This is a genomic window from Pseudomonas sp. MCal1 (assembly GCF_026341415.1).
In the GTDB taxonomy this organism is placed as follows: Bacteria; Pseudomonadota; Gammaproteobacteria; order Pseudomonadales; family Pseudomonadaceae; genus Aquipseudomonas.
The window spans coordinates 1-57,671 of record NZ_JAKUMP010000019.1 but is presented as its reverse complement, the minus strand read 5'-3'; the positions used below and the strand labels follow the sequence as shown (position 1 = coordinate 57,671).

The following is a 57,671-nucleotide window of genomic DNA, read 5'->3' as shown; positions in this document are numbered from 1 at the left end:
GCTTACATGACGACACATATTCAACGATCGGCACTGCTGCCTTACCCGGCGCAATTTCTCTACGACCTGGTCAATGACGTGGCGCGTTACCCCGAGTTTTTACCGTGGTGCTCGTCTGCTGAGGTTCTGGAAAGCTCGCCTGAGCATATGCGCGCCAGTGTCGGCGTGGCCAAGGGTGGTCTCAGTCAGCATTTCGTGACGCGCAATACGCTGGTGCCGGGGCAGTCGATTGAGATGAACCTGGAGGAGGGGCCGTTCAATCAGCTGCATGGCGTCTGGGTGTTCAAGGCGCTGAACGAGAAGGCCTGCAAGATCAGTCTGGATCTGTCCTTCGACTATGCCGGCCCGTTGGTCCGGGCGACGCTCGGTCCGTTGTTCAATCAGGCGGCCAATACATTGGTGGATGCGTTTTGCCAGCGCGCCAAGCAGATGCATGGTTGAGCCGGTGATCGAAATCGAAGTGGTGTATGCCGCCGTTGATCGTCAGGTTTTGCGGGTGGTCAGCGTCGTCGAAGGTGCGACGGTGCGGGCGGCCCTGATGGCTTCCGGGATTGATGCTGAATTTCCGGAGCTGGATCTGCAGAGCTGCCCCTTGGGGATCTTCGGCAAAGTGATCGCTGATCCGGATACTCGACAGGTTCAGGAGGGCGATCGCATCGAGATCTATCGACCGCTGTTGGCTGATCCGAAAGAAGTGCGCCGTCTGCGTGCCGCGAAAGCCGCCGAGGCCAAGGCGCGAAATCAGTAGGCTGGCCAAACGGCAGGCAATAAAAAAACCCGGAATTTCCGGGTTTTTTTATTGCGTCGCAAATTATTGCGGCGAGGTATCCAGCGGTTCTGGCGTTGGAACCGGAACGGTTTCCACACCATCGACGTCCTTCTGGATCTGATCCAGCAGGGAGCCTGGCTTGGCTGGTTTTTCCGGTTTTGGCTGCTCGACGTTCTCGGCAGGAGCGGTCACGCTGGTTCCACTGTCCTTGCCGAGAATGGCTTCGTCACGGCTGACGCCTGGCATGAAGTCACCGGACAGGGCGGCAAGGCGGTCATTCGAGTCGAAAATGACACTCACGCGTTCCTGCTGGCGTTCACCGCCACCCGGTTGCAGGCTGTACAGATAATCCCAGCGGTTGGCATGGAACGTGTCGGCAAGCAGAGGGTTGCCCATGATAAACCGTACTTGCGGCCGGGTCATTCCCGGGCGTAACTGGTCTATCATGTCCTGCGTGACGACATTGCCCTGCTGGATGTCGATTTTGTAAACCCCGGGGAATGAACAACCGGCGAGTGCGAGCAGTCCCACAAAGGTGAAACTGGTTAGCAAGAGCTTGGTGTTTTGCATCGGTGGGCGACTTCCACTATCTTGGCTGGGACAACGTAAACGCCGATCATACCCGCATTAAGAGAAGCTGCGAAGCAGCATCGCGAGAAAGCTGACCATGGTTGAAAATAGCGAACTACGCAAAGCCGGCCTCAAAGTGACCCTGCCACGGGTCAAGATCCTGCAAATGCTCGACTCTACCGAGCAGCGTCACATGAGTGCCGAGGACGTCTACAAGGCGTTGATGGAAGCTGGCGAGGACGTCGGTCTGGCCACGGTTTACCGTGTACTGACCCAGTTCGAAGCGGCTGGCCTCGTGGTCCGTCACAACTTCGACGGCGGTCACGCGGTATTCGAATTGGCCGACAGTGGCCACCACGACCATATGGTCAACGTGGACTCCGGCGAGGTTGTCGAATTCGTCAGCCCGGAAATCGAGAAGCTTCAGAAGGCAATCGCCGAGGAGCATGGTTTTGATCTGGTGGATCACAACCTGGTGCTGTACGTACGCAAGAAAAAGTAAGCATGTCGCGCGAATTTCAGGTTCGCGAAACGAACGAAGGCGACCCGAGGGTCGCCTTCGTGCTTTCTGCGGTGCTTAAACCTTTGCGGTAACGACCATCTTTTTCGCGTGCGCCAAGGACTCTTTGGTTAGATCGATGCCGCCAAGCATTCGCGCGACTTCTTCTATACGGTCATTCTTGCTCAGCTTCGAAACGGCCGTGTGAGTGGCCTGTTCACCACGCACCTTGTGGACGAACAAATGCTGATGCCCCTGAGCCGCGACCTGCGGCAAGTGCGTGACCGTCAATACCTGCCCGCGATCCCCGAGGCGGCGCAACAACTGGCCGACGATTTCGGCCGTCGGACCGCCAATGCCCACGTCCACTTCGTCGAACACCAGCGTCGGTACGCGAGAGGTCTGGGCGGTAATCACCTGGATGGCCAGGCTGATCCGTGACAGCTCACCGCCGGACGCCACTTTGGCCAGGGCCTTCAAAGGCTGGCCCGGGTTGGCGCTGACCAGCAGCTCGACTTGCTCCAGGCCATTGGGTTGCAGTTCGCTGCTGTTGTTGGCGCGCAACTCTATAGTGAAGCGACCTCCGGGCATGCCCAAGCGCTGAATCTCCTGCTCCACAGCGCTGGCCAGGCTGCCGGCCGCCTGATGGCGCAGCTCGCTCAGTTCCCGAGCCTTTTCCTGATAGTGGCGGGCATAGGATGCGAGTTCTTCGGAGAGACGCTCGATGGATTCATCGTTGGCGTCCAGGGCTTCAATTTCATCGAGCAGCTTCTGCTGCATCTCCGCTACTTCCGTCGGCTGTATGCGGTGTTTGCGTGCCAGCGTGTAGATGGAATCCAGACGTTCTTCCAGATATTGCAGGCGCGCCGGATCGGCATCGAAATTGTCGAGAAAGCGATTGAGTTCGCCGACGGCTTCTTCGACCTGGATCTGTGCACTGGTCAGCAGGCTGCTCGCCTCACCCAGTGCGCCGACCGAGTTGTTCACGCTCGACAGGCGATTGAGACTGGCCGTCAGGGCATTCAGCACATTGCCAGAATCGCTTTCGCTGCATTGTTCGACCACTTGTCGGCAGATGCCAAGCAGGGTTTCGGCGTTGGTCAGGTTCTTGTGTTCCTGCTCCAGTTCTTCCAGCTCATTTTCACCGAGGCCGAGGTTTTCCAGTTCTTCGAGCTGGTAGCTGAGCAACTGATGGCGTGCACGCTGTTCGTCGCCGGAGTTGGAAAGGCGTTCCAGCTCCTGGCGAGTCTGACGCCAGCGCTGGGCGGCCAGATGCACCTGGCGCGCCAGATCGGTGGCCCCGGCGTACTCGTCGAGCAGACGTCGGTGGGTGTCGGTCTTGAGCAGGGATTGGTGTTCGTGCTGGCTGTGGATATCGATCAGCAACTCGCCGAGCGCCTTGAGATCGCCGAGCGGGCAGGGCGTGCCATTTATATAGCCGCGTGAGCGACCTTCGCAGGTGATGACCCGGCGCAGGATGCACGGGCCGTCGATTTCCAGGTCGCGCTCCGCCAGCCAGGCGCTGGCCTCGGGGATGTCGGCCAGATCGAAGGTCGCCAGAATATCGGCCTTGTCGGCGCCCGGTCGAACCACGCCGCTGTCGGCGCGATCGCCGAGCGTCAGGCCCAGGGCATCGAGCATGATCGACTTGCCGGCGCCGGTTTCCCCGGTAATCACGCTCATGCCGCGATCGAGTTCGAGATCGAGATGTTCAACGATGGCGTAGTTGTGTACGGACAGGTGCACCAGCATAAAGGCCGCTCCCAGGCTTCAGGTCTGGTTATTTATACAGTGTTTTGTTTCGGGCTGACAATGCCCTCACTCGGTTCGATGGGAATGATCCGATCAAATGCCTACAGCGCCCGGGAATGACAATGCAGCACTTTTTTGTAGGGTTAATCGTTGTCAGCCCTTGAAGCCTGATTTTGCGGCCCCATATACCGAGGCAGAAGCGCGAATCGAACTCGCGGACGATATTGAAAGGAGAATTCTATGGCTGACGAACAGACAGTAGATACGCAAAATCCAGAAGCCAATCAGGCGCCCGAGGCTTCGGGTGATGACCTGGCGACCCGTGTACAAGTGCTCGAAGAGCAATTGGCCGCCGCGCAGGATCAATCGCTGCGCGTAGCTGCCGATCTGCAGAACGTCCGCCGCCGTGCCGAGCAGGATGTAGAAAAGGCGCACAAGTTTGCGCTGGAAAAATTCGCCGGCGACCTGCTGCCGATCGTCGACAGCCTGGAGCGCGGCCTCGAGCTGTCGAGCCCGGACGACGAAAGCATCCGTCCGATGCGCGAAGGCATCGAGCTGACCCTGAAAATGTTCCAGGACACCCTCAAGCGCTATCAGCTTGTAGCCGTCAGCCCGCAGGAAGGCGAGCCGTTCAACGCCGTGGAACATCAGGCAATGGCCATGCAGGAAAGTGCTGACCTGGAACCGAACAGCGTTCTGAAAGTGTTCCAGAAGGGCTACCAGCTCAATGGCCGCCTGCTGCGTCCGGCGATGGTTGTGGTCAGCAAGGCGCCGGCACCAGTTTCGCCTTCGATTGACGAGAAGGCTTGAAATTAGCCGCAAGGCCCCCATTTAGAAGTCAAGCGTTTAAGTATTACCGCAGTTAGCCACCACTGCTGCGGCAACCAAATCCAAAGTTTCGGGAGAGTGAACATGGGCAAAATTATCGGTATCGACCTGGGGACTACCAACTCCTGCGTCTCCGTGCTGGAAAACGGCGTAGCCAAAGTTATTGAAAACGCCGAAGGCGCGCGTACCACGCCGTCGATCATCGCTTACGCCAACGACGGTGAAATCCTGGTGGGTCAGTCCGCCAAGCGTCAGGCTGTGACCAACCCGCACAACACACTGTTCGCGGTGAAGCGCCTGATCGGCCGCCGCTTCGACGAAGAAGTCGTGCAGAAAGACATCAAGCTGGTGCCTTACAAGATCGTCAAGGCCAACAATGGTGACGCTTGGGTTGAGGCCTCTGGCAAGCAGATGGCTCCGCCGCAAATCAGCGCCGAAGTCCTGAAGAAGATGAAGAAGACCGCCGAAGACTACCTCGGCGAAGCTGTGACCGAGGCGGTGATTACCGTTCCGGCCTACTTCAACGACAGCCAGCGTCAGGCGACCAAAGATGCTGGTCGCATCGCCGGTCTGGACGTAAAACGTATCATCAACGAACCAACCGCAGCTGCTCTGGCTTACGGCATGGACAAGGCCAAGGGCGATCACACCGTGATCGTTTATGACCTGGGTGGTGGTACCTTCGACGTTTCCGTGATCGAAATCGCTGAAGTTGACGGCGAGCACCAGTTCGAAGTACTGGCCACCAACGGTGATACCTTCCTGGGTGGTGAAGACTTCGACATGCGTCTGATCGACTACCTCGTCGACGAGTTCAAGAAAGAGTCCGGCATGGATCTGAAGAACGATCCTCTGGCGCTGCAGCGTCTGAAAGAAGCCGCTGAGAAAGCCAAGATCGAGCTGTCTTCTTCTCAGTCGACCGACGTCAACCTGCCGTACATCACAGCAGATGCGACTGGTCCTAAGCACCTGAACGTGAAGATCTCTCGTGCCAAGCTCGAGTCGCTGGTCGAAGATCTGGTGAACCGTACCATCGAGCCATGCCGCATCGCTCTGAAGGATGCCGGTATCGACGCCAGCAAAATTGACGACGTGATTCTGGTCGGTGGTCAGACTCGTATGCCACTGGTGCAGAAGGCAGTTACCGATTTCTTCGGTAAGGAAGCACGTAAAGACGTGAACCCGGACGAAGCCGTTGCCATGGGTGCAGCCATCCAGGGCGCCGTTCTGGCCGGTGACGTGAAAGACGTTCTGCTGCTCGACGTCAGCCCGCTGACCCTGGGTATCGAAACCATGGGTGGCGTGATGACCGCGCTGATCGAGAAAAACACCACGATTCCTACCAAGAAATCGCAAGTGTTCTCGACTGCCGACGACAACCAGGGCGCTGTGACCATTCACGTCCTGCAGGGCGAGCGCAAGCAAGCCGCACAGAACAAGTCTCTGGGCAAGTTCGACCTGGCCGACATTCCACCAGCTCCACGTGGCGTGCCGCAGATCGAAGTGACCTTCGACATTGACGCCAACGGCATCCTGCACGTAGGTGCGAAGGACAAGGCTACCGGCAAGACCCAGTCGATCGTGATCAAGGCCAACTCCGGTCTGTCCGACGAAGAAATCGAGCGCATGGTGCGTGATGCCGAGGCCAACGCCGAGGAAGACCGCAAGTTCGAAGAGCTGGCCGCTGCCCGTAACCAGGGTGATGCACTGGTTCACTCGACTCGCAAGATGATCGCTGATGCTGGCGACAAAGTGACTGCAGAAGAGAAGACTGCAATCGAAGCAGCCGTGGTTGCCCTGGAAGCTGCCGTAAAAGGCGACGACAAGGCTGCCATCGACGCCAAGGTTGAAGAGCTGTCGAAAGTCTCCGCGCCGGTTGCCCAGAAGATGTACGCCGAACAGGCTCAGCCTGCCGAAGGCGCGGCGCAGCACGACGAGAAAGCTGAAAAGGCTGACGATGTCGTCGATGCCGAGTTCGAAGAAGTAAAAGACCACAAGTAAGTTGTTGGTCGCCCGGTTGACTGCCTTGCGGCGGTGACTGGTAGGATGTCGCCGCGCGGGAGCTTGCTCCCGCGTTGGCGTATCTGGAATACGCGAATTTTTACAGCATGCGACAAGCTTCGTGTGTTGGCGGTATGGCCGGGAATGCTCCTGCTTTTCGCGCTGCAAATACCGCATGAACCAAAGACCAGGATCGTTGAATTGACGTGAGTTGGGTCCGGGCCTGTATTGGGGCTCAACGAGTTTGGCGAAGCTCAGGAGGGGTTTGCCGAACGTCCTCAAGAGTATGAAGAACTTATGGCAAAGCGTGACTATTACGAAGTGTTGGGTGTTGAGCGCAGCTCAAGCGAAGCAGACCTGAAAAAGGCCTATCGCCGTTTGGCAATGAAGCACCACCCGGACCGTAATCCCGGTGACAAAGCGTCGGAAGATCTGTTCAAAGAGGCCAACGAAGCCTACGAAGTGCTCTCCGATTCAAGCAAGCGTGCAGCGTACGACCAGTACGGTCATGCCGGCGTCGACTCAAGCATGGGCGGCGGTGGTGCAGGCTTCGGCGGTCAGAACTTCTCCGACATCTTCGGTGATGTCTTCAGTGATTTCTTCGGTGGCGGTCGCGGCGGTTCCCGCGGTGGCGCACAGCGTGGCAGCGATTTGCGCTACACCCTGGAGCTGAACCTGGAAGAAGCGGTGCGCGGCACGACCGTGAATATCCGCGTTCCGACATTGGTCAACTGCAAGCCATGCGATGGTTCGGGCGCCAAGAAAGGCTCGTCGCCGTCGACTTGTCCGACTTGCGGCGGCATCGGCCAGGTGCGCATGCAGCAAGGCTTCTTCTCGGTGCAGCAGACCTGCCCGCGCTGCCATGGCCAGGGCAAGATCATTTCCGACCCGTGCGATTCCTGCCACGGCGACGGTCGCGTCGAAGAATACAAAACCCTCTCCGTCAAAGTGCCGGCCGGTGTCGACACGGGTGACCGCATCCGTCTGTCCGGCGAAGGCGAGGCAGGTACTCAGGGTGGTCCGACCGGCGACCTGTACGTCGTGATCAACGTCCGCGAACACGACATCTTCCAGCGTGACGGCAAGCACCTGTTCTGCGAAGTGCCGATCAGCTTCGTCGATGCAGCCCTGGGTGGCGAGCTGGAAATTCCGACCCTCGACGGTCGCGTCAAACTGAAGATTCCGGAAGGGACTCAGACCGGCAAGCAGTTCCGTGTACGCGGCAAGGGTGTTGCGCCGGTACGTGGCGGTGGTGCGGGCGATCTGATGTGCCGTGTGGCAGTCGAAACGCCGGTCAATCTGAATCGTCGTCAGCGTGAACTGCTGGAAGAGTTCCGCAGTTCCCTGGCGGACGACAACAGTCACTCCCCGAAAACCACCGGTTGGTTCGACGGTGTGAAACGCTTCTTCGGCGATCTGTAAGGAGTCGGCATGCGACGTATAGCTGTGATGGGCGCTGCCGGGCGGATGGGCAAGATTCTGGTCGAGGCGGTGCAGCAGCGCGCGCCGCTGACCGGTCTGACGGCTGCGATTGTCCGCCCTGGCAGTACGCTGATCGGTGTGGATGCCGGTGAGCTGGCTTCGCTCGGTCGAATCGGCGTGCCGCTCTCCGGGAATCTGGAGTCGGTGGCGGAAGAGTTCGATGTGTTGATCGACTTCACCCTGCCGGAAGTCATGCTGAAAAACCTGGCCTTCTGCCGCAAGGCCGGCAAGGCGATGGTGATCGGCACGACCGGGCTGGATGCTGCGCAGAAGCAGTTGCTGGCCGAGGCGGGCAAGGATATTCCGATTGTCTTCGCTGCCAATTTCAGTGTTGGCGTCAACCTGTCGTTGAAGCTGCTCGACATGGCAGCGCGGGTATTGGCGGAAGATGCGGACATCGAAATCATCGAAGCCCATCACCGCCACAAGATCGATGCGCCGTCGGGTACGGCCTTGCGCATGGGTGAGGTGATTGCCAGTGCGCTGGACCGTGATCTGCAGAAGGTCGCGGTCTATGGTCGTGAAGGTCACACCGGTGCCCGTGCGCGTGAAACCATCGGTTTCGCCACTGTTCGAGGTGGTGATGTGGTGGGTGATCACACGGTGCTGTTTGCCTGTGAGGGCGAGCGCCTGGAAATCACGCACAAGGCTTCGAGTCGCATGACCTTCGCCAAAGGCGCGGTGCGTGCAGCGTTGTGGCTGGATGCTCGCGAGCCTGGTTTGTACGACATGCAGGACGTGCTTGACCTGCATTGAGATGTTCTGAAGCCGGCGCAAACGCCCTGTTTGTGCCGGTTTTGCTCCGCCCGGCGACGCCCTGTCGCATTCTCCGGCCTTTCGGGCTCATTGGCGGTAGACCAAAAATCCCTTTTTCTGTAAGCTACAGCTTTAGTGTGTCCACTAAAAGCGCGCAGAATAATTCAGTGAAGAAGCGGGGTGACGTGTCCATACGTCACTCCGCTTTTTTACAACCTGCGATTGCCCTTTCATGCGTTATTTACGGGAGGTCTTCTTGACTAAGCCAGCCATACTCGCCCTTGCTGATGGCAGCATTTTTCGCGGCGAAGCCATTGGAGCCGACGGTCAGACCGTTGGTGAGGTGGTGTTCAACACCGCAATGACCGGCTATCAGGAAATCCTTACCGATCCTTCCTACGCCCAACAGATCGTTACCCTGACTTACCCGCACATCGGCAACACCGGTACCACGCCGGAAGACGCCGAGTCCGACCGCGTCTGGTCCGCTGGCCTGGTCATCCGTGACCTGCCTCTGGTAGCGAGCAACTGGCGTAACACGATGTCCCTGTCCGATTACCTGAAAGCCAACAATGTTGTGGCAATCGCTGGTATCGACACCCGCCGCCTGACCCGCATTCTGCGTGAAAAAGGCGCACAGAACGGCTGCATCATGGCCGGCGACAACATTTCCGAAGAAGCGGCCATCGCCGCGGCGCAAGGCTTCCCGGGCCTGAAGGGCATGGACCTGGCGAAAGTCGTCAGCACCAAGACCCAATACGAATGGCGCTCCACTGTCTGGGATCTGAAAACCGACAGCCACGCGACCATCGAAGCCTCCGAACTCCCTTATCACGTGGTTGCCTACGACTACGGCGTCAAGGTCAACATCCTGCGCATGCTGGTCGAGCGCGGCTGCCGCGTGACCGTTGTGCCGGCGCAAACCCCGGCTGCCGACGTACTCGCCCTGAAACCGGACGGCGTGTTCCTGTCCAACGGCCCTGGCGATCCGGAGCCTTGCGACTACGCGATCAAGGCAATCAAGGAAGTGCTGGAAACCGAAATTCCGGTCTTCGGCATCTGCCTCGGTCACCAACTCCTGGCCCTGGCCTCTGGCGCCAAGACCCTGAAAATGGGTCACGGCCACCACGGTGCCAACCACCCGGTTCAGGATCTGGACACGGGCGTCGTGATGATCACCAGCCAGAACCACGGTTTCGCGGTTGACGAAGAAACCCTGCCAGCCAACGTCCGCGCGATCCACAAATCGCTGTTCGACGGCACCTTGCAAGGTATCGAGCGCACCGACAAGAGCGCGTTCAGCTTCCAGGGTCACCCTGAGGCGAGCCCGGGCCCGAACGATGTGGCCCCTCTGTTTGACCGCTTCATCAACGAGATGGCCAAGCGACGCTAAGCGCTCGCCTTGAGACTGTAGCGAGAAGCCTCTTGAGGGCGGCCCCGGAACCGGCGGCCCCCTCGGGACTTCAGAAATCGATCAAGACGGCTTGCCGACTGACCTGCGGATTTGAGTGACAAACCCATGCCAAAACGTACAGACATTAAAAGCATCCTGATTCTCGGCGCTGGCCCGATCGTTATCGGCCAGGCTTGCGAATTCGACTACTCCGGCGCCCAGGCTTGCAAAGCCCTGCGCGAAGAGGGTTACCGCGTCATCCTGGTGAACTCCAACCCGGCCACCATCATGACCGATCCGGACATGGCCGACGCCACCTACATCGAGCCGATCAAATGGCAGACCGTTGCCAAGATCATCGAAAAAGAGCGTCCGGATGCCGTGTTGCCAACCATGGGCGGCCAGACTGCTCTGAACTGCGCCCTGGATCTGGAGCGCGAAGGCGTTCTGGAGAAGTTCGGCGTAGAGATGATCGGGGCCAACGCCGACACCATCGACAAGGCTGAAGACCGTTCGCGTTTCGATAAGGCGATGAAAGCCATCGGCCTGGAATGCCCGCGTTCCGGTATCGCCCACAGCATGGAAGAAGCCAACGCAGTGCTTGAGCGCCTGGGCTTCCCGTGCATTATCCGTCCGTCCTTCACCATGGGCGGCACCGGTGGCGGTATCGCTTACAACCGTGAAGAGTTCGAAGAAATCTGCGCCCGCGGTCTGGACCTGTCGCCGACCAAGGAGCTGCTGATCGACGAATCGCTGATCGGCTGGAAAGAGTATGAAATGGAAGTTGTCCGCGACAAGAAGGACAACTGCATCATCGTCTGCTCGATCGAAAACTTCGACCCGATGGGCGTGCACACTGGTGACTCGATCACTGTTGCCCCGGCCCAGACCCTGACCGACAAGGAATATCAGATCCTGCGTAACGCCTCGCTGGCGGTACTGCGCGAGATCGGCGTCGAGACCGGCGGTTCCAACGTTCAGTTCGGTATCTGCCCGGACACCGGCCGCATGGTCGTGATCGAAATGAACCCGCGTGTATCGCGCTCTTCGGCCCTGGCTTCGAAAGCCACCGGTTTCCCGATCGCCAAGGTTGCGGCCAAACTGGCAGTCGGCTACACCCTCGACGAGCTGTCGAACGACATCACCGGCGGCAAGACCCCGGCGTCGTTCGAACCGTCCATCGACTACGTCGTCACCAAGATGCCGCGCTTCGCTTTCGAGAAGTTCTCCAACGCTGATGCGCGTCTGACCACCCAAATGAAGTCCGTAGGCGAAGTCATGGCCATCGGCCGTACCTTCCAGGAATCCCTGCAGAAAGCCCTGCGCGGTCTGGAAGTGGGTGTTTGCGGTCTGGACGAGAAAGTCGACCTGAGCAACCCGGAAAGCATGAGCGTGCTCAAGCGCGAACTGACCGTGCCTGGCGCCGAGCGTATCTGGTACGTGGCGGACGCCTTCCGCGCCGGCATGACCGTCGAAGAAATCTTCGGCATGAACATGATCGATCCGTGGTTCCTGGTACAGATCGAAGATCTGATCAAGGACGAAGAGAAGGTCAAGACCCTTGGTCTGTCCGCTATCGACCGCGACCTGATGTTCAAGCTCAAGCGCAAAGGTTTCTCCGACCAGCGTCTGGCCAAGCTGTTGGGCGTCACCGAGAAGAACCTGCGTACTCACCGCCACAAGCTGGAAGTGTTCCCGGTCTACAAGCGCGTCGACACCTGCGCGGCCGAGTTCGCCACCGACACCGCCTACCTGTACTCGACCTACGAGGAAGAGTGCGAAGCCGCGCCGTCCGGTCGCGACAAGATCATCATCCTTGGCGGTGGCCCGAACCGTATCGGTCAGGGCATCGAGTTCGACTACTGCTGCGTACACGCGGCACTGGCGCTGCGCGATGACGGTTATGAGACCATCATGGTCAACTGCAACCCGGAAACCGTTTCCACTGACTACGACACTTCCGATCGTCTGTACTTCGAACCGGTCACTCTGGAAGACGTGCTGGAAATCTGCCGCGTCGAGAAGCCGAAAGGCGTGATCGTCCAGTACGGCGGCCAGACGCCTCTGAAACTGGCTCGCGCCCTGGAAGCGGCCGGCGTGCCGATCATCGGCACCAGCCCTGACGCCATCGACCGTGCCGAAGACCGTGAGCGCTTCCAGCAAATGGTCGAGCGTCTGAACCTGCGTCAGCCGCCAAACGCCACCGTGCGCAGCGAAGACGAAGCTGTTCGTGCTGCTGCGAAAATCGGTTACCCGCTGGTGGTGCGTCCGTCCTATGTGCTGGGCGGCCGGGCGATGGAAATCGTCTACAAGGAAGAAGAACTCAAGCGTTACCTGCGTGACGCGGTGCAAGTGTCGAACGACAGCCCGGTGCTGCTCGACCACTTCCTCAACTGCGCCATCGAGATGGACGTGGATGCGGTCTGTGACGGCAAGGACGTAGTGATCGGCGCGATCATGCAGCACATCGAACAGGCGGGCGTTCACTCCGGTGACTCCGCGTGCTCGCTGCCGCCGTACTCGCTGCCGGCGCACATCCAGGACGAGATGCGCGAGCAGGTCAAGAAAATGGCCCTGGAGCTGGGCGTGGTCGGCCTGATGAACGTTCAGTTGGCGCTGCAAGGCGAAGACATCTACGTCATCGAAGTCAACCCGCGGGCTTCCCGTACCGTACCGTTCGTTTCGAAGTGCATCGGTGTTTCCCTGGCGATGATCGCGGCTCGCGTGATGGCTGGTAAAACCCTGAAGGAAATCGGTTTCACCAAGGAAATCATTCCGAACTTCTACAGTGTGAAAGAGGCGGTGTTCCCGTTCGCCAAGTTCCCTGGCGTTGACCCGATCCTCGGCCCTGAGATGAAATCCACCGGTGAAGTGATGGGCGTCGGTGACACCTTCGGCGAAGCCTTTGCCAAAGCCCAGATGGGTGCCAGCGAAGTGCTGCCGACCGGCGGTACCGCATTCATCAGCGTGCGCGACGATGACAAGCCACTGGTTGCAGGCGTGGCCCGTGATCTGATCAACTTGGGCTTCGAAGTCGTAGCCACTGCCGGCACTGCCAAGCTGATCGAAGCCGCAGGTCTGAAAGTGCGTCGCGTGAACAAGGTGACCGAGGGTCGTCCACACGTGGTCGACATGATCAAGAATGACGAAGTCACCCTGATCATCAACACCACCGAAGGGCGTCAGTCGATCGCCGATTCCTATTCCATTCGTCGTAACGCCTTGCAGCACAAAATCTACTGCACCACCACCATTGCTGCTGGCGAAGCTATCTGTGAAGCGCTGAAGTTCGGTCCTGAGAAGACCGTACGCCGCTTGCAGGATCTACACGCAGGATTGAAGGCATGAATAAATACCCAATGACCGTCCAGGGCTCCAAAGCCCTGGAAGAAGAGCATGCTCACCTGACCAAGGTCGTTCGTCCGAAGCTCAGCCAGGACATCGGTACGGCCCGCGAGTTGGGTGACTTGAAAGAAAACGCTGAATACCATGCCGCGCGCGAACAGCAAGGCATGGTCGAGGCGCGGATCCGTGACATCGAAGGTCGCCTGCAGAACGCGGTGATCATCGACGTGACGACCATTCCGCACACCGGCAAAGTGATTTTCGGCACCACCGTCGAAATCGCCAACGTCGAAACTGATGAAAGCGTCACTTACCAGATCGTGGGTGAGGATGAAGCGGACATCAAACTCGGCAAGATTTCCGTCGGCTCTCCGATCGCTCGCGCCTTGATTGCCAAGGAAGAGGGCGACACGGTCGTCGTGAAAACGCCGGGCGGCGATATCGAGTACGAGATTGTCGAAGTCCGTCACATCTGAGAGTGGGCGCCCGCTGCATGCGGGCGCGATGCTCTGGCAACTGGCCCAGATGTTGTGGGTTGGTGGCTTGTGGCTGGTTCATCTCGGTCTGCGACCGGTGCTGGGTCAAATCGGCCTGGCACCGCTGTTGATCGATGAAGTTGCAAGTACGTTTGAAGTGGCGGTGGTGGGTTTCGCCGTCGCGTGCGTGATATTTCAGGCCTTGGTGCTGGTACAGGCCGAAGGCCTTGCCAGTCTATGGCGGGATTTTCGCGGACAGGTGTTGCTGATGGCGTTGTATGCGTGTGCGATGTTTGTCGCAGTGCGTGTCGGCTGGCCGGATGCGCAGCGCTGGCAGGAGTTCAGCTTTCTTGTACTGGGTTTCTCCGGGTTGGTGCTGGTTTTGCAGTCGGTGCCGGGATGGAGTGGCAGGGTGCGCGAAGCACACCCTTGACCCTGGCCATCACTTGAAGCGATGGACGTTCGACAGCTGCTTGTTGACGCTGAAGTTCTTGCGGTAAATCAGTGCCATCTTGCCGATGACTTGAACCAGATCGGCTTTGCCGACCTTGCACAGCTCTGCAATGGACGCCAGGCGCGCCTCACGATCGAGGATGTTGAGCTTGATCTTGATCAGCTCGTGATCCGCCAATGCGCGTTCGAGTTCGGCTAAAACACCCTCAGTCAAACCGTTGTCAGCCACAGTCAGAACTGGTTTCAGGTGGTGGCCAATGGATTTGTACTGTTTCTTCTGCTCGGGAGTGAGCGGCATAATCTGACCCTTTCGTCTGGATTCTGTAAAATGGCGGCCATTTTACCCGAGGGCTCGTGGATCCGCCCAATTAATCACGACCCTAATCAACGAGGTGCCCAATGGCGCGTTCCAAGACAAGCCTTGGTTGGCTGAAAAGACATGTCAATGACCCCTATGTGAAGCAGGCGCAGAAGGACGGTTACCGTTCGCGTGCGAGTTACAAGCTTCTGGAGGTCCAGGAAAAATACAAACTGATCCGGCCCGGCATGAGCGTTGTCGACCTGGGCGCCGCGCCCGGCGGCTGGTCGCAGGTCACCAGTCGGTTGATCGGTGGTCAGGGGCGTCTGATCGCTTCGGACATCCTGGAAATGGACAGCATTCCGGATGTGACCTTCATTCAGGGGGATTTCACTCAGGATGAAGTCCTTGCTCAAATCCTTGAGGCGGTGGGTAATTCACAGGTGGACCTTGTGATTTCCGATATGGCCCCCAATATGAGTGGTACGCCCGCCGTAGATATGCCGAAAGCCATGTTTCTTTGCGAACTGGCGCTTGACCTGGCGGAGCGGATTCTCAAGCCGGGCGGTAATTTCCTGATCAAGATTTTTCAGGGCGAAGGGTTCGATACTTATCTGAAGGACGTTCGTCGGAAATTCGACAAGGTCCAGATGATTAAACCGGACTCTTCCCGCGACAGTTCCCGCGAGCAATATATGCTGGCTTGGGGCTATCGCGGTCACAGTGAGTAAAACGAGGTTTTTTGCCGGGGTGATAGGTTTTTCGTATTTCGCCCCGCGTGCATAAGCGAATATTGTGTAGAAAGTGTTTCACAAAGGGTTACAGACGGCGCCTGCCAGAGCTGTAGGTAATGTAGTAAGTTAGGCCGGTGAATATCATGCGAAGCGCGCGCCAGTAGCGGAGCTTGCTTCAGAGGGTAGTTAATTGAACGATATGGCAAAGAATCTGATCCTGTGGTTGATCATCGCGGCTGTCCTGGTGACGGTGATGAACAACTTCTCCAGCCCTAACGAGCCGCAGACCCTCAACTATTCCGACTTCATCCAGCAGGTCAAGGATGGCAAGGTCGAGCGCGTGGCCGTCGACGGCTACGTGATTACCGGCAAACGCAACGATGGCGATAGCTTCAAGACCATTCGTCCGGCAATCCAGGACAATGGCCTGATCGGCGATCTCGTCGACAACCACGTTGTGGTCGAAGGCAAGCAGCCTGAGCAGCAAAGTATCTGGACCCAGCTCCTGGTAGCCAGCTTCCCGATCCTGGTGATCATCGCGGTGTTCATGTTCTTCATGCGCCAGATGCAGGGCGGCGCGGGCGGCAAGGGCGGGCCGATGAGCTTTGGCAAGAGCAAGGCGCGTCTGCTGTCCGAAGATCAGGTGAAAACCACTCTGGCTGACGTTGCCGGTTGCGACGAAGCGAAGGAAGAAGTTGGTGAGCTGGTTGAATTTCTTCGTGATCCGGGCAAGTTCCAGCGTCTGGGCGGCCGCATTCCTCGTGGCGTGCTGATGGTCGGTCCTCCGGGTACCGGTAAAACCTTGCTGGCCAAGGCGATTGCCGGCGAAGCCAAAGTGCCGTTCTTTACCATTTCCGGTTCCGACTTCGTCGAAATGTTCGTCGGTGTTGGTGCCAGCCGTGTTCGTGACATGTTCGAGCAGGCCAAGAAACACGCTCCGTGCATTATCTTCATCGACGAGATCGACGCCGTTGGTCGCCATCGTGGCGCCGGCATGGGCGGCGGTCACGATGAGCGCGAGCAGACTCTCAACCAGTTGCTGGTGGAGATGGATGGCTTCGAAATGAATGACGGCATTATCGTCATCGCTGCGACCAACCGTCCTGACGTGCTCGACCCTGCATTGCTGCGTCCTGGTCGTTTCGACCGTCAAGTTGTGGTCGGTCTGCCGGACATACGTGGTCGTGAGCAGATCCTCAAGGTTCACATGCGTAAAGTGCCAATGGGTGACGATGTCGCTCCGGCCGTTATTGCGCGTGGTACTCCGGGCTTCTCCGGTGCCGATCTGGCGAATCTGGTCAACGAGGCTTCGCTGTTTGCTGCTCGCGCCGGCAAGCGCATCGTCGAGATGAAAGAATTCGAACTGGCCAAAGACAAAATCATGATGGGCGCCGAGCGCAAATCCATGGTCATGTCCGAGAAGGAAAAGCAGAACACTGCTTATCACGAGGCAGGCCATGCCATTGTTGGTCGTGTCGTGCCCGAGCATGATCCGGTCTACAAGGTATCGATCATCCCGCGCGGTCGTGCGCTGGGTGTGACCATGTTCCTGCCGGAAGAAGATCGTTACAGCCTGTCCAAGCGTGCGCTGATCAGTCAGATCTGCTCGTTGTACGGCGGCCGAATTGCCGAAGAAATGACTTTGGGCTTCGATGGTGTGACCACGGGTGCTTCCAACGACATCATGCGCGCGAGTCAGATTGCGCGGAACATGGTGACTAAATGGGGGCTGTCGGAAAAGCTCGGTCCGTTGATGTATGCCGAAGAAGAGGGTGAAGTATTCCTCGGTCGCGGTGGTGGGGGTCAGAATGCCAGCTTCTCCGGTGAGACAGCCAAGCTGATCGACTCCGAAGTGCGCAGCATCATCGACCAGTGCTACGGCACGGCCAAGCAAATTCTCACGGACAACCGCGACAAGCTCGATGCCATGGCGGATGCCCTGATGAAGTACGAAACGATCGATGCCGAACAGATCGACGACATCATGGCCGGACGTACACCTCGCGAGCCTCGCGACTGGTCGGGCGGCACCGGAACTGGCACGCCTCCTGTCATTCAGGGTGAGCGTCCGGAAACACCGATTGGCGGTCCTGCTGCCGACGTTTAAGGTTTGAAATGACTTCTGTACAGTCCCTGACCCGGTTGCCTTGCGGCAACCGGGTTCTTGATTTGGCCCGGACTCATGTCATGGGCATTCTCAATGTCACTCCCGATTCCTTTTCCGACGGTGGCCGATACAGCCAGCTCGACGCGGCCTTGCGTCATGCCGAAGCCATGGTTGCGGCGGGTGCGACGCTGATCGATGTGGGCGGCGAGTCGACCCGGCCAGGCGCGCGGGCGGTTTCTCCCTTGGAGGAGCTGGAGCGTGTCGCTCCCGTTGTCGAGCTTATCAATCGCGAACTGGATGTGGTCATATCCGTCGATACATCTACTCCGGCGGTCATGCGCGAAACGGCTCGCTTGGGTGCCGGCTTGATCAACGATGTTCGTTCGCTACGGCGCGATGGCGCACTTGATGCGGCGGCCGCCACGGGATTGCCCGTGTGCCTGATGCATATGCTTGGCGAGCCTGGTGATATGCAGGACGATCCGCGTTATCAGGATGTCACCCGTGAGGTAGGTGAGTTTCTTGCTGAGCGCATGGTTCAGTGTGAGAGGGCAGGAATTCCCGCCGAGCGGATCATTCTCGACCCGGGCTTCGGCTTCGCCAAAACCCTGCAGCACAATCTAAGCTTGTTCAAGCATATGGAGGCCCTGCATGCGCTGGGGCGGCCTCTGTTGGTGGGTGTTTCACGCAAAAGCATGATCGGTCATGCATTGAGTCGCCCTGTGGGTGAGCGTCTTTTCGGTGGTCTGGCTTTGGCCGCACTGGCAATGGTGAAAGGTGCGCGTATATTGCGCGTCCATGATGTGGCGGAAACGGTGGACGTGGTGCGAATGCTCGCGGCCGTGGAATCAGCCGAATAAGAATGATGGAGCACTTATGAGCAAGAAATACTTTGGTACTGACGGTATTCGTGGTCGTGTCGGGGAATACCCGATCACTCCTGACTTCATGCTCAAGCTCGGCTGGGCTGCCGGTATGGCATTTCGCAAGATGGGTGCCTGCAAGGTGCTGGTCGGCAAGGACACGCGGATTTCCGGCTACATGTTTGAATCGGCCCTTGAGGCTGGCCTGACTTCTGCGGGCGCCGATGTCATGCTGCTCGGCCCGATGCCGACTCCGGCCATCGCCTATTTGTCGCGTACATTCCAGGCTGAGGCCGGGATCGTGATCAGTGCATCGCACAATCCGCATGACGATAACGGCATCAAGTTCTTCTCCGGCAAGGGCACCAAGCTGCCCGATGAGCTGGAGTTGATGATTGAAGAGTTGCTCGATACACCAATGACCGTTGTCGAGTCGAGCAAGATCGGCAAGGTGTCGCGAATCAATGATGCGTCCGGCCGCTATATCGAATTCTGCAAGAGCTCCGTGCCGACTGGTACCAGTTTTTCCGGGCTGAAGATCGTCATCGACTGCGCACACGGTGCTACCTATAAAGTGGCGCCGAGTGTTTTTCGTGAGTTGGGCGCCGAGGTCGTCGTTTTGTCGGCGCAGCCTAACGGCCTGAACATCAATGACAACTGCGGCTCCACGCATATGGGGCAATTGCAGGCGGCGGTGTTGTCCGAACATGCGGATCTGGGTATCGCCTTCGATGGCGATGGTGACCGGGTGCTGATGGTCGACCACACGGGTGCGATTGTTGATGGTGACGAACTGTTGTACATCATTGCGCGCGATCTTCATGAGCGCGACAAGTTGCAAGGCGGTGTAGTCGGTACCTTGATGAGTAACCTTGGACTTGAGCTCGCGCTCGCGGATTTGGGTATTCCTTTTGTGCGCGCCAATGTCGGTGACCGCTATGTGATCGCCGAACTGCTGGAGCGTAACTGGCTGGTCGGTGGAGAAAACTCGGGGCATGTCGTGTGCTTCAACCACACCACCACGGGTGATGCGATCATCGCGGCCTTGCAAGTGCTGATGGCGCTGAAGACGCGTAACGAGGGGCTTGCTCAAACTCGCCAGGCATTGCGCAAATGTCCGCAGGTGCTGATCAACGTGCGTTTCGGTGGGGGCGAAAGCCCGTTGGAGCACCCGGCTGTCAAGGAAGCGAGTGCGCGCGTGACCCAGGCGATGGCGGGTCGTGGTCGCGTGCTTTTGCGCAAGTCCGGAACAGAGCCTCTGGTGCGGGTGATGGTCGAAGGCGAGGACGAAACTCAGGTTCGTGGCTATGCCGAAGAGCTGGCAAAACTGGTAACTGAAGTTTCTGCCTGATTCGGCTTGCCAGCCATGATTGTGTTGGGTAACATCTGCGCCCACTTTGACCGACGAGGTACAGCATGCGTCGCCCTATGGTAGCTGGTAACTGGAAGATGCACGGTACCCGCGCCAGCGTCGCTGAGCTGATCAACGGCCTTCGTCATCTGGCCTTGCCAAGCGGTGTTGATGTCGCGGTGTTCCCGCCTTGCTTGCATATCAATCAGGTGATTGATGGCTTGAAAGGCAAATCGATTTCGGTCGGTGCGCAGAACTCTGCGGTGGAATCCATGCAAGGTGCGTTGACAGGCGAGATTGCGCCGAGTCAGTTGGTGGATGCAGGTTGTTCCCTGGTGCTTGTCGGGCACTCCGAACGCCGCCAGATAATGGGCGAGCGAGACGGAATGCTGAATCGCAAGTTCGCAGCGGCACAGGCATGTGGCTTGATTCCGGTATTGTGTGTGGGGGAGACCCTGGAGCAGCGTGAGGCCGGAAAAACTCTTGAGATTGTCGGGCGTCAGCTGGGCAGTATCATAGAAGAGCTGGGTGTCGGTGCTTTTGCCAACGCAGTGATCGCTTACGAGCCGGTCTGGGCGATTGGTACCGGGCTGACTGCGACGCCGCAACAGGCTCAAGATGTGCATAAAGCCATTCGTGAGCAGTTGGCGGCAGAGAATTCTGAAGTGGCACGAGGTGTGCGGCTTCTATACGGCGGCAGCGTGAAGGCGGCCAATGCGGTCGAACTGTTCGGCATGCCGGATATCGATGGGGGGCTCATTGGTGGAGCTTCCCTGAATGCAGATGAGTTCGGTGCGATCTGTCGCGCCGCGGGAAACTGAAAAAATGCTGGAAACAGTCGTAGTCGTTTTTCATCTGCTGGGTGCGTTGGGCGTAGTTGCTCTGGTTTTGCTGCAGCAGGGTAAAGGTGCGGACGCTGGCGCGTCTTTCGGAGCAGGTGCTTCAAATACTGTGTTCGGAAGCCAAGGTTCCTCTACCTTTCTTAGTAAGTTTACTGCTATACTTGCCGCCGGTTTCTTCATAACCAGCTTGGGGTTAGGTTACTTTGCTAAAGAGAAGGCTCATCAGCTGACTCAAGCAGGTTTGCCAAACCCGGCAGTATTGGAAGTTCCAAAGCAGCAACCGGCTTCTGATGATGTCCCGGTGCTTCAAGAGCAAAAGTCGGCTACCCCAGCGACTGACGTACCTCCAGCTCAAGAGCAGAAGTAAGAAGGGTTTCAAACGTAGTATTGCCGAGGTGGTGGAATTGGTAGACACGCAACCTTGAGGTGGTTGTGCCCATAGGGTGTAGGGGTTCGAGTCCCCTTCTCGGTACCAATTAGTCAGGAGAGCCCGCTGTTGCGGGCTTTCTTGCAGGTGGAAGGTTACATTGACCCTAAAAGGGATCGGTCGTATACTTCCGCCCCAGCTTTGTCGCGGGGTGGAGCAGTCTGGTAGCTCGTCGGGCTCATAACCCGAAGGTCGTCGGTTCAAATCCGGCCCCCGCAACCAGTTTAAGGAGCCCCTTTTAAGGGGCTTTTTGTTAGCTGGACACTTTCAACGCCGCTGTTCGACGGCGTTTCAAGGATGGGCGTTTCGCCCATTTTTTTATTTTGCATAGCATGCACATACATGCACGAGGGGGTTCAGGTGTCGAGCAAGCTAGAAGAGTTGCAGGCCTTGCTGGCCCCGGTGGTCGTGGCCCTAGGCTATGAATGCTGGGGTATTGAGTTTTCGGCTCAAGGTCGCCACTCAATGTTGCGCGTTTATATCGATAAGGAAGGCGGCGTACTGGTGGACGATTGCGCCATCGTCAGCCGTCAGATCAGCGGTGTGCTGGATGTTGAAGATCCGATCTCCGTTGAATACACCCTTGAAGTTTCCTCGCCAGGCATGGAACGCCCACTGTTCACTCTTGAGCAGTTTGCCAAATATGTCGGTGAACAAGTGAAGATCAAGCTGCGCTCGCCTTTTGAAGGTCGACGCAACTTTCAGGGCCTTCTGCGCGGTGTAGAAGAACAGGACGTCGTGGTGCAGGTAGATGACCATGAATTCCTGTTGCCGATCGATATGATCGACAAGGCCAACATTATTCCCAGTTTTGACTGAGACGCGGATCCCGCGGATCCAATGGCTTGCGAAAGGCGAGGCGTACGATGAGCAAAGAAGTACTGCTGGTTGTTGAGTCGGTATCCAATGAAAAGGGTGTACCGGCAAGCGTAATTTTTGAAGCGCTGGAGCTGGCTCTGGCCACTGCTACCAAAAAGCGTTTTGAAGACGAAGTTGATCTGCGTGTGGAAATCAACCGCCACACCGGTTCTTACGAAACTTTCCGTCGCTGGACGGTCGTCGAAGAGGATGATCTCGATGATCCGGCCATCGAAACCTGGCCGAGCAAGGTTGCTGAAACGCACCCTGGCGCCAAGGTTGGCGACGTCGTTGAAGAAAAGATCGAGTCCATCGAGTTCGGCCGCATCGCTGCACAGACTGCCAAGCAGGTCATCGTGCAGAAAGTTCGTGAAGCCGAGCGCGCTCAAGTGGTTGACGCTTATCGCGAGCGCCTGGGAGAAATCATCTCCGGCACCGTGAAAAAAGTGACCCGCGACAACGTGATCGTCGACCTGGGTAATAACGCTGAAGCGTTGCTGGCCCGTGAAGACATCATTTCTCGCGAAACCTTCCGGGTCGGCGTGCGTCTGCGTGCGCTGCTCAAGGAAATCCGCACCGAGAACCGCGGCCCTCAGCTGATCCTGTCGCGTACCGCGCCGGAAATGCTGATCGAACTGTTCCGTATCGAAGTGCCGGAAATCGCTGAAGGCCTGATCGAAGTCATGGCCGCATCCCGTGATCCGGGTTCGCGTGCCAAGATCGCTGTCCGCTCCAAGGACAAGCGCATCGATCCGCAAGGCGCGTGCATCGGTATGCGCGGTTCGCGCGTCCAGGCCGTGTCGGGCGAGTTGGGTGGCGAGCGTGTCGACATCGTCCTGTGGGACGACAACCCGGCCCAGTTCGTGATCAATGCCATGTCGCCGGCAGAAGTGGCGGCCATCATCGTTGACGAAGATGCCCATGCCATGGACATCGCTGTTGGCGCAGACAATCTGGCTCAGGCCATCGGTCGTGGTGGTCAGAACGTGCGTCTGGCGAGCCAGCTGACTGGCTGGACCCTGAACGTGATGACCGAATCGGACATCCAGGCTAAGCAACAAGCAGAAACCGGCGACATCCTGCGCAACTTCATCGACGAGCTGGAAGTCGACGAAGAGCTGGCTCAGGTGCTGGTAGACGAAGGCTTCACCAGCCTGGAAGAGATTGCCTACGTACCGTTGGAAGAAATGCTCAACATCGACGGCTTTGACGAAGACATCGTCAACGAGCTTCGCGCTCGTGCCAAGGATCGCTTGTTGACCAAAGCCATCGCTACTGAGGAAAAGCTGGCAGACGCCCATCCGGCCGAAGACCTGCTCTCGCTTGAGGGTATGGACAAGGATTTGGCGATGGAACTGGCGGTGCGCGGCGTAATTACCCGCGAAGACCTGGCCGAGCAGTCTATTGACGATCTGCTCGACATCGACGGCATTGACGATGATCGTGCCGGCAAGTTGATCATGGCCGCCCGAGCCCACTGGTTCGAGTAATTAGGCGCGGCCTGAGGAGAGAAGTGCATGACGCAAGTCACGGTGAAACAACTGGCCGATGAGGTCAAAACACCGGTAGAGCGCCTGTTGCAGCAGATGCGTGAGGCAGGTCTGCCGCACACCGCCGCCGAAGAAAATGTGACTGACAGTGAGAAGCAATCCCTGCTGACCCACTTGAAGAGCAGCCACAAGGCGAAAGTGGAAGAACCACGCAAGATCACGCTGCAGCGTAAAACCACCAGCACCCTGCGTGTGGCTGGCAGCAAAAGCATCAGCGTTGAAGTCCGCAAGAAGAAAGTTTTCGTACAGCGTAGCGCGGAAGAAATCGAAGCCGAGCGCAAGCGTGAACTGGATGAACGTCGCGCGGTAGAGAATGCTGCCCGTCAGAAGGCTGAAGAAGAAGCCCGTGTGCGCGCCGAAGAAGAAGCGCGTCGCCAGCCTGCTGCGCCGTCCGCTCCTGCTGAAGCCGTCGCTGCACCTGCGCCAGTGGCCGAACCAGTGCGCGAAGCTGCGCCGGTTGTGGCTGCTGCGCCAGCTGCCGACACTCGCAAGCGTGACGAACAGCGCCGTCCGGACAAGCCACGCGCCGACGACAACAATCGTCGTGGCGGTGGTGATGGCGAGCGCAAGAACGCTCCGCATCGCGCATCGGTCAAGGAAAAGGCGCCGGCTCCACGCGTGGCGCCACGTACTACCGACGAAGAAAGCGATGGCTTCCGTCGCGGCGGTCGCGGCAAGTCCAAGCTGAAAAAACGCAACGCTCACGGTTTCCAGAGCCCTACCGGCCCTGTCGTGCGTGAGGTGAAGATCGGCGAAACCATCACTGTTGGCGATCTCGCTCAGCAGATGTCGGTCAAGGCTGCCGAAATCATCAAGTTCATGTTCAAACTGGGTACTCCAGCGACCATCAACCAGGTGCTTGATCAGGAAACTGCTCAACTGGTAGCCGAAGAACTGGGCCACAAAGTGACCCTGGTCAGCGACACTGCCCTGGAAGACTCCCTGGCCGAGTCCCTGAAGTTCGAAGGTGAAGCGGTTCCGCGTGCGCCGGTCGTAACCGTAATGGGTCACGTTGACCACGGTAAGACCTCGCTGCTCGACTACATCCGTCGTGCCAAGGTAGCTGCTGGCGAAGCCGGCGGTATCACCCAGCACATCGGTGCATACCACGTTGAAACCGAACGCGGCATGGTCACCTTCCTCGACACCCCGGGTCACGCCGCGTTTACCGCAATGCGTGCTCGTGGTGCGAAGGCGACCGACATCGTGATCCTGGTGGTTGCGGCGGACGACGGCGTGATGCCACAAACCATCGAAGCTGTTCAGCATGCTCAGGCGGCTGGCGTTCCGCTGGTAGTCGCAGTGAACAAGATCGACAAGCCGGGCGCTGATCTCGATCGCATCCGCAGCGAGCTGTCGGTCCACGGTGTGACCTCCGAAGACTGGGGTGGCGACACTCCATTCGTTCCGGTCTCGGCGAAAATGGGTACCGGCGTCGACGAACTGCTTGAAGCGGTATTGCTGCAAGCCGAAGTTCTCGAGCTGACCGCCACTCCATCGGCTCCTGGCCGTGGTGTCGTGGTTGAATCGCGTCTGGACAAGGGCCGTGGCCCGGTAGCGACTGTTCTGGTTCAGGACGGTACGCTGCGTCAAGGCGACATGGTGCTGGTTGGCTCGAACTATGGTCGCGTGCGCGCCATGCTCGACGAGAACGGCAAGCCGATCAAGGAAGCGGGCCCGGCCATTCCGGTTGAGATCCTCGGCCTGGACGGTACGCCTGATGCGGGCGACGAGATGAGCGTGGTTGCCGACGAGAAGAAAGCCCGTGAAGTGGCTCTGTTCCGTCAAGGCAAGTTCCGCGAAGTCAAACTGGCTCGCGCTCACGCCGGCAAGCTGGAAAACATCTTCGAGAGCATGGGTCAGGAAGAGAAGAAGACGCTCAACATCGTCCTCAAATCCGACGTCCGTGGTTCGCTGGAAGCCTTGCAGGGCGCTCTGAACGGCCTGGGCAACGACGAAGTGCAAGTGCGCGTGGTCGGTGGCGGCGTCGGTGGTATCACCGAGTCCGATGCCAACCTGGCACTGGCTTCCAACGCTGTACTGTTCGGCTTCAACGTGCGTGCCGATGCCGGTGCACGGAAGATCGTCGAGCAGGAAGGTCTGGACATGCGTTACTACAACGTGATCTACGACATCATCGAAGACGTCAAGAAAGCCCTGACCGGTATGCTTGGCAGCGATGTTCGCGAGAACATCCTCGGTGTGGCCGAAGTCCGTGACGTGTTCCGTTCGCCGAAGTTTGGCGCGATCGCTGGTTGCATGGTGATTGAAGGTGTTGTGCACCGTAACCGTCCGATCCGTGTACTGCGTGAAGACATCGTGATCTTCGAAGGCGAGCTGGAATCCCTGCGCCGCTTCAAGGATGACGCTTCCGAAGTACGTGCCGGCATGGAATGCGGTATCGGCGTGAAGAGCTACAACGACGTCAAGGTCGGCGACAAGATCGAAGTCTTCGAGAAGGTTCAGGTTGCTCGCAGCCTCTGACTCGCGCACTTCAAGGGCCACGTCGGGCCGTCGCATGAAAATGCGCGGCACGGCGTCAGGACTCTAAACGCAACGCCCGGTCTGGCTTTTAGTCAGGCCGGGCGTTTGCCGCTTTCAGACCTTGCGGGTTTCACCGCGGGGCAGTAACAGGTAACAAAATCATGGCAAAAGAATACAGCCGTACCCAACGTATCGGCGATCAGATGCAGCGTGAGCTGGCCCAACTGATCCGTCGTGAAGTCAAAGATCCGCGTGTCGGCCTGGTCACCATTACCGCTGTAGATGTCAGCCGTGATGTTGGTCACGCGAAGATCTTCATCACCGTGATGGGGCAGGACAACGCCGAAGACATCGCGCAAAGCATCAAGGTGCTCAATGCTGCCGCCGGTTTCCTGCGCATGCAGCTGGCCCGTGAAATGAAGCTGCGCAGCGTGCCTCAATTGCATTTCCACTACGACGAAAGTGTCGCCCGTGGTGCGCACCTTTCCGCTCTGATCGAGCGCGCGGTGGCCGAAGACAGTCAGCACGAAACTGCTGCACCCGAAGACACCAAGGAGTAACTCGGTGGCTCAGGTCAAACGTATCCGTCGTAACGTCAGCGGCATCATCCTGCTCGACAAGCCGTTGGGGTTCACCTCCAATGCCGCGTTGCAGAAGGTTCGCTGGTTGCTCAACGCCGAGAAGGCCGGTCACACCGGCAGTCTCGATCCCCTGGCCACCGGCGTTCTGCCACTGTGCTTTGGCGAGGCGACCAAGTTCTCGCAATACCTGCTCGATTCCGACAAGGGTTACGAAACCCTGGCGCAACTGGGCAAGACCACCACCACGGCAGACGCCGAAGGCGAGGTTTTGCAGGAGCGTGCGGTGACCGTTGGTCAGGCCGACATTGAAGCGGTCCTGCCGAAATTTCGCGGTCAAATCAGCCAGATACCGCCGATGTACTCGGCTCTCAAGCGTGATGGCCAGCCGCTGTACAAGCTGGCCCGTGCAGGCGAAGTAGTGGAGCGCGAACCGCGTTCTGTTACTATTGCGCGCTTGGAATTGCTGGCCTTCGAAGGCGATACTGCGCGACTCGCGGTGGATTGCAGCAAGGGCACCTATATTCGCACTCTGGTGGAGGATATCGGTGAGCAACTCGGTTGTGGTGCGTACGTCGCTGAACTGCGTCGTACCCAGGCCGGGCCTTTCACCCTGGCGCAGACCGTGACCCTCGAAGAGCTGGAAGCGGTACATGCCGAAGGCGGCAACGAAGCGGTCGACCGCTTCCTGATGCCATCGGACAGCGGCCTGCAGGATTGGCCGTTGCTGCAGTTCTCGGAAGCGAGCGCGTTCTACTGGCTCAACGGCCAGCCGGTACGTGCCCCGGATGCTCCGAAGTTCGGCATGGTGCGGGTACAGGATCACAACGGTCGCTTCATCGGTATCGGTGAAGTGAGCGAAGACGGGCGTATCGCGCCGCGTCGACTGATTCGGTCAGAATGACCGGAAACCGGTCTGTGTAACAGCAGGCCGGCGAGTGTGGCTGTCAACAGGCACGGTCACTACTCATTTATAGATACAGGGATTTGTCCCTGGCCTGTTGAAACTGTTTTTTAAACAGTTTCCTGATAAAAGGATTGCCTCATGGCTCTCGACGTTCAAGAAAAAGCTCAAATCGTTGCCGACTACCAGCAAGCTGTTGGTGATACTGGTTCGCCAGAAGTGCAAGTTGCACTGCTGACCGCCAACATCAACAAACTGCAAGGTCACTTCAAGGCCAACGGTAAAGACCACCACTCCCGTCGTGGTCTGATCCGCATGGTTAACCAGCGTCGCAAGCTGCTGGACTACCTGAAAGGCAAGGACCTGAGCCGTTACAGCGCTCTGATCGCTCGCCTGGGTCTGCGTCGCTAATCAGCGATTGCGCTATGAGGTTGGTTGTCTGTCAGACGTCAGCGGGTTTCCGCCGGCGTCCGGCAGGCTCCCAGCCTCAAGTTTTATCTGAACTACCGTTTTACCCGGACAATCCGCGGGCCGATTCCCGACGTTGCCCAAGAATTTCGCAAGAAACCAGTTCCCCCAAGAGCCACAAAGAAGGTAGGACACCGTGAACCCGGTAATCAAAAAATTCCAGTTCGGTCAGTCGACCGTTACCCTCGAGACTGGCCGTATCGCCCGTCAGGCCTCCGGCGCAGTATTGGTCACCGTTGACGACGACGTCAGCGTATTGGTGACCGTAGTCGGTGCCAAGCAAGCTGATCCGGGCAAGGGCTTCTTCCCTCTGTCCGTTCACTACCAGGAAAAGACTTACGCTGCCGGTAAGATTCCTGGCGGTTTCTTCAAGCGTGAAGGCCGTCCTTCCGAGAAAGAAACCCTGACTTCCCGACTGATCGACCGTCCGATCCGTCCGCTGTTCCCTGAAGGTTTCATGAACGAAGTGCAGGTTGTCTGCACCGTCGTTTCCACCAGCAAGAAAACCGATCCGGACATCGCTGCGATGATCGGTACCTCGGCTGCCCTGGCGATCTCCGGCATTCCGTTCGACGGCCCGATCGGCGCCGCTCGCGTTGCTTTCCACGAAAGCACCGGCTACCTGCTGAACCCGACCTACGAGCAGCAAGCTGCTTCGAGCCTGGACATGGTCGTTGCCGGTACTTCGGACGCCGTGCTGATGGTTGAATCGGAAGCCAAAGAGCTGACCGAAGACCAGATGCTGGGCGCAGTACTGTTTGCTCACGACGAGTTCCAGGTCGTAATCAACGCCGTTAAAGAACTGGCTGCCGAAGCGGCCAAGCCAACCTGGACATGGGCACCTGCCCCAGAAGCCACCGAGCTGCTGGCCGCTATCCGTTCCGAGTTCGGCGAAGCGATCTCCCAGGCTTACACCATCACCATCAAGGCCGACCGTTACGCGCGTCTGGGCGAGCTGCGTGACCAGGTCGTCGCCAAGCTGTCCGGCGAAGAAGGCCAGCCTTCGGCTGCCGACGTCAAAGCTGCTTTCGGCGAAATCGAATACCGCACCGTTCGCGAAAACATCGTAAACGGCAAGCCACGTATCGACGGTCGCGACACCCGCACCGTACGCCCGCTGAACATCGAAGTCGGCGTTCTGCCGAAGACTCACGGTTCGGCACTGTTCACCCGTGGCGAAACCCAGGCTCTGGTCGTCGCGACGCTGGGCACTGCCCGTGACGCGCAGCTGCTGGACACTCTGGAAGGCGAGAAAAAAGACCCGTTCATGCTGCACTACAACTTCCCTCCGTTCTCGGTGGGCGAGTGTGGTCGCATGGGTGGCGCCGGTCGTCGTGAAATCGGTCACGGCCGTCTGGCCCGTCGCTCGGTTTCGGCCATGCTGCCAGCCGCTGACGTGTTCCCTTACACCATCCGTGTGGTTTCGGAAATCACCGAATCCAACGGTTCGAGCTCGATGGCTTCCGTTTGCGGCGCTTCCCTGGCCCTGATGGATGCTGGTGTTCCGATGAAGGCACCGGTTGCCGGTATCGCCATGGGTCTGGTTAAAGAAGGCGAGAAGTTCGCCGTCCTGACCGACATCCTGGGTGACGAAGACCACCTGGGCGACATGGACTTCAAGGTAGCCGGTACCGCCAAAGGTGTGACCGCGCTGCAGATGGACATCAAGATCAAGGGCATCACCGAAGAGATCATGGAAATCGCTCTGGGCCAAGCCCTGGAAGCGCGCCTGAACATCCTCGGCCAGATGAACCAGATCATCGGCCAGTCGCGTACCGAACTGTCGGCCAACGCTCCGACCATGATCGCGATGAAGATCGACACCGACAAGATCCGTGACGTTATCGGTAAAGGTGGCGCGACCATCCGTGCGATCTGCGAAGAAACCAAGGCTTCGATCGACATCGAAGACGACGGTTCGATCAAGATCTTCGGCGAAACCAAGGAAGCGGCTGAAGCAGCACGTCAGCGCGTTCTGGGTATCACCGCTGAGGCCGAGATCGGCAAGATCTACGTCGGCAAGGTTGAGCGCATCGTCGACTTCGGCGCATTCGTCAACATCCTGCCAGGCAAGGACGGTCTGGTTCACATCTCGATGCTGAGCGACGCTCGCGTAGAGAAAGTGACCGACATCCTGAAAGAAGGCCAGGAAGTGGAAGTGCTGGTACTGGACGTGGACAACCGCGGCCGTATCAAGCTGTCCATCAAAGACGTGGCAGCTGCCAAGGCTTCGGGCGTTTAATCACCCCGCAGCCCTAGCGCAATGAAAATGCCCCGCCGTGAAAACGGCGGGGCATTTTTTTGTCCGTGAAATATCGAGTCATTCGGCAAAGTTGCCGACCTGCAAGACCAGTGCTAGGTTTAGCCCACCGCCCGTGTAGCTCAGCCGGTAGAGCAGCGCACTCGTAACGCGAAGGTCGCAGGTTCGATTCCTGTCTCGGGCACCACCTCTCCGTTATCCTTTTAAACCGGCATTTATGTTCCACAGGTCAACTTTTTGTGGGAGAGATGTAAAGAGCCGTGTAATTCGTCATGCAAACGTCCTATATTCGGTGCCTGCATGAGCATCGCCCAGCAGTTTTCAGATGATCCCGAATGGTTCCGAAGGCCGGACAGTCCGCGTCAGAGAGATCCTTGATGATCCAGATCCATCCTCCATTCCCATGATCAGCGAGAACGCCATGACCGAATTAACTCAAGAGCAACGTCACGAAGAAGCGCTTAGAAAATACATCCTGGATGTTCCGGATCTGAAGGAAGAGATCAAGGACCTGAGTCCCGATGAACAGAAGGACCAGATCCAGTGGGCGTTCGAAGACGAAGCCGAAGCCCAGGGTCTGCAGCCTTGGGAGTTGACCCTCAAGTACACCAGTACGCCTGAGGAGTTCGATGCCAAGCGCCTGGAACTGCACAAGGAGGCGGCCGAAGTATTGGGTGTCGATTGGGAAGAGTACTGCGAGATGAACAATCTGGTGGTCTGAAACAAAAACGCCAGCCTCGAAACGGCTGGCGTTTTTTATTGCCCGACTGCCTCAGATGCTCAGGCGCATCGACAGGTCCACGGCCTTCACATCCTTGGTCATCGCGCCGATCGAGATGTAATCCACCCCGGTCTGTGCGATCGGCAGCAACGTGCTTTCGTTGATGCCGCCACTGGCTTCCAGTTTTGCCTTGCCAGCGTTCAGGCGCACGGCTTCGCGCATGTCATCGAGGCTCAATTCGTCGAGCATGATGATGTCGGCACCGGCGGCCAGCGCTTCTTTCAGTTCCTCCAGACTTTCCACTTCGATTTCCACCGGTTTGCCCGGTGCAATCTTGTGCGCGGCGGCAATGGCCTGCGGGATGCCACCGCTGGCGGCGATGTGGTTTTCCTTGATCAGGAACGCATCGTAGAGGCCGATGCGGTGGTTGTGGCAGCCACCGCAGGTGACCGCGTATTTCTGCGCCAGACGCAGGCCCGGCAGGGTCTTGCGCGTGTCGAGCAGTTTCACTGACGTCTCGGCGACGAAGTCCGCCAGGTACTGCGCGCGGGTCGCCACGCCCGACAGCAATTGCAGGAAGTTCAGCGCGCTGCGCTCACCGGTCAGCAGCGAGCGTGCAGGGCCTTCCAGATGAAACAGCGGCTGATTTGGCGAAACCCGTTCCCCATCGCGCACCTGCCAATGCACCGCCACCCGGGGATCGAGCTGGCGGAACACTGCATCGACCCAGGCCGTGCCACTGATGACGGCGGCGTCGCGGGTGATGATAGTGGCTTTGGCCAGGCGTTCGGCCGGGATCAGTTGCGCGGTGATGTCGCCGCTGCCGATGTCTTCGAGCAACGCACGGCGCACGTTGGCTTCGATTTCGGCGGTCAAATCGGCGAGACGTAGATTCGGCATAACGGGCTCCACAAACTAAGTGGCCCGATTATAGGGGCATGGCGTCGGCCAACCCAAGGCGAGAACGGCGACGCAGCGCTGCATCCGGTCGATTTTGTTGAGCAAACCGGATTTCGGCGTGGTCACTGCAAGGTGTCGGCGTATAGGGGAAACCCTGACGGCTCTGGCGCCGGGGACATCTTTTGCAAGATAATCCGCCTTGCATTTGACGCCATGACTTTGACGTCGGCGAATCACCGTTTCAGGAGGCTTGGATGCACAACGACGGGAATGTAGTGCCTCTGCACAAGGCCACTACCGATCAGGCGACTCACTCGCCGCTCGCCCGCCTGCCTGTGATTCTGCTTCAGGTTCGTGACAAGGCTGCCCAGCGCCTGCGCAACGGTTTGCAGGAGTTGTTCGATAACGCCGACGACACCCTGTTCGAAATGGCCGACCGGGCACGTAATGACGTCGAACAGAACATCTTTTTCGAGGCCATGCGTGACCTGCGCCTCAAGCGCAAGCACATCGAGCGCGGTTTTCTCGAGCAGTTCTTCGAAGCCTTTATCGGCCTCACTCAATTCGATCCCGCGCCTACCGTCCTTTCTCACGCCTTGCAGCATGAGGAAACCACCCTGCGCACCGATGACATGGAGCGTAAAGTCGCGGTGGAGACCATGGTCGGCCGCGTACTGAATCGCGACGGTTTCGCCCTCGACCAACTGACTGCGCGATTCAATGCGCTGTTGGGCAAGACTCTGGACGACCAATACAACCCTCTGGGTCCGGCGATGCTTTGCGAATACTTCCTGCAAGCCGGGCGCAATCTGGGGGTGGAGATCAAGGTCAAACTGATCCTGCTCAAACTGTTCGAGCGCTATGTGCTGGCCGACACAGATCAACTTTACGCCGAAGCCAACCAACTGCTGAGCGCCACGGGCGTGTTGCCCGAGCTCAAACCGGCACCGGCCCGTCGCGCCATCGATCAGGCTGTGGCCAGCGTGCGGAGCGAATTCGAAGGCATCGACAAAACCCAGGCCGATGCGGGCGTGCAGGAGGTCTTCACCGCGTTGCAGGAGTTGCTGCTGCACGTGCGCGGCACGGTTGCGCCGACCCTGGAACCCAGCGCTCCCGCCCAGCCGATTTCCACTCGGGACCTGCTGCGCCTGCTCTCGCACTTGCAGCAATACGTGCCGGCGCTGGCGGTGCAGGACGATTTCGATCTGCGCCATCAGCTCGAACAGTTGCTGACCCGGGTTAGCGTGCGCAGCGGCAAATCACGAATTGTCGGCGGGGCTGACGAAGACGTGATCAATCTGGTGGCCATGGTCTTCGACTGCATCCTCGATGATCGCAATCTGCCGGATTCGCTCAAGGCGTTGATCGCGCGGTTGCAGATCCCGATGTTGAAGGTCGCGGTGATCGACAAAAGCTTCTTCAGCCGCAGCAGCCACCCGGCCCGCCGCTTGCTCAATGAAATCGCCGAAGCGGCGATGGGCTGGGGGGAGTGCGACGGTAATGCGCGCGACAGCCTGTACCTGCGCATCGAACAAGTGGTGCAGCGCCTGCTGACGGATTTTGTCGATGACCCGGCGATTTTTTCCGAGTTGCTGGCAGACTTCCTCGCGTTCACCAGTGACGAACGCCGTCGCAGCGAACTGCTTGAACAGCGTTTACGCGATGCCGAAGAGGGCCGGGCGAAAACCGAACTGGCCCGCCGGCGGGTCGAGCAGGCGCTGAATCAGGCGTTGCTGGGCAAAGTCTTGCCACCGTCGGTGGTGACATTCGTGCAGGACGCCTGGAGCAAAGTGTTGCTGCTGACCTGCCTCAAGCACGGCGATCAGTCCGCCGAATGGCACGCCGACGTGCAGACCATGGAGCAATTGATCTGGAGCGTGCAGCGCCACGACGACGCCAAAGCGGGTCTGCGCCTGCTGGCGCTGGTGCCGGGGTTGCTCAAGTCATTGCGCGACGGCCTGAGCACTTCGGCCTTCGATCCGTTTGCCACCAGCGGCTTTTTCAGCGAACTGGAAGCGCTGCATGTACGCCTGCTCGATCCGTCCAGCGAACCGGATCAGACCACACTGCCGGAAATGATCGAAGTATCGCAGACGATTGTCTTGCAGATGGCCGACGACGGCCTGCAGCCACGCACGCCGGCGCGTTTGCCGGCAGACGATGCAGGTTTGCGCCAGGTCGATCAGCTGCGCCTGGGCAGTTGGGTGGCGTTCGAGGAAGATGAAGAACACACCCTGCGCTGCAAACTGGCGGCGATCATCGAAGCCACCGGCAAATACGTGTTTGTGGACCGTACCGGGATGAAAGTGCTGGAGCGCGATCGCACGGAACTGGCCCTGGCGTTTCGTCGCGGCGCGGTGCGGGCGCTGGATGACACCTTGCTGTTCGACCGGGCGCTGGAATCGGTGCTCGGCAATCTGCGGCGGCTCAATCGCGGCAAGTGATCGCGCGCCGGGGCCCGATCACGGCATACTGGTCGCCAACACAGTCGGCGTTGAAGGAATCGGTATGCAGTTGGATCCCGCAAGCGGGTGGTGTCACGGGGTGCAGGTCTGCCCTTCGCCCAACTTCAATGAACGCCCGGCGGGCGAAGTCTCCCTGTTGGTCATCCACAACATCAGCCTGCCACCGGCGCAGTTCGCCACCGGCAAGGTGCAGGAATTTTTCCAGAATCGTCTGGATGTCACGGAACATCCCTACTTTGCCGGGATCGCCGACCTGCGTGTATCTGCGCATTTTCTGATCGAACGTGACGGCAAGGTCACCCAGTTTGTCTCCTGTCTTGAGCGTGCCTGGCATGCCGGTGTTTCGGTGTTCGAAGGACGCGAAACCTGTAACGATTTTTCACTGGGCATCGAGCTGGAAGGTACCGATGATCTGCCGTTCACCGATGCGCAGTACCAGGCGTTGACCGTGCTGACCCGGCAGATACAGGCGGCGTTCCCGGCGATTACTGTCGAGCGCATCTGCGGGCACAGCGACATCGCCCCCGGACGCAAGACCGACCCCGGACCCGCATTCGACTGGGCACGCTACCGCGCCGCCCTGGCACAAGAGGAAGGACAATGAGTTTTCTGGTGTTACTGCTGGCGGTCTGGATCGAGAAGTTCTCGGCCCTGCGCCAACGGGTTCAACGCGATGGCGGATGGATCCGCGAACTGCACAAGCTTGAAAGCGGCGGGCTGGCCAGACAGCCGTGGCTGGTGCTGACCGTCCTGGTGCTGTTGCCGGTGGCGCTGCTGGGGTTGCTGCTGGTGGTGCTGGACCCGGTGGCCTACGGTCTGCTGGCCTTGCCGGTGCATTTGCTGGTGGTGATTTACAGCCTGGGGCGCGGAGATCTGCTCGGCGAACTGGGGCCGTTTCGCGACGCCTGGCGTCGTGAGGATCTGCAGGCCGCCGCCCATGTGGCCAAGCGTGATCTGAACATCTGCGCCGAAAGCGGCGAACAATTGCTGGAGCAAGTGCAACAGCATCTGTTGTGGCAGGCCTATCAGAGTTTCTTCGCGGTGATTTTCTGGTACTTCCTGCTCGGTCCGGTCGCGGCACTGAGCTATCGCTTGCTGGCGCTGGCGGAAGAAAACGCCCTAAACCCGGCGGTAGCCGAACGGGCCGGGCAACTGCGTCACGCCTTCGACTGGGTGCCGGTGCGCCTGTTGGCGGCGAGTCTTGCTCTGGTCGGCAATTTCGTCGCGGTCAGCCGGGTGATGCTGCACGAATTGCTGAACTGGAACATCAGCGCCGCCCAGCTCATCAACAAGGTCGGGCTGGTTGCCGGGGAAATTCCGCCGGCCGCCGTCGGCCCCGAAGGCATCAACACCCTCGACTGTCTGTGGGAACTGCTGCTGCGGGCCGCGGTGCTGTGGTATGCCTGCTTTGCTCTGTGGACGGTACTCGCGTAAGCCGTTACTGCGACGAGGGGGGGCAATCCCCCTCGTTAACCTTAAGTTACAAAACCTCCCTTCGATTTGAGCTATACAGAGATAGCGCCCGATAGTGGCTATCTGCTGTCGCCCCGCGCCTGCCAATAAAAACAAGAAAAACCAAGGGAGACTTCCAGTGAAGAGCTTGCTCTATCCCGCCGTCTCGCTGATGAACCGCTTGAGCTTCGGCATGAAGTTCAGCCTGATCAGCGTGCTGTTCCTGGTGCCAATGCTGGTGACCAACTTCTATCTGGTGCGCGATTCCTATCGCGAATTCCAGGGCACCCGGGTTGAGCTGCAGAGCCTCGACCTGCTGGGCAGCAGCCTGACGCTGCGTCGGGATCTGGAAACCCTCAACAATCTGGTGCAGATCAACGTCACCCTCGGCCAGTCCGGCAAGGCCGGTAATGTCGAGGCGCAGGTCACCAGTCTTGAGCAAAACGTCCTGGCACGCCTGCAAGGGTTGACGCCCATGACCGAGGATCCGGAGCAGATCAAGTTCTTCGAGACCAAGCGCGATGAAATGATCGCTGCGTTCAAGAACCAGCAAGCGGAAAACTCCCTGCAAAGCAAAAGTGCGCTGATCGGCAAATTGCTGGGCAATGCGCAGATTTTCAGCCAGATCGTGGCCAGTCAGGCCGGTTTGAGCCGTGACAACCAGAGCGACATTCGCCAGCTCAGCGAGCTGGTCACCGCGATCACGCCGGCCGTTACCCAGGCCTTGGGCGAAGGTCGGGCGATGGGCTCATATTCCTTGGGCCAGGGCTTTCTCAACAGCTCGTCGAGCACCCGCTTCGACGAGCTGCTGGTGCAGATCGAAAAACTGCAGGCCGAGTACGGTCTGAAATTGCAGGACGCGCTGGGTTCGAGCAAAGCCGCCCGAGATTCTCTGAGCGCGCCGGCCGATGCCAGCAAGGCGTCGCTGAAACAGGCCGGCACACTGATCGAAGAGCAAGTGGTGATGGCCGAAACGCTCGACGCCCCGTGGCAGGGGTTTTATGACCAGGTCACCGGGCTGATGGACCAGACCTATCAGCTCAACGACGCCACCCTGAAATTCCTCGACACCCAATTGCAGCAGCGCCTGGGGCAAAACCGCACGCACATGGTGCTGCAAGCCGTGGCGTTGTCGGTGGTGTTCGTGCTGATTTTCTATCTCTACGGCGGCTTCTACGCCTCCACCCGCGCCACCCTGAAAAACCTCGGTGCCATGATGGACAAAGTGGCGGCGGGCGACATGACGGTGAATTTCCGCGCCAACAGCCGCGATGAACTCGGCGAGTTGGGCGAGGTGTTCAACGGTACGGTGCGCAAAATCCATGACCTGATCGAACGGGTCGGCCACACCGTTGGCGAGGTCGAGCGACAGGCGGGGCAAGTGGAAAATGTTTCGGCGCAAAGCAATCAGGCGGTCGCCGGGCAACGTACGCAAATCGAGCAAGTGGCTACCGCAATGAACCAGATGTCGGCGACATCGCTGGAGGTGGCACGCAGTGCCGCGGCAGCGGTCAGCAGCGCCCACAGCGTAAACGACGAAACCATCAGTGGTCGCGGCTTGGTGGAGTCGCAGCAAGGCAGCATCGCGGCACTGGCGAGCGAAATCGATCAGTCGGTGCTGGTGATCAACCAGTTGGCCAGCGACAGCCAGTCGATCAGTCGCGTTCTGGAAGTGATCAAGAGCATCGCCGAACAGACCAACCTGCTGGCGCTCAACGCCGCGATCGAGGCTGCGCGGGCCGGTGAGCAGGGGCGCGGTTTTGCCGTGGTCGCTGACGAAGTCCGCACGCTGGCCAAACGCACTCAGCAATCGACCGAAGAAATCGAGCAGATGATCGCCAAACTCCATGGCGGCGTCGGCGCGGCGGTGAAGGCCATGGGCGTCAGCCATCAGATGGCCAACGGCACGGTGGGGCAGTCGGAAAAAGTCCAGCAGGCGCTGGAAAACATCCTCGGCGCTGTCGGCATGATCGTCGACCAGAACCAGCAGATCGCCGCCGCCGTCGAGCAGCAGACCGCCGTGGCCCATGACATTGACCAGAACATCGTCGAGATCAACCGTGCCGGCGAGCGCACCGCAGAAGGCGCGCATCAGACTGAAGATGCCAGCCGTGCGTTGTCGGCGCAGGTGGTCGAGTTGAAGCAATTGATCAGCGCGTTCCGGGTTTGAATCGACCTGCCTCCTCTGAGGCAGGTTTTTTCGGAATGGCTTGTAGTACTTGTTTGCTTACATCGGTAAGACAAATCCTGTTTTCCTCCGGGCGCTGGTTTTTCGTCTTCAATGAACCAAGCTCTGTTCTTTGACCACTTGGAGGAGATGCACATGTCTGTCGCAACCCTGGGCGTCCAGGGCCGCTGCGCCCACTGCCAGACCACGCTGGTGCTCAAACCCTGGCAACTGAATGCCATATCCATCCACGAACCATTCACCTGTGCGCATTGCCAGAAAAACCTGGAGCTGCGCTGCCCGAAGCAGATCAAACGCTTGCGTTCGCTCGATTCACTTGGCCTGCTGCGCGCCAGTGCGCTCGTGACCGTGTGCACCGCGCTGCTGGTGGCCCTGGTGATGGAATGGGTAGGGCTGCTCAGCGTCACCGAGCAGTTGAACGCGTCGCTGATCACGATTTTCGTGTACTTCGCGGTGATTCGTTACGCCCGGCGGCGTCAGCACCTGACCCTGATTCTCGACGCGGCCAAGGCCCACGCCGACTGACTACCAGCCGAACACGTCGCAGCTGTTGGCGGTACTGGCGGCGGCGAGTTGTGGCGCACTGGTGTTCATCAATGCGGCCAGTGAGTCGCAGATTGCCGGCAGGTGCGCCGGCGTATTGCGAATGCCGGGGTACATGGCAGGCGCCATGTCCGGGGAGTCGGTTTCCAGCACCACCGAGTCCAGCGGCAAGTCGGCCAGCACCCGGTGCATGCGCAATGCCTGCGGCCAGGTCGGTGCACCGCCGAGGCCGAGTTTGAAACCGAGCTTGATGTATTCCCGCGCCTCTTCACGACTGCCGGCGAAGGCGTGGATGATCCCGGCGCGCTTGAGCTTGAAGCGCTTGAGCGTGGCAATCACTGCCGCATGGCTGCGCCGTACGTGGATCAATGCCGGCAGTTCGAAATCCGCCGCCAGTTGCAACTGTGCCTCGAACAACGCCTGCTGGCGTTCGCGGTCGAGGGTTTCGATGAAATAATCCAGGCCGATTTCGCCGACTGCGCACAGCTGCCGATGACCTTTTAGCCGAGTCAGCCAGTCGCCCAGTGCCAGCAAATCTTCAGGCCGGTGCTGATCGAGATAGACCGGGTGCAATCCGAACGCCGCGTACAGATCGGCATCGCTTTGCACCAGGTCCCACACCCGCTGCCAATTCCCCTCGTAAACCCCGAGCACCACCATTCGCCGCACCCCGAGGGCGCGGCTTTCGTTCAGCAGCGCCGCGCGGTCGGCGTCGAAGTCGGGGAAGTCCAGATGGGTGTGGCTGTCGATCAGCTCCACGGCTCAGTCCCGGTTAATACGCTGCTTGAAGGTACGGGCGATGGCCTGCACGCCGGGCTGGTAATCCGATTGCTCGACCGCCGCCAGTGCCAGTTCCAGTGCCTTGTCGGCGATCAACTGGTGCTGCTGGGCCATGGCGTTGACCGGCAGCGGCAGGAAGTCCAGCAACTGGGTGTCGCCAAACGTGCCCAGGCGCAGCGGGCGGGATTTGAGCGGGAAGTCGTGCAGCGCGTCGAACACGCCTTGCAGCAGAACGTAGGAGGTGGTCACCAGCGCATCCGGCAAATGCCCGAGGCGTTGCAGGAGTTCTTCCATCAACTGCTTGCCGCACTCGCGGCTGAAAGACTCGGCGTGCTCGACCAGCACTTCGCCCTTGAACCCGGCCAAGGCTTGCTTGAACCCGGCCGCACGTTCCTGGCTGATGCTCAGTTCCGGACGGGCACCCAACAGCACGATCTGTTTCGGCTGCGGGTCGAGCAGGCTTTCGGTCAGGTGCAGGCTGGCTTCGCGGTCATCGCTGACCACCGAGCAGAAGTGTTCGGCATCCATCACCCGGTCAATGGCAATGATCGGCAAACCCTTGGCCTGCAACTGGCGATAACTGTCGTCACCGGCCGGCAGGCAACTGGCGACGATCAACGCATCGCAGCGCCGGGCGCGGAACAGTTGCAGCAGTTGCCGCTCGCTGTCCGGCGCATCGTCGGAGCTGGCGATCAACAATTGATAGCCGCGAGCCCGGGCGCCTTGCTCCAGCAGTTTGGCGATCCGCGCGTAACTGGGGTTTTCCAGATCCGGCAGGATAAAACCCAGGGTCCGGGTGTGCCGACTGCGCAGCCCGGCCGCCTGTGGATTGGGGGTAAAGCCGTGCAGATCGACCACCGCCCGCACGCGCTCGACGGTGGCGTTGCTGATGCGTTGCTGTTCGGCCTTGCCGTTGATGACGTAGCTGGCGGTGGTCACGGACACTCCGGCCAACCGCGCGATATCACTGAGTTTCAACCCGGGATTTCCTTGTTTTTTCGAGCTTGCCGCGACATTTTCGCCAATCCTACCCGATTCAGGCAGGCGACTATTGTCGCAGCGCATCCGACAAGTTGGACTTCAAGGATGGGACATTATCGAGTAACGTGCCGATCAATCTAGATTAAACGTTTCAGCAAGCGTATTTTCTACGTTTTAGACGCCTTTGGCCGGTTCTGCCGTGAAACCGCCAAAACTGCCTCCTGAAAAGGATGGCCTACAGCGCCTAAGCTGCAACCATTCAAAACAATACCTGGCATTGAACAGTGCCAAAAAGGAGATCGCATGCTCGAGCTCACTGTAGAGCAGATATCCATGGGCCAGTCGGCTGTGGATAAACCCGCCGCTTTGCAATTGCTGGCCAGTCATCTGGTCGCCGATGGACTTGTTGCCGACGGATACCTTGCCGGGCTGCAGGCCCGGGAGGCTCAGGGCTCGACCTTCCTCGGCCAAGGCATTGCGATCCCCCACGGCACGCCCGAAACCCGCGATCAGGTGTTCGCCACCGGCGTACGCCTGATGCAGTTTCCCGACGGCGTGGATTGGGGCGACGGCCAGATCGTTTATCTGGCCATCGGCATCGCCGCCAAATCCGACGAACACCTGCGCCTGCTGCAATTGCTGACCCGCGCCCTCGGCGAGACCGATCTTGGTCAGGCCCTGCGTCGTGCGAGTTCGCCGGAAGCACTGCTGAAACTGCTGCAAGGTGCGCCGCAAGAGCTGGCGCTGGATGCGCAGATGATCGGCCTCGGGGTCTCCGCCGACGATTTCGAAGAACTGGTCTGGCGCGGGGCGCGTCTGCTGCGCCAGGCCGATTGCGTGAGCAACGGTTTCGCCGGTGTGTTGCAGCAAGTTGAAGCGCTGCCGCTGGGCGATGGCCTGTGGTGGCTGCACAGCGAGCAGACCGTGAAGCGTCCGGGCCTGGCCTTCGTCACGCCGGACAAACCGATGCGCTACCTCGGCCAGCCCCTCAGCGGGCTGTTCTGTCTGGCCAGCCTGGGTGAAGCGCATCAGGCGTTGCTTGAGCGTTTGTGCGCGTTGCTGATCGAAGGTCGCGGCCATGAACTGGGCCGCGCCACCAGCAGCCGCAAAGTCCTCGAAGTGCTTGGTGGTGAGTTGCCGGCCGACTGGCCGAGCGCGCGAATTGCGCTGGCCAACGCCCATGGCCTGCACGCGCGACCGGCGAAAATCCTCGCGCAACTGGCGAAAAGTTTTGACGGTGAAATCCGTGTGCGCATTGTCGACGGTCGGGACAGCGCCGTGTCGGTGAAGAGCCTGAGCAAACTGCTGAGCCTCGGCGCCCGTCGCGGTCAGGTACTGGAAATCATTGCCGAACCGAGCATCGCTGCCGATGCGCTGCCGGCCTTGCTGAGCGCTATTGAAGAAGGCCTCGGTGAAGAAGTCGAACCGTTGCCTGCAGTCAGTCAACAGCGCGAAGTGATTACGGACATTGCAGAAGTCCTGAGCGCCCCGGCCTCCGGCAGCCTGCTGCAAGCGATCCCCGCTGCCCCCGGCATCGCCATCGGCCCGGCGCACATTCAGGTCCAGCAAACCATCGATTACCCCTTGCGCGGCGAGTCCGCCGCTATCGAACGCGAGCGTCTAAAGCATGCGCTGGTCGACGTGCGCCAGGACATTCAGGGCCTGATCGAACGCAGCAAGGCCAAGGCGATCCGCGAGATTTTCATCACCCACCAGGAAATGCTCGACGACCCGGAACTCACCGACGAAGTCGACACCCGCCTCAAGCAGGGCGAAAGCGCCGAAGCAGCCTGGATGGCTGTGATCGAAGCTGCCGCTAAACAACAGGAAGCGTTGCAGGACGCGTTGCTCGCCGAACGCGCCGCCGACCTGCGCGACATCGGTCGTCGGGTGCTGGCGCAACTGTGTGGCGTGCAGACGCCCGCCGAGCCGGAGCAACCGTACATTCTGGTGATGGATGAGGTCGGCCCGTCCGACGTGGCGCGTCTGGATCCGGCGCGGGTCGCGGGGATTCTCACCGCCCGTGGTGGCGCCACCGCTCACAGCGCCATCGTGGCTCGCGCGCTGGGCATTCCGGCGCTGGTCGGCGCGGGTGCTGCAGTGTTGCTGCTGAAGCCGGGCACGCCGTTGCTGCTCGACGGCCAGCGCGGTCGCCTGCACGTCGATGCGGATGCCGTGACCCTGCAACGCGCCAGCGAAGAACGCGACACCCGCGAACAACGCCTGAAAGCCGCCGCCGAACAACGCCACCAACCGGCGCACACCAGCGACGGTCACGCCGTTGAAGTGTTCGCCAACATCGGCGAAAGCGCCGGTGTGATCAGCGCGGTGGAGCAAGGCGCCGAAGGCATCGGCCTGCTGCGCACCGAGCTGATTTTCATGGCTCATCCACAGGCGCCGGACGAGGCGACTCAGGAAGCCGAATACCGCCGCGTCCTCGATGGCCTTGCCGGTCGGCCGCTGGTGGTGCGCACCCTCGATGTCGGCGGCGACAAACCGCTGCCGTACTGGCCGATCGCCAAGGAAGAAAACCCGTTCCTCGGCGTGCGCGGGATTCGCCTGACCTTGCAGCGTCCGCAGATCATGGAAGCGCAGTTGCGCGCCTTGCTGCGTTCGGCAGACAACCGTCCGTTGCGGATCATGTTCCCGATGGTCGGCAGCGTCGAAGAGTGGCGCCAGGCCCGCGACATGACCGAACGCCTGCGTCTGGAAATTCCGGTTGCCGACCTGCAACTCGGAATCATGATCGAAGTGCCGTCCGCCGCGTTGCTGGCGCCGGTGCTGGCCAAAGAAGTCGACTTCTTCAGCGTCGGCACCAACGACCTGACCCAGTACACGCTGGCAATCGACCGTGGTCATCCGACCCTGTCCGCCCAGGCTGACGGTCTGCATCCGGCGGTACTGCAACTGATCGACATCACCGTGCGCGCGGCCCATGCCCATGGCAAATGGGTCGGTGTGTGCGGCGAGCTGGCGGCGGATCCGCTGGCGGTACCGGTGCTGGTCGGCCTCGGTGTGGATGAACTGAGCGTCTCCGGGCGCAGCATCGCCGAGGTCAAGGCACGCATCCGCGAACTCAGCCTGACCCAGGCACAAACTCTTGCTCAACAAGCCCTGGCCGTGGGCAGCGCCAACGAAGTGCGCGCATTAGTGGAGGCCCTGTAATGGCCAAGATTCTTACCCTGACCCTCAACCCGGCGCTGGACCTCACGGTGCAGTTGCCAAGCCTTGAGGCCGGTCAGGTCAACCGCAGCGACGCGATGCACACCCACGCCGCCGGCAAGGGCGTCAACGTCGCGCAAGTGCTGGCCGACCTCGGTCATCAACTGACGGTCAGCGGCTTTCTCGGCGAGGACAATCTGCAAGCATTCGAAAACCTGTTCGCCAGGCGCGGTTTCACCGATGCGTTTATCCGGGTGCCCGGCGAGACCCGCAGCAACATCAAGGTCGCGGAACAGGACGGCCGCATCACTGACATCAACGGCCCGGGCCCGGTGGTCGGCGTGGTGGCGCAACAGGCATTGCTGGATCGTCTGGTGCAGATCGCGCCGGGGCATGACGCGGTGGTGGTGGCCGGTAGTCTGCCGCGCGGCGTCAGTGCGCAGTGGTTGCGCGAACTGGTGGAGCGCTTGAAGGCGTTGGGCCTGAAAGTCGCCCTGGACACCAGCGGCGAAGCTTTGCGCGAGGCGCTCAAGGCCGGTCCGTGGCTGATCAAACCGAATACCGAAGAGCTGGCCGATGCGCTGGGCTGTGAGGTGGTGTCCCGCGCGTCTCAGGCCGAGGCAGCCAATCGGCTGCATGCTCAGGGTATCGAGCATGTGGTGATTTCCCACGGCGCCGAAGGTGTGAACTGGTTCAGTGTCGGCTCGGCGCTGCATGCGACGCCGCCGAAGGTCAGCGTCGCCAGCACGGTCGGTGCCGGTGATTCGTTGCTGGCGGGCATGCTTCACGGTCTGCTCAGCGCCGACACGCCGGAACAAACCCTGCGCACGGCCACCGCCATTGCGGCGCAGGCGGTGACCCAGATCGGTTTCGGTATTCACGATGCTGCGCAACTGACGCAGCTCGAACAGGGCGTGCGCGTGCGCCCCCTGACAGAACAATAAGAGGGTTTGTCATGAAATTAGCCATTGTCACGGCCTGCCCGAACGGCATGGTCACCAGTGTGCTGTGCGCCCGGTTGCTGGATGCCGCGGCCCAGCGTCAGGGCTGGAGCACCAGCGTCGAAGTGGTGGATGCGGCGCACCCGGAACGTGAGTTGTCGGCGGCCACCATCGAGGCCGCCGAGTGGGTGTTGCTGGTGGCCACCGGACCTGTGGACATGACCCGGTTCATCGGCAAGAAAGTCTTTCGGATCGCGCCGGCGCAAGCCCTGCAGGATGTCGAAGGCGTGCTGCGGCGCGGCGCCGTCGAGGCCGAGGTTTACGTCGCTGCCGAAACGCCGCCCGTGGTTGCCAGCGCCCAAGCGCCGCGCCTGGTCGCTGTCACTGCATGCCCGACCGGCGTCGCCCACACCTTCATGGCCGCCGAAGCCTTGCAGCAAGCCGCCAAGCGTCTGGGCTACGACCTGCAAGTCGAAACCCAGGGCTCGGTCGGCGCGCGAAACCCGCTGAGCGCAGCGGCGATTGCCGAGGCTGACGTGGTGCTGCTGGCGGCGGACATCGAGGTCGCCACCGAGCGTTTCGCCGGCAAGAAAATCTACCGCTGCGGCACCGGGATTGCGTTGAAGCAGTCCGAAGCCACGCTGAAAAAAGCGTTGGCCGAAGGCAAGCAGGAAAGTGCTGCGAGCGACGGCAAAGCGCCGGCCAAACAGGAGAAAAGTGGCGTCTACAAACACCTGCTGACCGGCGTGTCGTTCATGCTGCCGATGGTGGTGGCAGGCGGTCTGATGATCGCTTTGTCGTTCGTGTTCGGCATCACCGCCTTCAAGGAAGAAGGCACGCTGGCGGCGGCGCTGATGCAGATCGGTGGCGAGACCGCGTTCAAATTGATGGTGCCGCTGCTGGCCGGTTACATCGCCTGGTCGATTGCCGACCGTCCCGGACTCGCGCCGGGGATGATCGGCGGTTTGCTGGCGAGCACCCTGGGCGCCGGTTTCATCGGCGGGATCGCTGCCGGGTTTATCGCGGGCTACGCGGCCAAGGCGATCAGTCGCTATGTGGCGTTGCCGCAAAGTCTGGAAGCGCTGAAACCGATTCTGATCATCCCGTTGTTCGCCAGCCTGTTCACCGGGCTGGTGATGATTTACGTGGTCGGCAAACCGGTGGCCGGGATGCTCGCGGCGCTGACGCATTTCCTCGACAGCATGGGCACCACCAACGCGATCCTGCTCGGTGTGTTGCTGGGCGGCATGATGTGCGTCGACCTCGGCGGGCCGATCAACAAGGCTGCTTACGCGTTCTCGGTGGGGCTGCTGGCCTCGCAGAGTTATGCACCGATGGCCGCGACCATGGCCGCCGGCATGGTGCCGCCGATCGGTCTGGGCATCGCCACGTTCATCGCCCGACGCAAGTTCGCCCAGACTGAACGCGAGGCCGGTAAAGCGGCGCTGGTGCTCGGGTTGTGCTTCATTTCCGAAGGGGCGATTCCGTTTGCCGCGAAAGACCCGTTGCGGGTGATTCCGGCAAGCATTGCCGGCGGTGCGCTGACCGGTGCGCTGTCGATGTACTTCGGCTGCAAGCTGATGGCGCCCCACGGTGGACTGTTCGTGCTGGCGATTCCGAATGCGATCAACCATGCGCTGCTGTACCTGCTGGCGATTGTCGCGGGCAGTCTGCTGACGGCGGTGGTGTATGCGCTGGTCAAGCGGCCGGAGGCTGTGGAACTTGCGCTGGAGCCCGCGAAGGCCTGAGGTGTCACACCCCTTTCATCTAGCGGTGCTTAAGTTTTCCTTTTTTCAGGGAGAACACCATGAGCGATTTCAATCCCGGTCGCCGGCGCGTGATGCAAGCCGTCGGCGCCGGACTGCTGATGCCGGGGCTGGCGCCGGCAGTCATCGCGTCGGTCAAGGATCGACCGCAACTCACTGACGGCGTGCAATCCGGCGACTTGCAGGGCGACCGCGCGATGATCTGGAGCCGCGCCGACCGCCCGGCGCAGATGGTGGTGGAGTGGGACACCCGCAGCCAGTTCCGCCACCCGCGCCGTGTCGTCTCGGCGCTGGCCGATGCCCGTAGCGATTTCACCGCCCGCGTCGAACTCTCGGGCTTGCCCGCCGATCAGGCGATTTTCTACCGCGTGTATTTCAAGGATGCCCGCACCGGCGTCACCAGCGAACCGTGGCTCGGCCATTTGCGCAGTGCGCCGACAGCGCGGCGCAATCTCCGTTTCGTCTGGAGCGGTGACACCGTCGGCCAGGGGTTCGGCATCAACCCCGATATTGGCGGCATGCGCATTTATGAAGCGATGCGCCTGCGCCTGCCGGACTTCTTTATCCACAGCGGCGACACCATATACGCCGACGGCCCGGTGCCGGCGCAACTGACCACCGAGGGTGGCCGGATCTGGCGCAACCTCACCACCGAAGCCAAGAGCAAAGTCGCCCAGACCCTCGATGACTATCGCGGCAATTACCGCTACAACCTGATGGATGAAAACGTCCGTCGCTTCAACGCCGAAGTGCCGCAGATCTGGCAGTGGGACGACCATGAAGTGGTCAACAACTGGTCGCCGGGCAAACAACTCGACGAGCGCTATCAGGAAAAGGATATCCACACCCTGGTCGGCCGTGCGCGTCAGGCCTGGCTCGAATATTCGCCGATGCGCCGTCAGGCAGCGGATGGTGGCGGGCGGATTTATCGCAAGTTGAGTTATGGGCCGATGCTCGATGTCTTCGTGCTCGACATGCGCAGCTATCGCGGCGCCAACGATGACAATCTCGGGCCGGAAAAACCGTTCCTCGGGCGCGAGCAACTGAACTGGCTCAAACGCGGATTGAAGGCCTCGAAGGCTCAGTGGAAAGTCATCGCCGCTGACATGCCGATCGGTCTTGGCGTGCCGGATGGCGAGGTCAGCCCCGGTGTTGCGCGCTGGGAAGCGGTGGCCAACGGCGACCCCGGTCCGGCGCAGGGGCGTGAGCTGGAAATCGCCGAGCTGCTGGGCTTTTTGCGCGCGCAACAAGTACGCAATTTCGTGTTCCTGACAGCGGACGTGCATTACTGCGCGGCCCATCACTACCATCCGGATCGCGCGGCGTTCCAGGATTTTGAACCGTTCTGGGAGTTTGTCGCGGGGCCCTTGAACGCCGGCAGTTTCGGGCCCAATCCGCTGGACAAGACCTTTGGCCCGCAAGTGGTGTTCGAGAAGGCGCCGGCGGTACAGAACGCCTCGCCGTTTGCCGGGTTTCAGTTTTTCGGTGAGGTGAACATCGAGGGGCAGAGCGGGGAGATGAGCGTGGTGTTGCGGGATCTGGAGGGGGTTGCGGTGTTTGAGCAAAAACTGCAACCGACTTGAGTTCACCGCAAACAATTTGTGGGAGCGAGCAAGCTCGCTCCCACAGTTACTGTGTGTGGTCAGTAAACGTCGCGGCGATAGCGACCCTGTTCGATCAGGTGTTCGACCTCTTCGGCGCCCAGCACTTCATTGAGCACCTGATCCACGCCTGACGCCATGCCTTGCAGGCTGCCGCAGATGTAGATCACTGCACCGTCCGCCAGCCATTTCTTCAACTCGCCGGCCGATTCGCGCAGGCGATCCTGCACGTAAATCTTCTCGGCCTGATCCCGCGAGAACGCCAGATCGAGGCGTTCCAGATCGCCGTTGATCAACCACTCTTCCAGCTCCGCACGGCAGAGGAAATCGTGCTCGCGATTGCGCTCGCCAAACAGCAGCCAGTGGCGCTGCTGGCCGTCGGCAATCCGCGCCTTGAGCAGGCTGCGCAAACCGGCGAGGCCGGTGCCGTTGCCCAGCAGAATCATCGGCACCGCAGCGTTCGGCAGATGGAAACCGCTGTTGCGGCGCACGCGCAGACTGATGCTGCCGCCGACCGGAGCATGCTCGGTCAGCCAGCCGGAACCGATGCCGAGACGACCGTCGGCATGCTGTTCCTGACGCACGATCAGCTCCAGCACGCCGTCGGCGGCAATCGAGGCGATCGAGTATTCGCGCATGGCCAGCGGCACCATTGCATCGACCAGTGCCTGAGCATGCAGGCCCACCAGATGGGCGCGGTGCTCGGGCAGTTGGCGGGTGGCGAGGGCGACCTCCAGCGACTCTTCCAGGCCGTTGACTTTGACGCTGGTTTCACCACGGATGCCGAGACCGTCGAGAAAGTGCTCGATGGCCCACGGGCAGTTGCGCGGCAGCACTTCCACCAGATCGCCGGCCAGCCAGCTGCGGGAGGTCGGTGCGGTCAAGCCGAGCAGGAAGACGGGGGCGCCGCTGCTGTCCGGGTTCATCAGTTCTCGACGTACCAGCGTCCAGTTTTCGTAGCTAGGCGCCTGCCAGGTGTCGACCGGCGCTTGTCCGGTGATTTGGCCCAGCTGTGTCTGCCAGTGACGCAGCGCGTAAGGATCACCGCTGTCGACTTCCACCGGGGCGAACAAGGTCTTGCCGCCGTGCTCGCCCAGCCATTGATGCAGGCGCCGGGCGAAACCGCAGAAGTGCTGATACTGACGGTCGCCGAGGCCGAGTACGGCGTAGTTGAGGCTGTCGAGGGTCGAGGCGTTTTTCAATACCTTGCGCTCGAAACCGCGAGCGCTGTCCGGCGCTTCGCCATCGCCGAAGGTGCTGACCACAAACAGCGCGTTGTTCGATTCGCGCAAATCCTGCTCGCTGACATTGGCCAGCGGCTGCACCTTCACCGGCAATCCGGCCGCCTGCAACTGGCCGGCGGTCTGCCAGGCGAGTTGCTCGGCAAAACCGCTCTGGCTGGCAAAGCCGATCAGCCACGCCGGTGTATCGCCGGCCGGTTGGTCGAGGCCTTTGCGGGCATCCTTGATCTGCTTTTTCTTGCGCCTACGATCGAGGTACAACAACCATCCGGTGATGAAGAACAGCGGCATCAATACCGCCGCGACGGTCACGATGATCCGCCCGACCAGGCCGAAATAGCTGCCGACATGCAGCGCGTAAATGCTGGTCAGCAATTGCGCCTTGAAACTCTTGTCGGCGTAGCGATCCACACGTTTGACGACGCCGGTGGCCGGGTCGAGGGTGATCTGGTTCAGCGCGCGGTCATGGGGCGAGCTGTCGAGCAGATAGAACACGGTCGCCGGTTGGCCGGCCACGGGCGGCATACGGATGTTGTAGGAGGCGAGGCCTGGACCTGCGGCGCTGTAGATGCTGATCCACATGGCGGCGTAATCGGCAGTCGGCGCCGGCCCTTCGGGGGCCGGGCCGCGACCGCCGCGCACGCGCTCGTTTTGCGGCGCGTCGGAAAGCAACCTGGTCAGGCCTTTGTTGTACCACTCGTAGGACCAGGACAGTCCGGTCAGTGCCAGCAGCAGGTAAACCAGCATGCACCAGGTGCCGAACACCGAATGCAGATCCCAATTGAAGCTGCGGCCCTTTTTCTTCCAGTCGAGGGTCAGCCAGACGCGCCAGCTGTTCCACTGGCGCGGCCAGCGCAGGTACAGGCCGGACAGGCAGAAAAACAGCAGCAGCAGGGTGCAGGCGCCGGTGATGTTGCGGCCCGTATCGCCCATGGCGAGGAACCGGTGCAGTTGCAGCATCAGACCGAAGAAATCCTGACCCGTGACGTTGCCCTTGAACTCGGCGGTGTAGGGATCGAAGTAGCGCATCTCGCCACGGCGCTCACCTTTGGGCGGGGTGAACCAGACGCGGCCGGCGCTGCCGCTTTCGGTCTCGACGGAGAGCATCGAGACTTTCTTGCCCGAGGCCGCTTCGATCCGCGCCACCAGATCGGCGGGCGGCAGGACGCCGGCGACCTGTTTCTCCACCTGCAACACGGAGGGGTTGAGGGCTTTGAGTATTTCGTCCTGAAACGAATAGGCAGCGCCGGTGATGCCCATCAGGGCCAGCACCAGCCCGGCAGTGATGCCAAAAAACCAGTGCAACTGGAACAGGGTTTTCTTCAACACGTCGCTTGCCTTGTCCGTTCGGAAATGGTGTTCACGGCGCGCATTATGCCGTGGCTTATCGAGAAACGTTCTTTATTACGCACAAAAGCCCCGCTCAAATGAATGAACGGGGCTCGATACTTCCCACTTCGATCAGAAGTGGAAGTTGGTACTCAGCAATGCCGTACGGCCCGCCGCCTGGTTGGCGAAGTGAGTCGAGAAGGCCTTGTCGTAGTAGGTCTCGTTGGTCAAGTTCTGCACGTTCAGTTGCAGGTCGACATTCTTGCTCAGCTTGTACGCAGCCATCGCGTCGTAGCGAACGTAGGAGTCGACCATGGTGGTGTTGGCCACGTTGCCGAACACATCATCCACATAAAACGCACCGCCACCGATGGTCAGCTTCGGCGTGACCTGGTAAGTGGTCCACAGGCTGGCGCTGTTTTTCGGCGTGTTAGGCAGCTCGTTACCGTTGTTGGCCTTGTTGGCCGGCAGGTCACCACCGTCAACCTGTTCGCTGTCCATGTAGGCGTAACCGGCGAACACTTGCCACTTGTCGGTGATCTTGCCGCTGGCGGACAACTCGATACCTTGTACACGCGTCTTGCCGGCGTTTTCGTACGAGGTGGTATCCACCTGGACACGCGCGTTTTCTTTCTCGGTGCGGAAGATGTCGGCGGTCAGCGACAGGCGATCGTTCAGCAAATCCCACTTGGTACCGATTTCGTAGTTCTTGGTGGTTTCCGGCTCCATGTCGCTCTTGAGCAGGTTGCCGTTACGATCCGGCGTGCCGCCCAGCGGGTTGCCTTCCTGACCTTCACCCAGGGTGTTGCCCGGCGGTGTGGCGGAGGTGGCGTAGGACGCATAGATGCTGCCGTTCTCGGCCGGTTTGTAGACGATGCCGAACTGACCGGTGACGAACTCGCTGGTGTCCGAACCCTTGGAGGTGGTGCGGCCAGCGTTGTTGTAGGTGTTGTAGCCCGTTTCGAAGTGGTCGTAACGCAGGCCCATGTTCACCAGCCATTGCCGGGACAGTTCCAGAGTGTCGAATACGTACAGCGCGTAGGTATCGGACTGGGTGTCGGTGCCGGCGTAGTTGCGCGAGATCGCGCCGTTCCACGGATCGTTCGGGTTCGGGTTCGACAGCGAGGTGCAGTTGTAGCCGCTGGCAGCGCCGATCAGGCCCGGATTGCAGTTGGTGGTCACGGCCGAAGTGCGCGGCGTGGTGTCGGTGTTGACGTTGTACGAGGATTTGCTGCTTTCCTCACGGGTGTATTCGACACCGGTGGAGAAGCTGTTCTTGAAGCCGGCGAGGTAGAAGTCGCCGAACAGATCGGTCTGGTTGGTGGTGGTCTCGGTGTTGCTCACGCGAGTGTTCGCACGACGCCAGACGCTGCCGTTGTTGACGTTGCCCTTGCTGTCGTCCGGCTGGGTCAGGATGTAATCCTGCATGCTGGTGCCGTGACGCAGGGTGTTCTTGATCGTCAGCGAGTCGCTCAGGTCATGCTCGATGGCGAAGGTCGCGGTATCGGTGCGGCCTTTGCGGAAGTCGCGGTCCAGACCGTAGAAGTTGCTGTGATCGCCACCGGCGTACGGCTTGTCCGGATTGGACTTGGTACGCGCCGCCGAGCCGCCGGCAGGAATCGTGTAAGGGATGCCCGAGTCCGGCGTGTCATTGCTTTCGAGATGGTAGTAGTCGAGGTTGACGCGGGTGTCGGTGCCCAGGCCGAAGGCCAGGGACGGCGCGATGCCCCAGCGGTCGTAGTCGACCTTGTCGCGACCGGCGACGTTGCTCTCGTGGCTCATCAGGTTCAGACGGCCGGCAGCGGTGTCGCTGAACTGGTAGTTGCCATCCAGGGTGTAACGCTGGGTCTGGTCGGAGCCCCAGGTGAAACCACCGTCGAACGAGTTGCCCAGGTGCGCTTTCTTGCTCACCAGGTTGATGCTGCCGCCGGCTGCGCCACGACCGCCGATGGCAGAGTTCGGGCCCTTGCTGACCTCGATGTTTTCCACGGCGAAGATCTCGCGGCTCTGGGAACCGGTGTCGCGCACGCCGTCGAGGTAGGTGTCGCCCTGGGCGTCGAAACCACGGATGAACGGACGGTCGCCCTGCGGGTTGCCACCTTCACCGGCACCGAAGGTAATGCCCGGTACGGTGCGCAGCGCATCCTGCATGTTCAGGGCGCCGGTGTCTTTGAGGACTTGTTGCGGGATAACGGTGACCGAGCGCGGTGTATCAACCAGCGGCGCGGTGTACTTGGGCGAGGAGGCTTTCTCGACCTGGTAGGAAGTCGAGTCCTGGGCTTCGCCGGTGATGGCGGTGGCGTCCAGGGCGATGGCATTGCCGGTGGCTTTGCTGTCGGTTTTTTCGGCGGCAAACACCATGTGGCCTGCGGAGCCGGCGGTGATGGCCACGCCGATGGCGGAAGCGAGCAGACGTGGTGAACCGACCGGTAATTGTGCTTGTTGACGTGCCATTTTTATTCCCCTCCCCAAGGATTTGAGGCGGCGGAATATAGGGTAAACAGGTATTCGTATCAATTGCGAAACATTGTTATTCGCACTGAATTTACATTCTTTACAATTTAACCTTACGGTTTTTGCCAGTTCATTCGTCTAGCGGGTTTTACACAGCCAATAAGAATCAATACCATTGCCGCCTCTTTGCCATCAGGTGACATTGCCATGCTGCTGCACATCCCCGCTCTGTTCGAAAAAGACGAAGTGCGGCGCATCCGCGAGGCTCTGGAACAGGCCGACTGGGCCGATGGCAAGATCACCGCCGGCTATCAATCGGCCAAGGCCAAGCACAATCTGCAACTGCCGGAAGGCCATCCACTGGCCAAGGAAATCGGCGCCGCAATGCTTGAACGCCTGTGGAAAAATCCGCTGTTCATGTCCGCCGCGCTGCCGCACAAAGTGTTCCCGCCGTTACTCAACTGCTACACGGCGGGCGGCAGCTTCGATTTCCACATCGACAACGCAGTGCGCCAGCCCAAGGGCAGCATTGAGCGGGTGCGCACTGATCTGTCCGCCACGCTGTTCTTCAGCGAACCCGAGGACTACGACGGCGGCGAGCTGGAAATCCAGGACACCTTCGGCACCCAACGGGTGAAACTGCCCGCCGGCGATATGGTGCTGTACCCCGGCACCAGTCTGCACAAGGTCAATGCGGTCACTCGCGGCGCGCGTTATGCCTCGTTCTTCTGGACCCAAAGCCTGGTGCGCGAAGACAGCCAGCGCGCGTTGCTGTTCGAGATGGACGGTGCGATCCAGCAACTCACCCAGGACATGCCCGATCATCCTTCGTTGATCCGCCTCACTGGCACCTATCACAATCTGCTGCGTCGCTGGGTCGAGGTGTAAGTGGCGGACTTTCGGTTACGTCGCGAAGAAGTCCTCGACGGCGAACGCCTCACGGCCATGCTCGAAGAAAGCCCGGCCCGTGCGGCTCAGGCGATTCTGATCGCAGCGGGTGAGGGCGTGCTCGAAGCGCAGGCGCTGCTTGGGCAGATTTTGCTCGATGGCCACGGGATTGCGCAGGATCAGCCGCTGGCAGTGCGCTGGTTTGAAATCGCCGCAGGGCAAGGTCATCTGATGGCGCGCAACATGCTCGGCCGCTGTCATGAACACGGATGGGGTTGTGTGGCCAGCGCCGAACTCGCCGCGCGCCATTACCAGGCGGCCGCCGACGCGGGGCTGGATTGGGCGATGTACAACCTGGCAAATCTGCACGCCACCGGACGTGGAATACCCGAAGACCAGGCGCAGGCCCTCGCCCTGTACCGCAGCGCTGCCGAGTCGGGACATGCCAAGTCGATGAACCTGTTGGGTCGGTATCTGGAAGAAGGACGTCACTGTCCGCAAGATCTGCCAACGGCGCGTGACTGGTATCGTCGAGCGGCTGAGGGCGGCGATTTTCGAGGACAGTTCAGTTACGCCGCGATACTTGCCGATGAGGGACGCATTGATGACGCTCTTGGCTGGCTGCGCAAGGCGCTGGACGCGGGCAATGTGAATTTCCTGCGAGTCGCCAGCGTGTCTTTGTTGAATGCACAACATCCTCGAATCCGTGCAATGGCAGACGCTTATAAGTTGCGGCTGGCAGAGTTAGTTGCTTTGTAAGCATTTACTTCGCGGTTATTTGTTTTCATCAAGTTGATGTGGCTGTTCTCGGGTAAGTATTCGGGTGAATGGCTTGTTTGTCGTGATTGCTAATATTTGAATGCTTGTTGATTGGTGTTTTGCTGTCCTAAGGTTGTTTTGCGATGTCGGCGCTAAAGTTGAAGTGAGTTGAGTGGCGATGTCGTTTCTAAAATAACTTTTATTAAATATCCGAAGAAGACAAGGAGTCTCTTATGGAATTCAAGATGGACAGCAAAATTGTCGAGATCGCCGCAAAAGCGCCTCTGATGTTTGTAAATGCTTCGCTTGGTGAAGATGAAGAATACAATCGGGACCCCGGTATTCAATTAACCAAGGAACAAATTATCGGCCTGCGTAAGTATGAAGTTTTGGGGCTGTCACTTCCTGTTCGGCTGGAAGATATCGTTGCCTATCTGAACTATGGTGCCGGGGATGCGGGGGGCGTTGGTCTCAAGGCAGCAGACTTTCAGAGGACCTTCGTCTGCACCTACGACCATGCGAAACGCTGGTCGCCGTTGCGTGAAAAAATCATGCTTACCGGGACTGACCTGAAGGTATTTGCCGGTAGCATTCTTGGCGCAGGTGCAGCAATTCAAGAGATCTACAATGACCAGCCTTCATCCTCTTACCTGGAAAACTACGATATCTACACGCCGGAGGAGTATCAGGAACTGGAGCGCAGGTTCCCGAACCTTCCAAGCCTGAACTTCCCTGCCGATGACGCCCTTGAGGTCAAGTCTCACCTCAAAACCATTCTGGACAAGGTGACAGCGGCCCACAGTAAGGCCGAACGAGTCCGAGAGGAGCTCGACAGTTTCGGCACCGATATGCGCGAGACGGTCTTGCCGGCGATCAGGTTGCGACTGGAGTTTGTGTCCCGTAATACCTACCAGGCCGACATCCAGATTCTGCAAGGCGAAATTGACCAGCGCTCCAAAGCTATTGATGAACTCAACAAGCAATATGATCAGCTGGTTCAGGAAGCAATCAGATCTGCGGCGACGTTTAACATTGGTGGTTTGATACTCGGTATCTACCAGGGCGTCAAAGCCGAAAAGATCCGCAAGGAGCGAAACCAGCTAAAAACAGAACAACAGTCTGCCAATCAGAAGATGGCCAGCAAGAGTCAGACACTAAGTTCCTTGAACAAGGTGCGTGATGACCTGCAGAACCTCAGCTACGTTGCGATTGAAGCAGAAGTTGCAACTCAAAATCTGATGCTGGTCTGGAACGCTCTGAGTACTTACCTCAAAGGTTCTTTTGAAGATATTGATGGTATTGTGACAGCAACTAATTTCAGGATGTTCAAAAATCAGATTTTCTCCATCATTGATCCGTGGCGAAAAATAAGAACAGCTTCTGATCAACTGCTGGGTGTGTTCGCAGCGGCAGAAAAAGAGTATGGAAACGGCTTTGCAGTATTCAGGAGCAACACAATGATGTTATCGCTACAGGATGATTTGACTTCTTCTGATTTTGACGTCGCGGCACTGCGTGTACACAGTGCTTCGGTTCAGGCAAGTAATGTCACTGCGCAAATGCTGGGTGAGCAATTCAATTATTTGCCAGGTACCGTCCGCACCATGAATGGGCTGACGGTGGCTATCCAGAAGGCCACATTCGAACTTCGTAATCAGGCCCAGACGACAGGGATCAATCTGGAGCGTGCGCAGAACAGGCTGAAAATGTCTCAGAGCGATCTCCTCAAATATCCTGAAGAAGGGGATGAAATCCGCGAAGAAATGGAAACCGAGCTCAAGAATGTATCGATGAAAGTCTCCGAGCACGCGAACGATTTGAAGATGACGCACAACGGCTTGAGTACGGCTTATGACCGATCGGCTTCGGCGCAATGGATTGTGACGCTGCAGCAGGACCGGGCGTTCACGGAGGCATTGAAGGTCAAGTCGGAAGAAAAAATCGCCGATTTCGAAAAGCAGATGGAATCGGTGTCTGAAGCGCTCGAACTGATCGCGAAAGCCGGGGTGGAGAAAATCGGTCAGGAAGCCCGATTGACGCTGGATAACCTGAAAGCACTGGGGCTGGCGCCACCGCAGGTTCAGATTGCACTGTTTGCCATTGATACCTTGAAAAAAATGATCGCGGGTATCGGCGAGGCTATTTCCTATCTGAACATGCTGGCGGGTTACAACCAGCTCAAGGATAAGGCAGCTGATCTGAGGGCGCAGTTGAAGAAGCACGTCAACGATATCTACCAGATCGATGGAAAGATTCAGCTGGTGCAAGTGCTCGACCAGTTGGACGAAGAGCGCTGGAGTTACGTGAATGAGTATTCGAATCTGGTGGCTGTATTCGAGTCCTTCGCCCGAGACTTCCAACAGGACAAATCGCAGCCTGCCGAGCAGCGGACGGCTGCCGCACTCACCCGGATTGCCGATGTCAGGCAGTACCTGAAAACTGTTCAGCAGTAAGGAGTCGAGGCGGTGGGCGACATGCTCACCGCTTCCCTGTCACTCATGAAAACACTTGCCTATGAATTCTCCACAACGCAACGACGCGTGCTGGATCGATACACAATTTTTCTCGGTTCTCTTCACCCAACCTTCAACAACATTCCTTTGGTGTTTGAGCGCCGCAGAGCCAGCGGTCATCAACTGGCAGTACGGGCCAGCGATTCGCGTTTGAACAACGCCAGCTTCAATGCACGCTACTTGCAGGAGTTCTGGCAGCGCACCGAAGAGGTTCGGCGCCTGTGCAGTACTTACGTCGCGGATCTGGCTGCGTTCACTGCCGAATCGCTGGAAATTAGCCGCAATACTTCAAGGAACGAGCCCCTCAGTCAGGTGGATTTCAAGTTGTACAGCTTATCCAGGTCGCCGACCTGGAGGTTGTTTCCCCCTACGAATGTCCCGGAGCTCGTTCACGAACTCGCGCTTCGTTTTTACTCGTTGAGGGCAGCGATAGGCCAACTGAAATACACAATCGTCGAGGTGCATGACGAGTCGTTCGGGCTCAAGTCGGTGTTTGGCAGGGCGATGGATCATCGCTCGTGCCAGTGCCATAACCAACCCGCAGTGGTTGAGGAGTTGTTTCGTGAAGCGCGCACGTCGCCGGTTTGGGACGTAGCTTATTCGTCAGCGGATCCGGTAGTCAGGGCCGCTGAATACAAAGCTGATGTAGCGGTGTTGTTTAACGGATTGGCTTCCGTGAGTTCGCACATCAGCGTGTTTCTCGAAGAAACCGGCTTGCGCATCGAAATGTTGTACTACGACTTGTTGAGGGCAGAGCGCGCATCGAAACTCGGCGAGTTGAATTTCCAGCTGGCCGCCATGCAAGAGGGCGCCGATGAGTTCATGACCATGCTCAATCATCTTGAGAGCTGGCTGCGCAAATAAAAAAGGTTCTTCACGGATTACCGGGAAAGACGCTCTTGATCTTCATGAAAAAGAATTCGCTATCCCGGTAACCGT

General features: G+C 59.4%; 46 protein-coding genes and 3 tRNA genes. 41 read left to right on the top strand and 8 right to left on the bottom strand.

From position 1 onward, the window contains the following. Nucleotides 1-6 precede the first annotated feature (6 nt). Nucleotides 7-441, top strand: a complete 435-nt coding sequence (locus MKZ87_RS26460; RefSeq protein WP_003221509.1) for a type II toxin-antitoxin system RatA family toxin — start codon at nucleotides 7-9, stop codon at nucleotides 439-441. Then, the gene (locus MKZ87_RS26455; RefSeq protein ID WP_085698381.1) at nucleotides 434-748 is read left to right on the top strand and encodes an RnfH family protein; all 315 of its coding nucleotides are present in this window, start codon (nucleotides 434-436) and stop codon (nucleotides 746-748) included. Before MKZ87_RS26460 ends, MKZ87_RS26455 begins: the two co-directional genes overlap by 8 nt. 63 nt (nucleotides 749-811) lie before the next feature. Here the strand turns inward: MKZ87_RS26455 and MKZ87_RS26450 are convergent, their stop codons facing one another. Then, nucleotides 812-1,339: an outer membrane protein assembly factor BamE gene (locus tag MKZ87_RS26450; RefSeq protein WP_085685591.1), complete on the bottom strand. Its 528-nt coding sequence runs from the start codon at nucleotides 1,337-1,339 to the stop codon at nucleotides 812-814. A gap of 97 nt (nucleotides 1,340-1,436) precedes the next feature. On the opposite strand from MKZ87_RS26450, the gene fur reads away from it, so the two are divergent. Continuing rightward, on the top strand, nucleotides 1,437-1,841 hold the full coding sequence (gene fur / locus MKZ87_RS26445; protein WP_085685593.1) for a ferric iron uptake transcriptional regulator: 405 nt from the start codon (nucleotides 1,437-1,439) through the stop codon (nucleotides 1,839-1,841). 75 nt (nucleotides 1,842-1,916) lie between these two features. On the opposite strand, the gene recN is transcribed toward fur, so the two are convergent. Continuing rightward, nucleotides 1,917-3,590, bottom strand: a complete 1,674-nt coding sequence (recN, locus tag MKZ87_RS26440; RefSeq protein ID WP_085702435.1) for a DNA repair protein RecN — start codon at nucleotides 3,588-3,590, stop codon at nucleotides 1,917-1,919. A gap of 240 nt (nucleotides 3,591-3,830) precedes the next feature. Between recN and grpE the strand changes: the two genes are divergently transcribed. The 8 genes from grpE (at nucleotide 3,831) to MKZ87_RS26400 (ending at nucleotide 14,304) form a co-directional block, all read left to right on the top strand. Continuing rightward, the gene (gene grpE, locus MKZ87_RS26435; RefSeq protein WP_085685597.1) at nucleotides 3,831-4,400 is read left to right on the top strand and encodes a nucleotide exchange factor GrpE; all 570 of its coding nucleotides are present in this window, start codon (nucleotides 3,831-3,833) and stop codon (nucleotides 4,398-4,400) included. Nucleotides 4,401-4,502: 102 nt separating this feature from the next. Further along, on the top strand, nucleotides 4,503-6,419 hold the full coding sequence (gene dnaK / locus MKZ87_RS26430) for a molecular chaperone DnaK (RefSeq protein WP_085698383.1): 1,917 nt from the start codon (nucleotides 4,503-4,505) through the stop codon (nucleotides 6,417-6,419). A gap of 297 nt (nucleotides 6,420-6,716) precedes the next feature. Then, nucleotides 6,717-7,841: a molecular chaperone DnaJ gene (gene dnaJ / locus MKZ87_RS26425; protein WP_085698384.1), complete on the top strand. Its 1,125-nt coding sequence runs from the start codon at nucleotides 6,717-6,719 to the stop codon at nucleotides 7,839-7,841. 9 nt (nucleotides 7,842-7,850) lie between these two features. Beyond that, nucleotides 7,851-8,657, top strand: coding sequence for a 4-hydroxy-tetrahydrodipicolinate reductase (gene dapB, locus MKZ87_RS26420; protein ID WP_266202153.1), 807 nt, complete (start codon nucleotides 7,851-7,853; stop codon nucleotides 8,655-8,657). A 256-nt stretch (nucleotides 8,658-8,913) separates the two neighbouring features. Beyond that, entirely contained in the window at nucleotides 8,914-10,050 is a 1,137-nt protein-coding gene (carA, locus tag MKZ87_RS26415; protein ID WP_007953761.1) for a glutamine-hydrolyzing carbamoyl-phosphate synthase small subunit, read from the top strand. Between the two features lie 126 nt (nucleotides 10,051-10,176). Then, on the top strand, nucleotides 10,177-13,398 hold the full coding sequence (gene carB, locus MKZ87_RS26410; protein WP_085698386.1) for a carbamoyl-phosphate synthase large subunit: 3,222 nt from the start codon (nucleotides 10,177-10,179) through the stop codon (nucleotides 13,396-13,398). Beyond that, nucleotides 13,395-13,871 carry a transcription elongation factor GreA gene (greA, locus tag MKZ87_RS26405; protein WP_007953757.1) on the top strand — a complete coding sequence of 159 codons (477 nt, stop codon included), beginning with the start codon at nucleotides 13,395-13,397 and terminating at the stop codon, nucleotides 13,869-13,871. The genes carB and greA overlap by 4 nt, the downstream gene beginning before the upstream one ends. A gap of 28 nt (nucleotides 13,872-13,899) precedes the next feature. Next, nucleotides 13,900-14,304: an MFS transporter gene (locus MKZ87_RS26400; protein ID WP_266202152.1), complete on the top strand. Its 405-nt coding sequence runs from the start codon at nucleotides 13,900-13,902 to the stop codon at nucleotides 14,302-14,304. 9 nt (nucleotides 14,305-14,313) lie between these two features. On the opposite strand, the gene MKZ87_RS26395 is transcribed toward MKZ87_RS26400, so the two are convergent. After that, the gene (locus MKZ87_RS26395) at nucleotides 14,314-14,622 is read right to left on the bottom strand and encodes a YhbY family RNA-binding protein (RefSeq protein ID WP_085698388.1); all 309 of its coding nucleotides are present in this window, start codon (nucleotides 14,620-14,622) and stop codon (nucleotides 14,314-14,316) included. 101 nt (nucleotides 14,623-14,723) lie between these two features. Between MKZ87_RS26395 and rlmE the strand changes: the two genes are divergently transcribed. The 17 genes from rlmE (at nucleotide 14,724) to MKZ87_RS26310 (ending at nucleotide 30,769) form a co-directional block, all read left to right on the top strand. After that, nucleotides 14,724-15,353 carry a 23S rRNA (uridine(2552)-2'-O)-methyltransferase RlmE gene (gene rlmE, locus MKZ87_RS26390; protein ID WP_266202151.1) on the top strand — a complete coding sequence of 210 codons (630 nt, stop codon included), beginning with the start codon at nucleotides 14,724-14,726 and terminating at the stop codon, nucleotides 15,351-15,353. Nucleotides 15,354-15,555: 202 nt separating this feature from the next. Beyond that, nucleotides 15,556-17,463 (top strand): ATP-dependent zinc metalloprotease FtsH, encoded by a 1,908-nt coding sequence (gene ftsH / locus MKZ87_RS26385; protein WP_011332403.1) that lies wholly within the window; start codon nucleotides 15,556-15,558, stop codon nucleotides 17,461-17,463. A gap of 8 nt (nucleotides 17,464-17,471) precedes the next feature. Next, the gene (gene folP, locus MKZ87_RS26380; protein WP_085702437.1) at nucleotides 17,472-18,323 is read left to right on the top strand and encodes a dihydropteroate synthase; all 852 of its coding nucleotides are present in this window, start codon (nucleotides 17,472-17,474) and stop codon (nucleotides 18,321-18,323) included. A 16-nt stretch (nucleotides 18,324-18,339) separates the two neighbouring features. After that, nucleotides 18,340-19,677: a phosphoglucosamine mutase gene (glmM, locus tag MKZ87_RS26375; RefSeq protein ID WP_085698391.1), complete on the top strand. Its 1,338-nt coding sequence runs from the start codon at nucleotides 18,340-18,342 to the stop codon at nucleotides 19,675-19,677. 65 nt (nucleotides 19,678-19,742) lie between these two features. Continuing rightward, a complete protein-coding gene (tpiA, locus tag MKZ87_RS26370; protein ID WP_085698392.1) occupies nucleotides 19,743-20,498 on the top strand; it encodes a triose-phosphate isomerase in 756 nt (251 codons plus the stop codon). A 4-nt stretch (nucleotides 20,499-20,502) separates the two neighbouring features. Then, nucleotides 20,503-20,886: a preprotein translocase subunit SecG gene (secG, locus tag MKZ87_RS26365; RefSeq protein WP_011332406.1), complete on the top strand. Its 384-nt coding sequence runs from the start codon at nucleotides 20,503-20,505 to the stop codon at nucleotides 20,884-20,886. A gap of 22 nt (nucleotides 20,887-20,908) precedes the next feature. Continuing rightward, a tRNA-Leu gene (locus MKZ87_RS26360) sits at nucleotides 20,909-20,994 on the top strand. Nucleotides 20,995-21,091: 97 nt separating this feature from the next. Continuing rightward, nucleotides 21,092-21,168, top strand: a tRNA-Met gene (locus MKZ87_RS26355). A 138-nt stretch (nucleotides 21,169-21,306) separates the two neighbouring features. Then, nucleotides 21,307-21,765, top strand: coding sequence for a ribosome maturation factor RimP (gene rimP / locus MKZ87_RS26350; RefSeq protein ID WP_039769696.1), 459 nt, complete (start codon nucleotides 21,307-21,309; stop codon nucleotides 21,763-21,765). 47 nt (nucleotides 21,766-21,812) lie between these two features. After that, nucleotides 21,813-23,294, top strand: coding sequence for a transcription termination factor NusA (nusA, locus tag MKZ87_RS26345; protein WP_085698393.1), 1,482 nt, complete (start codon nucleotides 21,813-21,815; stop codon nucleotides 23,292-23,294). A gap of 27 nt (nucleotides 23,295-23,321) precedes the next feature. Next, nucleotides 23,322-25,838, top strand: coding sequence for a translation initiation factor IF-2 (gene infB, locus MKZ87_RS26340; protein ID WP_085698394.1), 2,517 nt, complete (start codon nucleotides 23,322-23,324; stop codon nucleotides 25,836-25,838). A 161-nt stretch (nucleotides 25,839-25,999) separates the two neighbouring features. Then, nucleotides 26,000-26,398, top strand: a complete 399-nt coding sequence (gene rbfA, locus MKZ87_RS26335; RefSeq protein ID WP_085698395.1) for a 30S ribosome-binding factor RbfA — start codon at nucleotides 26,000-26,002, stop codon at nucleotides 26,396-26,398. A gap of 4 nt (nucleotides 26,399-26,402) precedes the next feature. After that, nucleotides 26,403-27,320: a tRNA pseudouridine(55) synthase TruB gene (truB, locus tag MKZ87_RS26330; protein WP_085702438.1), complete on the top strand. Its 918-nt coding sequence runs from the start codon at nucleotides 26,403-26,405 to the stop codon at nucleotides 27,318-27,320. Between the two features lie 141 nt (nucleotides 27,321-27,461). After that, complete coding sequence (gene rpsO / locus MKZ87_RS26325) at nucleotides 27,462-27,731, top strand: 30S ribosomal protein S15 (RefSeq protein ID WP_085698397.1); 270 nt, start codon at nucleotides 27,462-27,464, stop codon at nucleotides 27,729-27,731. A 193-nt stretch (nucleotides 27,732-27,924) separates the two neighbouring features. Continuing rightward, on the top strand, nucleotides 27,925-30,030 hold the full coding sequence (gene pnp, locus MKZ87_RS26320) for a polyribonucleotide nucleotidyltransferase (RefSeq protein ID WP_011332410.1): 2,106 nt from the start codon (nucleotides 27,925-27,927) through the stop codon (nucleotides 30,028-30,030). A 129-nt stretch (nucleotides 30,031-30,159) separates the two neighbouring features. Next, a tRNA-Thr gene (locus tag MKZ87_RS26315) sits at nucleotides 30,160-30,235 on the top strand. Nucleotides 30,236-30,469: 234 nt separating this feature from the next. Then, nucleotides 30,470-30,769, top strand: coding sequence for a DUF6388 family protein (locus MKZ87_RS26310; RefSeq protein WP_085702530.1), 300 nt, complete (start codon nucleotides 30,470-30,472; stop codon nucleotides 30,767-30,769). Between the two features lie 51 nt (nucleotides 30,770-30,820). On the opposite strand, the gene nadC is transcribed toward MKZ87_RS26310, so the two are convergent. Next, complete coding sequence (gene nadC, locus MKZ87_RS26305; RefSeq protein ID WP_011332412.1) at nucleotides 30,821-31,669, bottom strand: carboxylating nicotinate-nucleotide diphosphorylase; 849 nt, start codon at nucleotides 31,667-31,669, stop codon at nucleotides 30,821-30,823. A 254-nt stretch (nucleotides 31,670-31,923) separates the two neighbouring features. On the opposite strand from nadC, the gene MKZ87_RS26300 reads away from it, so the two are divergent. The 5 genes from MKZ87_RS26300 (at nucleotide 31,924) to MKZ87_RS26280 (ending at nucleotide 38,299) form a co-directional block, all read left to right on the top strand. Further along, nucleotides 31,924-34,113, top strand: coding sequence for a DUF1631 domain-containing protein (locus MKZ87_RS26300; protein WP_085702439.1), 2,190 nt, complete (start codon nucleotides 31,924-31,926; stop codon nucleotides 34,111-34,113). A gap of 64 nt (nucleotides 34,114-34,177) precedes the next feature. Next, nucleotides 34,178-34,738: a 1,6-anhydro-N-acetylmuramyl-L-alanine amidase AmpD gene (gene ampD, locus MKZ87_RS26295; protein WP_085698399.1), complete on the top strand. Its 561-nt coding sequence runs from the start codon at nucleotides 34,178-34,180 to the stop codon at nucleotides 34,736-34,738. After that, entirely contained in the window at nucleotides 34,735-35,568 is an 834-nt protein-coding gene (gene ampE, locus MKZ87_RS26290; RefSeq protein WP_085698400.1) for a regulatory signaling modulator protein AmpE, read from the top strand. Before ampD ends, ampE begins: the two co-directional genes overlap by 4 nt. Before the next feature lie 157 nt (nucleotides 35,569-35,725). Then, nucleotides 35,726-37,756: a methyl-accepting chemotaxis protein gene (locus MKZ87_RS26285; RefSeq protein WP_085702440.1), complete on the top strand. Its 2,031-nt coding sequence runs from the start codon at nucleotides 35,726-35,728 to the stop codon at nucleotides 37,754-37,756. Between the two features lie 153 nt (nucleotides 37,757-37,909). Further along, the gene (locus MKZ87_RS26280; protein ID WP_085698402.1) at nucleotides 37,910-38,299 is read left to right on the top strand and encodes a hypothetical protein; all 390 of its coding nucleotides are present in this window, start codon (nucleotides 37,910-37,912) and stop codon (nucleotides 38,297-38,299) included. On the opposite strand, the gene MKZ87_RS26275 is transcribed toward MKZ87_RS26280, so the two are convergent. After that, entirely contained in the window at nucleotides 38,300-39,076 is a 777-nt protein-coding gene (locus MKZ87_RS26275; RefSeq protein WP_085702441.1) for a TatD family hydrolase, read from the bottom strand. A gap of 3 nt (nucleotides 39,077-39,079) precedes the next feature. Beyond that, nucleotides 39,080-40,075 (bottom strand): catabolite repressor/activator, encoded by a 996-nt coding sequence (gene cra / locus MKZ87_RS26270; RefSeq protein WP_085702442.1) that lies wholly within the window; start codon nucleotides 40,073-40,075, stop codon nucleotides 39,080-39,082. 306 nt (nucleotides 40,076-40,381) lie between these two features. Between cra and ptsP the strand changes: the two genes are divergently transcribed. Genes ptsP through MKZ87_RS26250 form a run of 4 tightly spaced genes read left to right on the top strand, consistent with a single transcriptional unit; the run spans nucleotide 40,382 to nucleotide 47,530 of the window. Then, the gene (gene ptsP / locus MKZ87_RS26265; RefSeq protein ID WP_227234434.1) at nucleotides 40,382-43,243 is read left to right on the top strand and encodes a phosphoenolpyruvate--protein phosphotransferase; all 2,862 of its coding nucleotides are present in this window, start codon (nucleotides 40,382-40,384) and stop codon (nucleotides 43,241-43,243) included. Beyond that, complete coding sequence (gene pfkB, locus MKZ87_RS26260) at nucleotides 43,243-44,184, top strand: 1-phosphofructokinase (RefSeq protein ID WP_085702444.1); 942 nt, start codon at nucleotides 43,243-43,245, stop codon at nucleotides 44,182-44,184. Before ptsP ends, pfkB begins: the two co-directional genes overlap by 1 nt. An 11-nt stretch (nucleotides 44,185-44,195) precedes the next feature. Further along, entirely contained in the window at nucleotides 44,196-45,929 is a 1,734-nt protein-coding gene (locus MKZ87_RS26255) for a PTS fructose-like transporter subunit IIB (protein WP_085698407.1), read from the top strand. A gap of 59 nt (nucleotides 45,930-45,988) precedes the next feature. Further along, complete coding sequence (locus tag MKZ87_RS26250; RefSeq protein ID WP_085702445.1) at nucleotides 45,989-47,530, top strand: alkaline phosphatase D family protein; 1,542 nt, start codon at nucleotides 45,989-45,991, stop codon at nucleotides 47,528-47,530. Nucleotides 47,531-47,589: 59 nt separating this feature from the next. Here the strand turns inward: MKZ87_RS26250 and MKZ87_RS26245 are convergent, their stop codons facing one another. Both MKZ87_RS26245 and MKZ87_RS26240 read right to left on the bottom strand, forming a co-directional pair. Further along, nucleotides 47,590-50,118, bottom strand: a complete 2,529-nt coding sequence (locus MKZ87_RS26245; RefSeq protein ID WP_085702446.1) for a PepSY domain-containing protein — start codon at nucleotides 50,116-50,118, stop codon at nucleotides 47,590-47,592. A 132-nt stretch (nucleotides 50,119-50,250) separates the two neighbouring features. Then, the gene (locus tag MKZ87_RS26240) at nucleotides 50,251-52,572 is read right to left on the bottom strand and encodes a TonB-dependent receptor (protein WP_085702447.1); all 2,322 of its coding nucleotides are present in this window, start codon (nucleotides 52,570-52,572) and stop codon (nucleotides 50,251-50,253) included. Between the two features lie 207 nt (nucleotides 52,573-52,779). On the opposite strand from MKZ87_RS26240, the gene MKZ87_RS26235 reads away from it, so the two are divergent. From MKZ87_RS26235 to MKZ87_RS26220, 4 genes are all read left to right on the top strand, one after another. Next, nucleotides 52,780-53,460 carry a Fe2+-dependent dioxygenase gene (locus MKZ87_RS26235; protein WP_085698411.1) on the top strand — a complete coding sequence of 227 codons (681 nt, stop codon included), beginning with the start codon at nucleotides 52,780-52,782 and terminating at the stop codon, nucleotides 53,458-53,460. A 57-nt stretch (nucleotides 53,461-53,517) separates the two neighbouring features. Then, complete coding sequence (locus MKZ87_RS26230) at nucleotides 53,518-54,219, top strand: tetratricopeptide repeat protein (protein ID WP_085702531.1); 702 nt, start codon at nucleotides 53,518-53,520, stop codon at nucleotides 54,217-54,219. 233 nt (nucleotides 54,220-54,452) lie between these two features. Further along, nucleotides 54,453-56,672 (top strand): alpha-xenorhabdolysin family binary toxin subunit A, encoded by a 2,220-nt coding sequence (locus tag MKZ87_RS26225; RefSeq protein ID WP_085702448.1) that lies wholly within the window; start codon nucleotides 54,453-54,455, stop codon nucleotides 56,670-56,672. Between the two features lie 21 nt (nucleotides 56,673-56,693). Then, nucleotides 56,694-57,596, top strand: a complete 903-nt coding sequence (locus tag MKZ87_RS26220) for a hypothetical protein (RefSeq protein ID WP_256574656.1) — start codon at nucleotides 56,694-56,696, stop codon at nucleotides 57,594-57,596. The last annotated feature ends 75 nt before the right edge of the window (nucleotides 57,597-57,671 follow it).

Coding starts and splice junctions, on each gene's coding strand:
- MKZ87_RS26460 (WP_003221509.1), top strand. CDS start 7: ATGACGACACATATTCAACGATCGGCACTGCTGCCTTACCCGGCGCAA.
- MKZ87_RS26455 (WP_085698381.1), top strand. CDS start 434: ATGGTTGAGCCGGTGATCGAAATCGAAGTGGTGTATGCCGCCGTTGAT.
- MKZ87_RS26450 (WP_085685591.1), bottom strand. CDS start 1,339: ATGCAAAACACCAAGCTCTTGCTAACCAGTTTCACCTTTGTGGGACTG.
- fur (WP_085685593.1), top strand. CDS start 1,437: ATGGTTGAAAATAGCGAACTACGCAAAGCCGGCCTCAAAGTGACCCTG.
- recN (WP_085702435.1), bottom strand. CDS start 3,590: ATGCTGGTGCACCTGTCCGTACACAACTACGCCATCGTTGAACATCTC.
- grpE (WP_085685597.1), top strand. CDS start 3,831: ATGGCTGACGAACAGACAGTAGATACGCAAAATCCAGAAGCCAATCAG.
- dnaK (WP_085698383.1), top strand. CDS start 4,503: ATGGGCAAAATTATCGGTATCGACCTGGGGACTACCAACTCCTGCGTC.
- dnaJ (WP_085698384.1), top strand. CDS start 6,717: ATGGCAAAGCGTGACTATTACGAAGTGTTGGGTGTTGAGCGCAGCTCA.
- dapB (WP_266202153.1), top strand. CDS start 7,851: ATGCGACGTATAGCTGTGATGGGCGCTGCCGGGCGGATGGGCAAGATT.
- carB (WP_085698386.1), top strand. CDS start 10,177: ATGCCAAAACGTACAGACATTAAAAGCATCCTGATTCTCGGCGCTGGC.
- greA (WP_007953757.1), top strand. CDS start 13,395: ATGAATAAATACCCAATGACCGTCCAGGGCTCCAAAGCCCTGGAAGAA.
- MKZ87_RS26400 (WP_266202152.1), top strand. CDS start 13,900: ATGCTCTGGCAACTGGCCCAGATGTTGTGGGTTGGTGGCTTGTGGCTG.
- MKZ87_RS26395 (WP_085698388.1), bottom strand. CDS start 14,622: ATGCCGCTCACTCCCGAGCAGAAGAAACAGTACAAATCCATTGGCCAC.
- rlmE (WP_266202151.1), top strand. CDS start 14,724: ATGGCGCGTTCCAAGACAAGCCTTGGTTGGCTGAAAAGACATGTCAAT.
- ftsH (WP_011332403.1), top strand. CDS start 15,556: ATGGCAAAGAATCTGATCCTGTGGTTGATCATCGCGGCTGTCCTGGTG.
- folP (WP_085702437.1), top strand. CDS start 17,472: ATGACTTCTGTACAGTCCCTGACCCGGTTGCCTTGCGGCAACCGGGTT.
- glmM (WP_085698391.1), top strand. CDS start 18,340: ATGAGCAAGAAATACTTTGGTACTGACGGTATTCGTGGTCGTGTCGGG.
- tpiA (WP_085698392.1), top strand. CDS start 19,743: ATGCGTCGCCCTATGGTAGCTGGTAACTGGAAGATGCACGGTACCCGC.
- secG (WP_011332406.1), top strand. CDS start 20,503: ATGCTGGAAACAGTCGTAGTCGTTTTTCATCTGCTGGGTGCGTTGGGC.
- nusA (WP_085698393.1), top strand. CDS start 21,813: ATGAGCAAAGAAGTACTGCTGGTTGTTGAGTCGGTATCCAATGAAAAG.
- infB (WP_085698394.1), top strand. CDS start 23,322: ATGACGCAAGTCACGGTGAAACAACTGGCCGATGAGGTCAAAACACCG.
- rbfA (WP_085698395.1), top strand. CDS start 26,000: ATGGCAAAAGAATACAGCCGTACCCAACGTATCGGCGATCAGATGCAG.
- rpsO (WP_085698397.1), top strand. CDS start 27,462: ATGGCTCTCGACGTTCAAGAAAAAGCTCAAATCGTTGCCGACTACCAG.
- MKZ87_RS26310 (WP_085702530.1), top strand. CDS start 30,470: ATGACCGAATTAACTCAAGAGCAACGTCACGAAGAAGCGCTTAGAAAA.
- nadC (WP_011332412.1), bottom strand. CDS start 31,669: ATGCCGAATCTACGTCTCGCCGATTTGACCGCCGAAATCGAAGCCAAC.
- MKZ87_RS26300 (WP_085702439.1), top strand. CDS start 31,924: ATGCACAACGACGGGAATGTAGTGCCTCTGCACAAGGCCACTACCGAT.
- ampD (WP_085698399.1), top strand. CDS start 34,178: ATGCAGTTGGATCCCGCAAGCGGGTGGTGTCACGGGGTGCAGGTCTGC.
- ampE (WP_085698400.1), top strand. CDS start 34,735: ATGAGTTTTCTGGTGTTACTGCTGGCGGTCTGGATCGAGAAGTTCTCG.
- MKZ87_RS26280 (WP_085698402.1), top strand. CDS start 37,910: ATGTCTGTCGCAACCCTGGGCGTCCAGGGCCGCTGCGCCCACTGCCAG.
- ptsP (WP_227234434.1), top strand. CDS start 40,382: ATGCTCGAGCTCACTGTAGAGCAGATATCCATGGGCCAGTCGGCTGTG.
- pfkB (WP_085702444.1), top strand. CDS start 43,243: ATGGCCAAGATTCTTACCCTGACCCTCAACCCGGCGCTGGACCTCACG.
- MKZ87_RS26255 (WP_085698407.1), top strand. CDS start 44,196: ATGAAATTAGCCATTGTCACGGCCTGCCCGAACGGCATGGTCACCAGT.
- MKZ87_RS26250 (WP_085702445.1), top strand. CDS start 45,989: ATGAGCGATTTCAATCCCGGTCGCCGGCGCGTGATGCAAGCCGTCGGC.
- MKZ87_RS26240 (WP_085702447.1), bottom strand. CDS start 52,572: ATGGCACGTCAACAAGCACAATTACCGGTCGGTTCACCACGTCTGCTC.
- MKZ87_RS26235 (WP_085698411.1), top strand. CDS start 52,780: ATGCTGCTGCACATCCCCGCTCTGTTCGAAAAAGACGAAGTGCGGCGC.
- MKZ87_RS26230 (WP_085702531.1), top strand. CDS start 53,518: ATGCTCGAAGAAAGCCCGGCCCGTGCGGCTCAGGCGATTCTGATCGCA.
- MKZ87_RS26225 (WP_085702448.1), top strand. CDS start 54,453: ATGGAATTCAAGATGGACAGCAAAATTGTCGAGATCGCCGCAAAAGCG.
- MKZ87_RS26220 (WP_256574656.1), top strand. CDS start 56,694: ATGCTCACCGCTTCCCTGTCACTCATGAAAACACTTGCCTATGAATTC.